Genomic DNA, 57,671 nt, shown 5'->3' on the forward strand with positions numbered 1-57,671 from the left:
AGCGGGCTAAACATCTTGCCCTCCACTTTCTCAAACGAGAAGATGGGCAGCAGGCAGGTCAGGATAATCAGCTTGGAGAAGAAAATGGCCTTGCCCAATTCGCCGCCGGTTTTCTTAATCATGCCCAGCTTGGCCAGCTTGTTGAACTTCTCCATGCCCACCTGGTGGGCCTTGTGGTCGAGCACCACAAATATGCCCTCGACCATGACGACGGCCCCGTCGATGATGATGCCAAAGTCGATGGCGCCCATGCTCAGCAGGTTGGCGCTCATGCCCTTCAGGCGCAGGCAGATAAAGGCAAACAGCAGCGCCAGTGGAATCACAATGCCCACTGTGAGGGTGGTGCGCCAGTCGGCCATAAACAGCAGCACAATCACCGTCACGAGCACAATGCCCTCAATCAGGTTGTGAATCACGGTGTGCGTGCAGTGGTCCATCAGCACGTCGCGGTCGTAGAACGTTTTCAGGTACACGCCCTCGGGCAGCACCTTCTCGTTGAGCTCCGCGATTTTGGCTTTGACGCGGCCCAGCACCTCGGCCGGGTTTTCGCCCTTGCGCATGATGACGATGCCCTCTACCACGTCGCTCTGGTCGTCGAGGCCGGCCTGGCCCACGCGCGGGGCGTTGCTCTCCGTTACCTGGGCCACGTTGCGCACCAGGATGGGCACGTCGTTCTGGTCCTTCACGATGATGTTGCCGATGTCTTCGGGCTTGGTTAGCAGGCCGATGCCGCGCACCACGTAGCTCTGCGAGTTCTTCTCTATCACGTCGCCGCCCACGTTCAGGTTCGACTTCTGCACGGCATCGTACACCTCCAGGGGGGTCATGTCGTACTTGGCCAGCATGGCGGGGTTCACGCTGATTTCGTAGATTTTACGGGTGCCGCCGAAGGCTGCAATATCAGCCACACCGGGTACCGACTTGAGCTGCCGCTCCACTACCCAGTCCTGAATGGCCAGCAATTCGTTGGTGGTGCGCGGGGTACGGCTCTGCACCGTGTAGCGGAAAATCTCGCCCGTGGGGCCGTACGGGGGCTGCACGTTCGACTCGCAGCCCGGCGGCAGGTTCACACTCTGCAACAGGTTATTGACCTGCTGGCGAGCGAAGAAATCCTCCACGTTGTCCTCGAAGTTTATTTTGAGCACCGACAAGCCGAACATACTGATGGAGCGCATGTTGCTCTTCATCTGCACCGAGTTCATGGCCACCTCAATGGGCGTGCTCACAAAGCGTTCCACCTCCTCGGCCGAGCGGCCAGGCCAGAGCGACACGATTATCATCTGCGTGTTCGTGACGTCTGGAAATGCCTCAATGGGCGTGTGCACGTAGCTGTAGGCGCCCCCAGCCACCAGCAGCGCCGTCATGAAAAAGACGAAAAACCGATTCTTCAGCGAGAAGGCAACAATGCCCGAAATGAATTTATTCATGGTTGTATGTCATCCTGAGCGCAGCGAAGGAACTTATCACCTCCGCGCAGCACGGGTTAGTAATTCTGGCGAAAGCAGCCGTGATAAGATGCTTCCTTGGCTGAGGCCGACCTTCGGTTCGTCAGCATGACAGAAAGAGCTAGTCGTTTAGCTCGTCGTACACGAGCAGTTGGTCTTTGGCAATCACCACGTCGCCGGGCTTCACGCCCGAGGCCACGTAGCTGTAGTCGCCCACGGTTTTGCTAATGGTCACGGGGCGGGTTTCCACGTGAGAGCGGTCCTTGTAAACCATCACGAAGTTCCGGTCCTTGTCAAACACCACGGCCTTGGCGGGCACGGCCAGGGCCTTAGCGCCTTCCGTGTTCTCTACCCGCACCTGGGCATACATCTCGGGCTTGAGCAGGTAGCCGGGGTTTTCGAGGCGCACGCGCACCTTCATCACTTTGCTCTCTGGGTCCAGCACGTTGAAGACCTTGTCAATCTTGCCGCGGAAGTGCTTGTCGGGGTACGAGAGCGTGGTCACGTCGGCGGAGTAGCCCACTTTCACCTTCGAGATGTCCGACTCGAATACGTTGGCCATAATCCAGACGTCGTCGAGGTTGCTCACCGTGAACAGGTGCTGCACGTTGTCGTGGTTGAACTGCTCGTGCTCGCTGGCATTTTTTTCGGTGATAAAGCCCGAGATGGGTGCCCGCAGTTCGTACACGCCGTCTTTGCCGATGCCGTACACACTCAGCTGCTTAATGTTCTTGCCCACTGTGCCGCGGGCTTTCGTCACCTCGGCCCGGGCCAGCACCACGTCGCGCTCCGAGTTGAGCCCGGCCTTGAACATATCCTCGGCCACGGCCAGGTTTTTCTTGGCAATGTTGAGGTCTGAAGTGGCCGCCGTGGTCTGGTTCTGTACGTCGGCAATCTCGCTCGATTTGATAACCGCCAGCACCTGGCCCTTGGTCACCTTGTCGCCCAGCTGCACGTTCAGTTTTTCCACCACGCCCCCCACCAATGGGTACACTTTCACCGTCTTGTCGCCGTCCGACATGATTTCGCCGGTCAGCACCAGCTCGTCCTGCACCGGCCGCTCGCGCACTGTATCCAGCACAATCTGGTGCATCATGGTATCGGAAAGCCGGAAGGCCGGCTTCTGCTCTTCTTTGGCTTCTGGCTTAGTGCAGCTGGCCAAAGCCACAGCGGCCAGCAATGGGAGAAAAATGCGATTCATTACCGTTGGTTACTATAAAAACGTCGGGCGGCGTTGGTCAAAGCAGCGCGCTCGCCCCGTTGCGGATGATGGATTGATTGCCCCACGCAGGAGGCTTTGGCGGCGCTTTGCAGCCCGTTTATAAATGGGGTTTATCTGCTACTCCGCCCGGAATACCGGCTTGCCCACAGCGAAATTGAGCTGTTCGAACGCCCGCACGCGGTTGGCGCGCAGGGTATTGAGCTGCACGAGGTTGTTCTTGTAGGACTCGTAGAAGTCGAGGTACTCCACCACGCTCAGCACGCGCTTGGCGTAGCTCTGCTCAATGCCGGTCATCAGGCGCGCAAAGGGCGCCGTGTCGCGGTCGGTGCTTTGAAACAGCTCGTCGTTGCGGGCCGCGAGCTGATAGGCCTGGTGCACTTCGCTTTGTACTACAAGCTGCTGCTGGTCAACCTGCAGCTTGCCCCCGGCCACCTGGGCTTTGGCCGCCTGGATGTTGCCCTGGTTGCGGTTGAAAATCGGCACGGCCATGCCCAGCGTCACGGCGTGGTAGTTATTGATGTAGGAGCCGGCTTTGTCGTAGGTATAGCCCACGGCCAGGTCGGGCGTGGCCAGCTTCTGTTGCAGGCGCAGGTTCAGGTTTTGCTGCTCCAGGGCGGCGCGGCGGGCATTGAGGTCGGTGCGCAGCACCTGGGCGGTATCTACCAGCTGCTGCTCGGTGTAGCCGTTTAGATTCAGGTCCCGGGTGCGGGCCAGGCTCACCTGGGGCACGTACTGGCTCCCGGCCGGGTCGCGCAGCAGCACGTGCAGGTCGGTTTGCTCGGCGGCGGCATCGTTGAGCAGCGCTTGCCGCTCGCTTTCCAGCGCGAAAAGGAAGGCGCGGAGGCGTATCACCTCCTTTAGGGCCACGTTGCCCTTTTCGTACTGCGTTTGGTACAGGCTCACGGTGCGGCTCAGTGAGCCGATTTCCGTGTTGTACACCTTCAGCGTCTGCTGCTTAAAGAACAGGTCGTAGTACGTGGTGCGGAGCTGGTAGCGCAGGGTACGCAGCAGGTCCTGCAGGTTGAACTGCTCCACCAGGGCGGTTTGCTGGGCTACGGCGCCCGCGGCCTTGCGCCGACCGGCAATGGAGAACAGCTGCTGCACCTGCAGCACCACCTCGCCGGGCATGCGGCCATCGAAATGGTCGCGGTTGATGTTTTTATTAATGGCGTTTTGCTCCAGCGTCACCGTGGGGTTGTCGATGAGGCGGGCCTGCACGGCCTGGGCCTGGGCCACCGTCACGTTGTACTGCTGAGCCAGCACGGCCAGGTTGTTCTGGAAAAAGCGTTGCTCGGCGTCGGGCAACGTGAGGCGCACGGTATCGGTCGGGGCGGGTGCGGGGGCAACCGGCGCCTGGGCTAACGCCGGCACTACCGCCGCTCCCCAAAAGCCAAGAAATACCAGAAATGAAAAACGGGACATATACAGCATTGATTTCCCCACAAATGTGGATGGGCCCGCATGAGGATAAAATGAACCCTTTGCGCACGCCCTCAATGACTATATCTGCTCGGCCAATGGCGGTTTTTACCAGCCCAATGGCTTCCCTACTGCCTAACCCCGCAAGCCACTACCGCTAATATCACCGGCAACCCGACCCGCTGTGAAGGAACCCGCGCTGGCTCGGGAGCCGCCCGTGGGGCTGGCCACGTCCGCCGCCGGCAGGCCCCACACCAGCAAGCAATACCGCACCAGCACAAAGCCAATAAACGGCACGAGCAAATGGTACCACCGGCTTCTGAGGCTGCTCGCGGCAGTTGGCCGGGCGCGCGAAGCCGACAATTTGGCGCTGGCAACTGGCGCAGCCCAATTTCCTAATCGGCCCAACCGGAGCACGCCTGTGAGGCCGTAGAGGCCGGCGGGCATCAAGCTGCGCACCTGTCCTTTCAGCCCCACCAGCAGCCAAGCCGTGCCTGTTGCTTTGAGATTATAGCTGCTGGCGTACTGGCCCAGCAGGGCGGGCACCACCACTCCTGCCGTGCCCAGCAAGGTCTTGGCCGAGCTGGGCTTAATGCCCGCATACACACTGACGGAATCGGCAATTGTGCCGGTATTTGTGCCAAACAAATTGGCTAACAGGCAATCACCCTGTATCATGGCGCCGCCCAGGGTGTCACCGCTGCCCACGATGCCCAGCAACCCGGTCATGGTGCTGCAGTGGGCACTGGCCGTGCGGCTGGCATTTTGGCTCAAGTCGTACACCAGTTGGGCTTCTCCCGCTCCTGCCTTTTTTATCAGTCCGGCCAATACCACTGGCACGAGGCCGCCTAATGCTTTGCTGACACCATTTTCAGCCTCGCCGAGCCGGCTGGCAATGTGGCTTACCAACTCCCGGGAGAAAGTAGCCTTGATGATGTCGAGCAAACCTGTCATCGCTGTGCTAGAAAAGTACGGTATTTGAAAGCCAAGTCATTCAGCCTTTCATTAGCGAAATAAGTAAATAATAAATAAACATAGTTATAATATATGACAAACGTGTTATTATTCACGCTCAACATGGGCCAGCGCTACTCCAATGCATTATTTAATGTTAGAATCAATTAGTTTCACTTAAGTAAGTTCACTGGCAAAGTCTCGAGAACAGTAGCGGTAGCAATGGCTTGAGCTACTTCCGCATTAAAGACCTTAAGTTGAGCTAAAATCCATTACTGGATTGAACACCAAAAGGCCCCGCCGTATGCTGGCGGGGCCTTTTGTTATTAAGTAGAATAGCTAAACTCCTATTTCGCCGTTACCCGCACGTCTACGCGGCGGTTTTGCTGGCGGCCTTCGGGCGTGCTGTTGCTGGCCACCGGGTGCTCGGGGCCGTAGCCTTCCGAGGCGAGGCGGTCGGCCGCAATGCCCGCGGCCACGAGGCGGTTTAGCACCGTTTTGGCGCGCTCACCCGACAGCCGGCGGTTCAGGGCTGCATCCCCACGCGAGTCGGTGTAGCCGCCCAGCTTCAGCTTCACGGCGGGGTACGCTTTGAGGATGGCCGCCAGGTTGTCGAGCTGTTCCTGCGAGTCGGGCAGCAGCTCCGCACTGGCCGTTTTAAACAGCAGGCGGTCGAGCGAGAACCACGTGGTTTTGTCCACGGGCCGCGACTTGTCATTAATAAAGGCCACCAGCTTGCTCTCGACCCCATTCGCGGGGGCGTTGATGGTGCTGCCATCCCGCAACTTGATGGCCGTCATGGCGCCCAGCTTAGCCCAACCGGCTTTCAGTGCTGCCGAGGCCGAATCGAGCCCAGTGCTTACGGCCGGGGCCACAGGCTTCGGCAGCCCATTGGTCGTGTCGACCATGGGAGTGGTTTCCGTGGTCGTCGTGGTGGTAGTGGTTTTGTTGCAGCTGCGCGTGAAAAAGAACAGCAGGGCCAGCACTGCCAATGCCCCCAGAATGAGGGGCCAGCGCGTGCCGCCCCCGCCGGGAGCCGGGGTTATTTGGCGCCGCGGCTCTCCAGCCGGATTGGTCATGGCCGAGCCCAGATTCCCCCCGGCACCAGCCGCCGCACCGCCCATGCGGCTGGCGGCCGCGCCCAGGCCACCCAGCAAAGCACCCATGCCACTGGGCAGCATGGCCATTACCTGGTCCTTCAGCCCAATAAGCATAGAACCCATACTGCTGGCGTTCAGGTTGTTTTGCTTGATGTGGCGACCTAGCAGCGCTGGCACCGCCATGCCCGCCAAGCTCAGCAGCGAGCTGGCCGAACCCGAACTGATGCCCGCGTGGCTACTGAGCGGAGTGGCCAGGTTGGAGGCCTGCCCCCCAAAAATCGAGGTCAGCATGTTTCCCGCTTGCGGGCTGCCGGCGTTGCTGCCACTCAGCATCCCCAGCAGGCCCGTGGGCGCCCCCAGGCTGCTGCCGTGCTGCTGATAGGCCGTCTGCGCCATACTGAAGACCGACTGCGCCCCGTCGCCGCCGCCGACTTTCTGGATAAGCCCGGCCAGCACCAGCGGCAGGGCGGCCGACAGCCCTTTGCTCACCCCGCCCTGGTTTTCGCCCAGGCGGCCCGCCAGTCCACTGACCAGGTCGGGCGTAATCAACGCCTTGATGGAGTCAAGTAAATTATTCATCGGAAATGGGAAAAATGGTGACGCTTAACCGGCCCTCAGAGGCCAGGAGTGCGTACTAAAATAACCATTTTACCTTATACTTTTCCGATTTATAAATTAAGCATAACACTATCTACCAATGGCTTTACTATAATAATCAAGCAGTGAAGCCATCGATTGCTTAATCATCTTCGTAGTCCAGTCCCAGGCACTTGTTGAGGGCTTGCAGCAGCTCGCTGGCGGCGTGCTGCTGGCCGGCCTGGCGCGCTACTTTCAGGCCATCGCGGTAAACTTTTTCGGCCTCGTCCTTCTTATCAAATTGCTCGAGCAGCTTGCCGGCATGGTAGTACGTGCCCACATAATCAGGATGTTCGGACAGTAGTTTTTGGTAAAATCCCCAGGCCCGCTCCGGCTCCTGCGCCCGGTATTCCGTGGCCAGGGCATATATGGTAAAGGCGTCGGTGGGGTCGTCTTGGTAAAAGGCGAGTAGTTGCTGCAAACGGGTGGATGGCGTGTTCATTCGGGGCGGTTTCAGGTTATCTTTGCGCCAAAATTGCGGTTTTTCCGCGTGATTTCTCCTTTCTCTGGTTTCAGCCCGCTTGCATGAAATTCCTCGTTTGCATTAGTAACGTGCCCGACACGACCACCAAAATCACCTTCACGCCCGATAACAAGGAGTTTAACAAGGCTGGTGTGCAGTTCGTGATTAACCCCTGGGATGAATACGCCCTCACCCGCGCCATTGAGCTGAAAGAGGCTGCCGGCAGCGGCACGGTCACCGTTCTCAATGTAGGCGAAGCCGATACCGAGCCCAACATCCGCAAGGCCCTGGCCATTGGCGCCGACGACGCCATCCGCGTCAACGCCGCGCCGCAGGACGCCTTTTTTGTAGCCGAGCAGATTGCGACCGTGGCCAAAGAAGGTGGCTACGACGTGATTTTGATGGGTAAGGAAAGCATCGACTACAACGGCTTCCAGGTGCACGGCATGGTGGGCGAAATGCTCGGCATCCCGACCGTGGCCCCGGCCATGAAGCTCGACATGAACGGCAACACCGCCACGCTGGAGCGCGAAATCGAAGGCGGCAAGGAGATTGTGACCGTGAACACGCCCTTCGTGGCCTCCTGCCAGCAGCCCATGTGCGAGCCCCGCATCCCCAACATGCGTGGCATCATGACGGCCCGCACCAAGCCCCTGAAAGTGGTGCCCGCCGTGGGCGAACCCGCTCGCACCACCGTGGCCGAGTTTGCGCTGCCACCCAAAAAGCAGGGCGTGAAGCTCATCCCCGCCGAAAACGCCGGCGAGCTCATCAAGCTGCTGCGCAACGAAGCCAAGGTTATCTAATAATCATCTGTCATGCTGACGCTGGAAGCATCTTATCACGGTTGCGCTCGTCAGAATCACTAATTCATTGCGGCGCGGACGGGACAAGGTCCTTCGCTCCGCTCAGGATGACAAACAAGAAAAATTATGTCAGTACTAGTTGTAGTTGAATGCGCCGACGGCGAAGTAAAAAAATCTTCGCTTGAAGTCGCTACTTACGGCGCCGAAGTGGCGGCCATGCTGGGCACCACCGCCACGGCCATTGCCGTGGGCGAAGCCACCGAGGCCAACCTGGCCAAGCTCGGCGAGCAGGGCATCACCAAGGTGCTCTACGATGCCGAGCCGCGCCTCAAGGATTTTGTAAACAACGCTTATACCAAGCTCATTGCCACCGCGGCCGAGCAAGAGCAGGCCAAGGTGATTATCCTGGCCAACTCCAACATTGGCGCGGCGGTGGGTTCGCGCCTGTCGGTGCGGCTCAAGGCCAGCCTGGCGACGAACGCCGTGGAGCTGCCCAAAACCGATAACGGCCAGTTTGTGGTGCGCCGCGGGGCCTTCTCCGGCAAGGCGTTTTCGGACGTGGTACTGAGCGGCGAGCGCAAAATCATCGCCGTTAAGAAAAACTCGACCGAAGCCAAGCACGAAGCCGGCAAAACCGCCGAAGTGCAGAGCTTCACAGCTCAACTCACCGATGCGGACTTTGCCGATGCCCCCACCCAAGTGGTGATGCAGGACCAGGCCGGCGGCATTCTGCTGCCCGAGGCAGACCGTGTGGTATCCGGTGGCCGCGGCATGAAAGGCCCCGAGAACTGGCACCTCATTGAGGACCTGGCCAAGGCGCTGCACGCGGCCACGGCCTGCTCCAAGCCCGTTTCGGACGTGGACTGGCGCCCTCACCACGAACACGTGGGCCAAACCGGCATCACCGTATCGCCAAACTTGTACATTGCCTGCGGCATTTCGGGGGCCATCCAGCACCTGGCCGGCGTGAACAGCAGCAAGGTGATTGTGGTCATCAACAAAGACCCGGAGGCGCCGTTCTTCAAGGCTGCCGACTACGGCATCGTGGGCGACGTATTCGACGTACTGCCCAAGCTGACTGCTGCGGTAAAAGAATTGGGCTAATATTTTTTTCTGGAATTGGGGACTTAGGCACTTTGTTTTCGTAAGAAAACGGCTGCTTAAGTCCCCAAATCTTTTATCATGCGGCGGGCCTGGGCTCAATTCTGCGGTGGATAGCCGGACTTTTCTTTAGTTTGCACCTACATCCCTGCCCAAGCTGCTTCAGGCGCGCCGCCCTCCTCCTAAGTCCCAAGACCCACAGTTCCCCAGTCCCTTGAAAAAAATCCAGCTTGAAATCCTGGGCCTTTCGTCCAGCCAGTCGCAGTCTGGCTCCTTTGCGCTGATTTTGGGCGAGAAAGGTGGCAACCGCCGCCTGCCCATCATCATCGGCATGTTCGAGGCGCAAAGCATTGCCATCCAAATCGAGAAAATCAGCCCCAACCGTCCGCTTACCCACGACCTGTTCAAATCGTTTGCCGAGCACGTGCACGTGGTGATTCTGGAAGTGGTGATTTCTGATTTGAAAGAGGGCGTGTTCTATTCGCGCATCGTGTGCTCCGATGGCGCCACCACGTTCGACATCGACGCCCGTCCTTCCGATGCTATTGCCATTGGCCTGCGCTTCGGAGTGCCCATTTTCACCGTTGAAAGCGTGCTCAGCGAAGCCGGCATCATCCTTTCGGACCTCGACGAAGCCGAAAGCGAAGCCGAAGAAGAGGAGGATGAAGACGAAGACGAGGATAACGACACCGACGCGCCCCGCCCCAGCCGGGCCCAGCCGGAAGCCCGCGAACCCAGCGGCCAAGTATCGCTGGACGAGCTAACCAAAATGCTGGCCCAGGCCCTCGAAAAAGAGGATTACGAAAAAGCCGCCAAAATCCGCGACGAATTGAACAAGCGCAACGGGTAACGCTGCGCTTGATGAGGAATTAAGAATGAGGAATTGGGAGTTTGCTTCCGGTTCCTCATTTTTTTGAGCCAGCCGGCTGCTTTATTCCTTTCTCCCCAATTCTTTATTGCTAATTCTTAATTAAAAAATGGTGAACCTCAGCTACCCCATCGGGCAGGCCCAACTGCCGGAAGGCGCCCTCACTCCTGCCGAGCGCACGGCCCTCATTCAGCAGCTTGCGGACTTGCCAGCTCAACTCACGGCCGTGGCCCGGGCGGTGGGCGGCGTGGGCCTGGAGCGCCCCTACCGCCCCGGCGGATGGAACGGCCGGCAGGTAATCCACCACCTTGCCGACTCGCACCTGAACAGCTACTGCCGCTTCCGGCTGGCCCTCACGGAGCAGAACCCCACCGTGTGCCCCTACGACGAGCAAGCCTGGGCCGAGCTGCCCGACGTAGCTGCCACGCCCATCACGGTGTCCCTAACGCTGCTGGAGGCCCTGCACACGCGCTGGGTCACGCTGCTGCATCACCTCAGCGACGAACAATGGCAGCGCACGTTCTACCACCCGGGCACCAAGCGCGATTTTACCCTCGACCAAGCCCTGGCCCTTTACGCCTGGCACGGGCAGCACCACCTGGCCCACCTTAAGGCCTTGCAGCAATAAGCAAATGGCCCGCCCGGCAATGCCGGGCGGGCCATTTCAGTTCGGAGTAAGTTGGGCTAGATGCCGCCGCCGTGGTTCACGGATTCGGTGAGGGCGGCCAGGCCACCGACGGATTCGTCGTCTACTTTTTTGGCGGCGCGCACCAGGGCGCTGCTGAAGATAAACTCTTGCAGCTCGGGTACTTCGGCGTTCAACACTTCTTCTTTGGTGCCGTCCCACAGCTTTTTGCCCTGGTGTAGGAAAATGATGTGCTCGCCAATCTCAATCACGGAGTTCATATCGTGGGTCACGATGACGGTGGTGATGCCGTACTCGTGGGTGATTTCGCGGATCAATTCGTCGATTTTGATGCTAGTAGCCGGGTCCAGGCCGGAGTTGGGCTCGTCGCAAAACAAGTAGGTGCAGTGCGGAGCAATGGCGCGGGCAATGCCCACGCGCTTCTTCATACCCCCCGAAATCTCGGCGGGCATCTTATCGCCGGCTTGTTCCAGCCCCACGCGCTTCAGGCAAAACTCTACCCGTTCGCGGCGCTCTTCGGGCGTCATTTCGGGGGTGAGCATCTGCAGCGGGAATTCCACGTTCTGGGCCACCGTCATCGAGTCGAACAGGGCCGAGCCCTGGAACAGCATGCCGATTTTGCGCCGGATTTCCTGGCGGATGTCAATCTTGCTGTTGGTGTACACCGTGCCGTCGAAGGTAATGGAGCCAATGTCGGGCTTCATCAGGCCCACAATGCACTGCAGCAGCACACTTTTGCCCGTGCCCGAGCCGCCGAGCAGCAGGTTGCACTTGCCGGTTTCGAACACGCACGAAATGCCTTTCAGCACGGGCGTGCCGTCGAACGATTTTTCAATATTGGATACTTCAATCATCGGATGAGAAGCTAAAAATCAATTATTGGGAGCTGGAGGCGGGCAGCGAAAGGTCAGCACTGGCATCGAGTACCAAGACGCGGATAAGCATAAAATACCTTGCGCTTGCTTTTCCCGCTCGTTGTTTCTCAGAGCAGCAAAGCAGCCAGGGCGAAGTCGGCGACCAGAATGGCGATGATGGAGTTGGTAACAGCCCCGGTGCTGGCCGCGCCTACTTCCAGGGCCCCGCCGGTGGTGTAGTACCCTTTGAAAGACGAAATGCCCGACACGAGGAAGGCAAACACCACGGCTTTAATCAAGGCAAATACGATGTTGTAGGGAATAAAATCGGTGCGAATGCCTTCGATGTAGTCCTGGGCCGTCATGACGCCGGTGAGCGTGCCCGCCAGATAGCCGCCAAGAATGGAGAGCCCCATGGCCAGAATAACCAGCAGCGGGAACATGAGCAGCGCCGCAATAATGCGCGGCAGCACCAGGTAAGACGTAGAATTGATGCCCATAACCTCGAGCGCCGACACCTGCTCGGTGATGCGCATGGTGCCCAGCCCACCGGCGATGCTGCTGCCCACCTTGCCCGCCAGCACGATGCTGGTGATGGTGGGCGCCAACTCCAGAATGGTCATTTCGCGCACCATGTAGCCAATGGTGGACTGCGGAATCAGCGGATTGGTAAGGTTGTAGGCAATCTGCACGCAGGTTACCGCCCCGATGAACGCCGATACGATGGAGACGATAAGAATCGAATCAACACCGATAAGAATGGCCTCGTCGATGGTCCGGGTCCAGAGCACGCTGAAGCGCTCCGTGCGCGTGACCATGCCGCGCAGAAAAAGGACGAACGAGCCTAGAGTTTTAAGCATTGGGGAATTGTTGAGAATAAAAACCGAAGTTTGGGCGGTCGTGTTGCTACAGTCGAGTGCCTGCGCAACGCCGCACCTTACGTAAAATCACGCAGAGAGAGTGCAAACGAGCGAAAAATTAATTGTCGTCACCGGCGGCAGCAAAGGTATCGGACGCGCCTTAGTGTCGCGCTTCCTGCGCGCGGGGCACCCAGTGGCCACCTGCGCCCGTTCGGCCGCCGATTTAACCACCCTCACAACCGAGTTGGCCGCCGATGTTCCCGGCGCACGGCTCCACACCTTGCCGGCCGACTTGAGCCAGCCCGAAGACTGCGCCCGCTTTGCTGCCTTCGTACTTGAGCTAAATCTGCCGATTGAAGTACTGATAAACAACGCCGGCGCCTTCATCCCCGGCCGCCTGCAGGACGAGCCCGCCGATGGCTCGCAGCTGCGCCAGATGCTGGCCGTGAACCTGCTCAGTGCCTACGACGTGACCCTGCCCCTGCTGCCGGGCCTCATCGCCCAAGGCCGGGGCCATATTTTCACCATTTGCTCCACCGCCAGCATCACGGCCTACCCCAACGGCGGCTCCTACGGCATTGCCAAGCACGCCCTGCTCGGCTTTACCAAAAACCTGCGGGAAGAGCTAAAGCCCAGCGGTGTGCGCGTGACGGCGGTGCTGCCGGGTCCCACCCTCACCGCCAGTTGGGAAGGCGTGGACCTGCCCACCGAGCGGTTTGTCCAGGCCGAAGACGTGGCCGAAGCCGTGTTCTCGGCGTTTTCGCTTTCGCCGCACGCCGTGGTGGAAGAGCTGCTGATTCGGCCGCAGCTGGGCGACTTGTAGGAATGGCCAGCGAACTTATTCGCGCTTCTGTCCCCCCTTGCCAGTCACTTTGATATCGGTATAAATCGGCGAGCCGCTGTAGTAAAACGTGCCATTGCCGGCCACGGTGCCGCCCACCGCTTCGGTAGCGCGGACGTGGGCCGCGCCGTCGCTGTCGCGCGTCATGTTGAAGTAGCAGATGCGCGAGGCCAGGTCGTGGGCGAACAAACGCCCGGAGCCGCCGAGGGTGAAATTGAAGCCGTCGGTGCTGCCGCGCAGGTTTACATCGCCCAGCTCGTATAAGTCGAGGTACACCTGGCGGGCTTTCAGGGTGAGGTCGAAATCGCCGGCTCCTACCAAATGGAAGAAGATGGTGTCCTTCACAAACTCGCCCACGGTGCTCACGTTGCCCTGCCCGCGCAGAAACACGTTGGTGATACGGGGCAGGTGCAGGGTTACTTCGCGGGGCGTGTCGTAGCTGCGGGCCCAGTTGCAGCTGCTGGTGTTATTTATTTCCAGGCTGTTGCCTTTGCGCGTGAACTCAATGTCCGTCATCAGGTTTTCGCCGGTGCGCACTTCGGCGTAGGTCTGGGTGTCCTGCACCAGGCGCAGGTCCACGTTGTCGTAGGCCGTTACGGTTACGAGGTCGGGGGCTACTTCGCGGCGTTCGGTGATGACGGTGCCCGTGCTTTTCAGGCAGTCGGTGCCGTGCCCGGGGCCGCAGGTGCTCAGGCCCGCCGCCAGCGCCGCCCCCAGCCCCGCGCGCCCCAGCCGCTTCATCTTCCCAAACCCCCTTGTGCCGCTAACTTGCGGCCGCAAATTCGTATAGCGCATTTGCATTCTTAATTTTCTCAAAGATAAATGGACCTCACCGGCAAAGTAGCCATCGTCACGGGCGCGAGCAAAGGAATAGGACGGGCCACCGTGGAAGCCCTGCTGGCCCGCGGAGCCGCCGTAGCGGGCTGGGGCCGCACCGCCCCCGAAGGCCTGGTGCACGACCAGTTTCAGTTTTTTGAATGCGACGTGCGCGACGAAGTAGCTGTGGCCGAAGCCTTCACCAATACCATGCGGGAGTTGGGCCCGGAAATTCACGTGCTGGTAAACAACGCCGGCGTGGGCATCATGGGCGAAGTCGATGGCTTCAAATCCGAAGACTGGAAAGCGATGTTCGATACCAACGTACACGGGGTTTTTCTGTGCACCCGTGCCGTGCTCCCGCAGATGAAGCGCCAGCACCAGGGTCACATCGTGAACGTGGCCTCGCTGGCCGGCACGGCGGGCACCGCCGGAATGTCGGGCTACTGCGCCACCAAATTTGCCGTGCGCGGCTTTTCCGATGCGCTGTTTAAGGAAGTACGGCCAGCCGGCATCCGCGTCACGTGCGTGATGCCGGGCTCGGTAGAGACCCATTTCAACGGCAACCAGCCCGGAGCCACGCCCGACCCGCATAAAATGACGCCCGAATCCGTTGCTGCGGCGATGGTGCACGCCATTGAAGCCCCGGACACGACCATGATTTCCGAAATTCAGCTGCGTCCGGCGCAGGTTAAATAATTCAAAGCCTTTATGGCCAACTGGAAAGGTGTTTTGATGAGCTTTGCAGCGGCGGCAGCCTGCATTCTCACCTTTCTATTACTGGTGAGCAGAGTCGGTGACCAATAAAAAAGCATGGTAGAAATAGAACACCTGACCAAAACCTACGGCACCCAAAACGCCGTGGACGACATCAGCTTCACGGCTGGCAAGGGCGAAATCGTGGGTTTCCTGGGGCCAAATGGCGCGGGCAAAAGCACCACGATGAAGATTGCCACCGGCTACCTTCCTCCTACCTCCGGCACGGTGCGCGTGGCCGGGCACGACGTGCTCACCGAAAGCCTGGCCGTGCGCCGGCACGTGGGCTACCTGCCCGAGCACAACCCGCTCTACCTCGACATGTACGTGCACGAGTACCTCGAATTCATCGGTTCGGTGCACGGGCTGCGGGGTTCCGGCTTGCGCACGCGCGTGGCCGAACTGGTGCGGCGCGTGGGCCTGAGCCGCGAGCAGAACAAGCAAATCGGCGCGCTCAGCAAGGGCTACCGGCAGCGGGTTGGGCTGGCCCAGGCCCTCATTCACGACCCGGACGTGCTGATTCTGGACGAGCCAACCACCGGCCTCGACCCCAACCAGATTCTGGAAATCCGGCAGCTCATCCGGGAAGTGGGCGAAGACAAAACCGTCATTTTCAGCACCCACATTTTGCCCGAAGTCACGGCCCTGTGCTCGCGCGTGCTCATTATCAGCCGGGGCAAGCTGGTGGCCGACAGCCCCGTGGCCGAGCTGGCCGCCCGCGCCGCCGGCGAAACCGTGGTGCGCGCCGAGTTTGAAGGCACCGTGGCCCCGGCCCTGCTGGCCAAGCTGCCGGGCGTGCGCCACGTCGAAACCGCGCCGGATGGAGCCATCCTGCTCCGCACCGCTCCCGGCACCGACCCGCGCGCGGCCGTGTCGCGGCTGGCTGCGCAGGAAGGCTGGATATTGCTGGGCCTGCGGCAGGAGCAACAGAGCCTGGAAGAGGTGTTTGGGGAATTGACGAAATAATCTGCTGTCATGCTGACGCAGGAAGCATCTTATCGCCGCTGCTTACGTCAGAAATACTAATCCATGCTGCGCTAGCCTGATAAGATGCTTCGCGAGCTCAGCGTGACAAGAACCCTATGCTAACAATCCTTCAAAAAGAATTCAACGCCTTCCTGAACTCCCCTGTGGCCTACGTGGTGCTGGGCGTGTTTCTGATTGCGACCGGCCTGTTCGTCTGGGTTTTTCCCGACAGCAGCGTGCTGGACTACGGTTACGCCGACCTGCAAACGCTATTCAATCTGGCCCCGTGGATATTCCTGTTTCTGATTCCGGCCATCACCATGCGCACGTTTGCGGAGGAAAAAAAGGCCGGCACCATTGAGCTGCTCCTCACCCGCCCGCTCACCGATGGACAGATTATCGGCGGCAAGTACCTGGCCTGCTTTCTCCTGGCCTTGCTGGCCCTGATTCCGACGCTACTGTATTACTTCTCGGTCTACAAGTTGGGCAACCCGGAAGGCAACATCGATTCGGCCGCCACGGTGGGCTCGTACCTGGGACTGGCGCTGCTGGCGGCGGTGTTTGCGGCCATCGGCATTCTGGCCTCTGCCCTCACGCGCGACCAGATTATTGCGTTTCTGGTGGCGGTGGTGGGCTGTTTCCTGGTGTACTCCGGGTTCGATTCGCTGGCGTCGGTGCTGGAAGGCGGCCCGGCCTACTATGTGAGCCAGCTGGGCATTGCGGCGCACTACCGCGACTTGAGCAAGGGCCTGATTGACTCGCGCGACTTGGTTTATTTCTTCAGCGTGGTAGCGGTGGCTTTGCAGGCCACGCGACTGGCCTTACGCAGCCGGAACTGGTAATGGAAAATACGTTGAATGATGCGCCGCTTGCGGCTCCTGTAGCGGCCTCGCGCAAGCAGCGCGACCTGCTTTACTTCGCGGCCATTCTTGGCCTCCTGCTATTGATAAACTTCGTGGCGCAGCGCTTTTTCTTCCGCATCGACATGACGGAGGAGAAGCGCTACACGATGTCGCCAGCCACCAAAACGCTGCTGCGCGAACTCAAGCAGCCGGTTACCATCACGGTGTACCTTACCGGCGATTTCCCACCCGCCTTCCGCCGCCTGGAGCAGGGCGTGCGCGAAACGCTGACCGAGTTCCAGGTGTACGGCGGGGCCAATTTGAACTACATTTTCATCGACCCCAGCGCCGCCAGCACCGAGGCGGCCCGCAACCAGTTTTACGCCTCTCTCATCAAAAAAGGCTTGAAGCCCACCAACCTCGGCGCCACCGAAAACGGCAAGCGTGTGGAGAAAATCATCTTCCCCTGGGCAGTGGTAAGCGTGGGCGGCCAGGACAAAAACGTGCTGCTGCTGCGCGGCAACCAAGCCGCTGCGGCCGACGTGCGGCTCAATCAAAGCATTGAAGGGCTGGAGTATGAGCTGGCCAGCACCATCCGCGCGCTCGTGCCCGGGCTGCGCAAACGCATCGGGGTAATTGAAGGCCACGGCGAGCTCAGCAACGCCCAGGCCGGCGACATGCTCAGCACCTGGCAGCAGCAGTACGACGTGTACCGCGTCACGCTTAGCAAAGTGCCTGACTTGCGCGCCCTCGATGCCGTAGTGGTGGCCCAGCCCAAGTCGCCCTATTCGGAAGACGACAAGTTCAAGCTCGACCAGTTCATCACCCAAGGCGGCAAGGCGCTGTTCTTTGTAGATGCCCTGAGCGTAGACCTCGACAGCGTGAGCCGCAACGGCGTGGCGCTGGCCACGCCCTACAACCTCAACCTCGACGACCTGTTTTTCAAGTACGGCCTGCGCGTGAACCAGAACCTGCTGCTCGACCTCAACTGCGGCCAGATTCCCCTCGTGACCGGCATGGAGGGCAATAAGCCCAAAATTGAGCCAATGCCCTGGCAGCTCTACCCGCTCATCAACAAGTTCAGCCCGCACCCCATCACCCGCAACCTCGATGCGGTGTATCTGAAATTCACGGGTAATCTGGATACCGTGAAGGCCGTGGGCATCCGCAAAACGCCGCTGATGACCACCTCGCGCTACACCCGCGTGCTGCCCGCGCCCGTGCCCATCAACTTCAACGACGCCCGCCTGGAGCCCAACCCCAAGCTGTACCAGAAAGGCTTCCAGCCGGTGGCTTACCTGCTCGAAGGCCAGTTCCCCTCGCTCTTTGCCAACCGCGCCCGGCCCGGCACCCTGCAGTTCCAGCCCGAAAAATCGCCCAACGGGAAACCCAGCAAAGTGCTGGTTATTTCCGACGGCGACTTCATCCGCTCAGAAATCGACCCCAAAACCGGCAACCCCTACCGCCTGGGCTTCGACCGCCTGGCCAACACCGAATTTGCCAACCGCGAGCTGGTGCTGAACGCCACCGACTACCTGCTCGACGAAACCGGCCTCATCTCGGTGCGCGGCAAGCAAATCACCCTACGGCCCCTGGATAAGGTGAAGCTGGCCGAGCAGCGCCGCCGCTGGCAGCTGCTCAACCTGGGCGCCCCGCTGGCCTTACTTGGGCTGTTTGGCGCCGTGCGGGCGTGGCGCCGGAAGCGGCGCTATGCGCACTTCGCGGTCTAACAACGTTGATTCGCGATTGGCTCACTTTTTTGCCCATGGATATTTCCCTATTGGACCTTTCATCGGCGGCGGGCTTGGTGGCCACCGTGGTGCTCACCGCCAACTTTCTGCTGGGCATGATGCTCGGCACGGCCTACCGGAAGTCGTGGTATTGGAAGAAAGCCCCGCCCTTCGTGAAGCGCATTCCGGTGGCCGACGTCCACAACTGGACGGCTTACGTGGCCCTGGCCGTGGCCGTCGTGCATCCGCTGTTGCTGGTGGTCGATAAAACGTCAAAGTTCACGCTGGTTGACGTGCTGTTTCCCCTGCATGCTCCAAACCAGCGGCTTTTTGTGGCCTTGGGTGCCCTGGCATTTTACGCCTTGGTGCTCGTGGTGCTCACCTCGCAGGATGGCATCCGGAAGCGCATGGGGTTTCGCGCCTGGAAAAACGTGCACCTGATTTCCTACGCCACCGCCCTGCTGTTCGTGGTGCACGGCGTGGTGATGGACCCGCTGCTGAAGGACCGGCCGGTAGATTTCTTTGATGCAGAAAAAGTGCTGAGCGAAGGCTGCGCCCTGCTGCTGCTCGTGGCCACCTGGTTCCGGTTTCGGTACCAGATGGCCAAACGAAACGCACTGGCTAAGCAGACCTTGGCCCCAATTGGTGAGACGGGCAAGCGGTAATTTTAGCTGCGCTACAAGCTGCTCGGCGGGGCCGGGGCAGGCGCTTTCGGGAGCGTGATGGCGTCCACGCTCTTGTCGCGGATGAGCTTGTTGAGGGCAGGAATGTCCTGCTCCTTTATCATTTTAAACTGGCTGAGCTGCTGGTTAATCTGCTCCAGCACCTCCTTCTTGAAGGCCTCGGCCTGCTCGGTGGGCCGGTAGCTGCCATTGCCAACTTGGCTGGCCAGGTTCGCCAGCTTGTTGTTGAGCTGAATGGGGAAGTTGAGCGGGTCCTGGTCGCTCTTATTTTTGGTCTGGTACAGCAGTTCCTCAATCTGGGTCATTCTCTTCTCAATGGCCCCGGCCGAGTCCACTACGTCCTTGGCGTTGGGCTGGCTTTTCAGGGGCGCCGTGATGGTGCGGAGCTGGCCGCGAATGGTGCGGATGTCCCGAATGGCGTCGTGGGTTTCCGTGAGCTTCTGCTGCACCTCGCGCAGGAAATCAAACTGCGCTTTCAGGTCTTCCGGCGTGACTTTGCTGCGGGGGTCGGGCAGCACCACAAAGTCGGTTTCCTGGATTTCCTGGTTGAGCGTGAGGCGGGCTTTATAGGTACCGGGCACGGCCTTGGGGCCCTGCGTGCCCCCGCCCCATAGGATGAGGCCCTCGAAGCGGCTGGCGTCGGGGTAGCTCAGGTCCCACACGAAGCGGTTCAGGCCCTTGCGGGTGGGCAGCAGCTCTCGCTTGGCCTTAGCTTTTTCTTCCTTGGTAAGGTTTTTATCGCGCAGGTCGCGGTCGGTGTTAGCAAAGGTGCGGATGAGCTTGCCGCTGGCATCCAGAATTTCCAGCTTCACGGCGCTGGTCGAGTCCTTCTTTTGGGCCAGGTAATAGTAGAGCATCACGCCGCCGGGGTGGTTCTGGCCGGCCGTTTTGGGAATATCGGGCGTGCCGCTGCCTTCCATCTTGTAGCTCGGCGTGGGCGTGTACAGGTGGAATTTGCTGGCCACCACCGGCGCGCTCAGCTGGTGCAGGGGCGTTACGTCATCAATCAGCCAGAAGCCCCGGCCCTGGGTGGCCGCAATCAGGTTGTCGTTCTTGAAGGTGAGGTCGGTGATGGGCGTGGGCGGCAGGTTGAGCTGAAACGGCTGCCACTGCGCGCCATCATTAAAGGAAATATACATACCGTACTCGGTGCCGGCGAAGAGCAGACCGGGCCGCTTGGGGTCGGCGCGCACCACACGGGTGAAGTGGGTATCGGGAATGCCGGTGGTGATTTTCGTCCAGGTTTTGCCGTAATCGGCGGTTTTGTAGAGGTAGGGCCGGAAGTCGCCCGACTTGTACATGGTGGCCGCCACGTAGGCCGCCCCCTTCAGCGTTGGGTGCGCCTCGATGCTGTTTATCTGAATCCAGTCGGGCAGGCCTTTGGGAGCCAGTTTAGCCCAGGTTTTGCCGTTGTCGCGGGTCACATGCAGCAGGCCATCGTCCGAGCCCGTCCAGATAACGCCGGGCTCTACCGGCGATTCGGCGATGGCGAAGATGGTGCCGTAGTATTCCACGGCAGTGTTGTCTTTGGTGATGGGGCCACCCGACGGGCCCAGCGTTTTGGGGTCGTTCCGCGTCAGGTCGGGGCTGATGACTTCCCACGACTGACCCTCGTTGGTGGTCACGTGCAGGTGGTTCGAGCCGGCGTATAGCCGCTTGGGGTCGTTGGGCGAAAACAGCAGCGGGAAATTCCACTGAAAGCGGTACTTCATGCCTTCGGCGCCGTGGCCCATGGGGTTGTCGGGCCACACATTCACCATGCGTTCCTGCTCGTTGGCGTGGTCCACGCGGGCCAGGTAGCCGTCGTAGCTACCGCCGTACACGATGTCGGGGTTCAGGGGGTCCACGGCCAAGTGGGCGCTTTCACCGCCGGCGGTGCTCTCCCAGTCGCGGTCGCCGATGGTGTTGCCGCTGCTGCGGTGCACAATGCGCACGGTGGAGTTGTCCTGCTGCGCGCCGTAGATGCGGTACGGGAAGTGGTTGTCGGTCACCACGCGGTAGAACTGGCCGGTGGGCTGGTTGCCGTAGGTGGTCCAGTTCTGGCCGCCATCGGTGCTGATTTGGGCCCCGCCGTCGTCGGCAATAATCATCCGGCTGGGGTTTTCGGGGGCAATCCACAGGTCGTGGTGGTCGCCGTGGGGCGCGTTGCTGGCCGCGAACGTGCGCCCGCCGTCCTTGCTTTTGTGGTACGACACGTTCATCACGTACAGCACGTCGGCATCTTTCGGGTCGGCGTAGATGCGGGTGTAGTACCAGGCGCGCTGGCGCAGGTTGCGGTCGTCAGTAAGCTTGGCCCAGTGCACCCCACCGTCGTCGGAGCGGAACATGCCGCCTTTTTCGGCTTCCACCAGCGCCCAAACGCGTTGGGAGTTCACCGGCGACACCGCCACGCCGATAATGCCCAACGTACCCGTGGGCAGCCCTTCGGCCCGTGAAATATCGGTCCAGGTGTCGCCGCCGTCGGTGCTTTTCCAGAGGCCCGAGCCCGGCCCACCCGACGAGAAGCTGTAGGGGGTGCGCCGCACGTTCCAGGTGCTGGCGTATAGAATGCGCGGGTTCGAGGGGTCCAGGATGAGGTCGACAGCGCCAGCGTCGGGGTTGGCAAACAGCACCCGCTGCCAGTTTTTGCCGCCGTCCTTGCTGCGATACACCCCACGCATCTCCCCGGGCTTATACAAGTCGCCCATTGCCGCCACGTACACCAGGTCGGGGTTTTTGGGGTGAATGCGGATGCGGCCGATGTGGCGAGAGTCCTTCAGCCCAATATTGCTCCAGGTCTTGCCCGCATCCAGCGACTTCCACACCCCGAAGCCCGATGACACGTTGCCGCGCACGGTTTGCTCGCCTTCGCCGGCATAAATCACGTTCGGGTCCGATTCGCTTACGGCCACCGCTCCCACCGAGCCGCCAAAGTATTTGTCGGTGATATTGGCCCAGGAGCCGCCGCCGTCGGTGGTGCGCCACACCCCGCCGCCGGCCGTGCCCATGTAGTAGAGGTTGGGGTTGCCGGGCACGCCCGTCACGGTGCCGGCGCGCCCACCCCGGTACGGCCCAATGGAGCGCCACCGCAGGCCGTTGTACAGTACCGAGTCATACACTACGGCCGTGCCCTTAGTGGCCTTGCTGCGCCCGCCAGCCTTACGTTGAGCTACTGCCGCGGGCCCAAGCAGCAGCAAAACCATGAGGACAAATAAACCGGTTTGAAGGGTTGAGGTTGGCTTCATAAGAGAATGAGTGGGAATTGCTTTTCGAAGCTAAGGAAGTCAGCAATAGCGCCCGCCAGCCGCCAGACGCTTAGCGCTCCACAAGGTATTGCCGTATTCTTTCTCAGCAAGCAGAAACGCGTCGCAGCCCCTTCCAACTAGCAGTACTACATAGACCGGTTGTTGCGCATATCAGCATCGCCAAAATTCTTAATTCACTCCTCTCCCTACGTCACTTCCAAAGCCCAACCCCGCCACGTATCTTTGCCGTCCCTCACTCAACGCACAGGCCTTTCTTATGAAATTTATTGTTTCGTCCTCCGCTCTGCTCAAGCAGCTGCAAAGCATCAACGGCGTGGTTACGAACAACCCCGTGGTGCCCATTCTGGAGAACTTTCTTTTTGAGATTGAGGCCGGTAAGCTGACCATCACGGCCTCCGACCTGGAGACCAGCATGATTACCGAGCTGCCGGTAGAAGCCCGCGAAACCGGCCGGATTGCGGCCCCGGCGCGCATCCTGCTCGACACCCTGAAGAACCTCCCCGACCAGCCCGTGACCTTCACGCTGGACGAGGAAACCTACACCATTGAAATTAGCTCTTCCAACGGCCGCTACAAGCTGGCCGGCGAGAACGCCGCCGACTTTCCGCGTGTGCCCGTGGTGAAGGGTTCGGCCCCGATTGAGATGCCGTCGTCGTCGTTGGCCCGGGCCATCAACAAGACCATCTTCGCGGTAAGCACCGACGAGCTGCGCCCCGCCATGACCGGCATTCTGGTGCAACTGGCCGACAACCAGGTAACCTTCGTGGCCACCGACGGCCACCGCCTGCTGCGCTACCGCCGCCAGGACGTGGGCGCCGGCCAAACCGCCAACCTCATCATCCCGCGCAAAGCCTTCAACCTGCTGAAAGGCACGCTGCCCTCCGAGGCTACGCCGGTGAAGATGGAGTTCAACCAGAGCAACGCCTTCTTCAGCTTCAACCAGATGCGCCTGGTGTGCCGCCTGATTGACGAGCGCTACCCGGACTACGAAAACGTGATTCCGGTGAGCAACCCCAACAAGCTCATCATCAACCGCGCTGAGCTGCTCAATTCGGTGCGCCGCATCAGCATCTACTCCAACAAGACCACCCACCAGGTGCGCCTGCGCCTGGCCGGCTCCGAGCTGGTGGTATCGGCCGAGGACCTGGACTTCAGCAACGAAGCCAAGGAGACCCTCACCTGCCAGTACGACGGCGAAGACATGGAAATCGGCTTCAACGCCCGCTTCCTCCTGGAAATGCTTTCCAATATTGACTCCGAGGAAATCACCCTGGAGCTGAGCACGCCCAACCGCGCCGGCCTGCTCATGCCCACCACTCCGGACGACAACGAAAGCATCCTGATGCTGGTGATGCCGGTGATGCTCAACAACTACGTTTAGTAGATTTTTTACCTCCGAACGTCATGCAGGGCGGAGCGAAGCATCTTTACTGCAATAGTATTTAAGTACTTACGCGGTAAAGATGCTTCGCTCCGCCCTGCATGACGTTCTTATTTTATTGTTTCGATACACCCAAGATGAAAAAATCAGAAATCCGCTTCAGCATTGCCCTCGACGAAAACAAAGTCCCCGAGGCAATTAGCTGGTCGGCCACCGATGCGGGGCCGGACATCCACTTCGCCAAAGCCATCAACATTGCGCTGTGGGACCGGGAGCAGGTAGGCACCATGAAAATTGACCTCTGGACCAAGGACATGCCCGTCGATGAAATGAAGCGCTTCTGCGTGGACAACATCGGCTCCATGGCCGAAAACATTGTGACGGCTACCGACGACAAGGAAATGGCCGCCAAAATGCGGGCCCTCTGCAAAGAGCTGTCCGATTACCTCGACAAACAAGAGCAGGGTCGCTAAGCCTCTGCCCCAACAAAAAAGGCCCGTCGCAAATAGCGACGGGCCTTTTTTGTATTTAGAATCTACTTGCTTAGCGAGCGTTCCGGCCAAGGTTACCAGCCGGCCGACTGGTCGGCTTGGCTTTGGTGGGGGCAATAACGGCATTGTTGGCCCGGGCCGGCGCAGGGTTCTGCACGGCCTCCGTCAGCAAGATGCTGGCCGACTGTGAGGCATAGTCCTTATCGTACTTATAGTAGGTGGAGCGGGCACTAAAGTAGCTGGAGTATTGGTCGTTGCTTAGCACGTCCTGCAGCTCCTTGTCGCGTTCCTTGCACACGCCTTTGCACTCTGCGTCAATCACGGCCGGGTTGCCGGCGTTCTTGCGCTCAATGGCCGCCATCTTGGCAATTTTATCGTCGTTGATGGCGCGGAGCTTACCCGCCTGATACCCGTTCAGGTGCAGGTCGCGCACCATCTGATTGCTGAGGCGAGCGGCTCGGGCCTCCACCGCATTGAGACGGGGGCTGGACTGGGTTTTATCCTGTAACTGAACCGTGGAAGCAGTCGGGGCTTGCTGGGCAGAAGCACCACCGGCCAGAAGCGCCAGCAGCATAGAAGCAAAAGCTTTTTTCGTAGTCATCGTCGTAGGGGTTTTGGTAACACGCTTACGCAAGGACCGGGCCAGCGTAGCCGAGCCCAGTGAGCATTAAACGATGAAAACGTACCCCTGGTTCGAGCTTAGGCCCGCCCACCCAGCTCCGGCCCCATTACTACCAGGTGTTCTTCCACATCATTGACTCCACGGGCTTGTCGGTCCGGTCGTTGTATTTAGCGTTCAGCTTGCGGTTGTAAAAGGTGTTGACATTGCCTTGCACCGTGAAGTAAATCAGCTGGCCAATGGGCATGTAACGGTACACCCGCACGGGCATGGACACGCTGATTTCCAGGGTCCAATGGTTGCAAAACCCAACATCGCCTTTGCCGGCGGTGGCGTGAATGTCGATGCCCAAGCGGCCCACGCTGCTCTTGCCTTCGAGGAAGGGCACGGTGGCATGGGTCTCGGTGTATTCCTGGGTTACGCCCAGGTACAGCGTGCCGGGCTGCAGGACAAACCCCTCGGTTTCGGGGATTTCAAAAACATCGATTTCGTTGTGCTTTCGGGCATCCAGCACCTCATCGCGGTAAGTGGCGAGGTATTGGCCAAGGTGCACATCGTAGGAATTGGTACCCAGGCAGCTGCGGTCGTAAGGCTGAATAACAATGGTGCCTTTTTCAATTTCCGCAAGTATTTGCTGGTCGGTTAAAATCATTAGAACAAGTTGGGCTGAATTTGAAGGGCTGAACTACTCCGCGGATGCAAATTCAGGGGGTTAATCGTCGTCGTGGCGCGAGGGGTCGGCAGGCTCGAAGTCGTCTTCGTCCTCCTCGTACCGGTCTTCGCGCAGGCCCTGCGAGCGAGCCGGCCGCAGGCGGCTGGCTATGCTGCGGGTTTCGGGCTCAGGTTCCGGCTCAGCCGACAGGTTGTTCACGCGGCGGCTCAGGCCCGGCAGCACAGTGGTGATGAGGTACAACAGCAGCAGCGTGCTGGTGAGGCTGAGCAGCAACGTGAAGTAGTCGAGCCAGTCGTGGCGCGGGGCGGCCCCGGCATCAGCCGCAGACTGCGATGAGAGCGGCTCTTCGTCGTTAGAAGCCGAGGTAGTCGGCGCGTCTTCGTGAGTAGTGAGGGGAGCGGCCATGGCCGCTTCGGGCTGGGCATCCACGTCGGCCGGGGGCACGGCGGCTACTTCTTCGGGCGCACCCGACGCATTAAATTGAGCCGTGGCTTGCTGGATAAGGCGCTGCTCGGCGCGTACGAGGGCCACCCGCTCATCGCGCGGCAGGTTGTGAATAAAGAATTCGAAGTTCTTATCCAGCAGCACCGACTTGAGCTGTTTCTCAAATTCGGCCAAGGTGTTAGGGCCATTGCCGTAGCGGTTCTTATACCGTTCGGCAATGCCGTTGTAGTTCATGAACAGCTGCTTGAGCGGAGCATTGTTGCCAAACCCATCGAAGCTGCGGCGGGCGGCCGCCGTACGCAGGGTGATGGGGAATTTGCCCCGGGCGAACGACTTGTCATACACCGTTTCCATGGTGCGGAAGTTGAGCTCGTCGATGGTTTTATCAAAGAGGCGCTTGTTGGCCTCGGCGGGGGTTTCGGCGTGGGCCAGCTGCGCCAGCACCATTAGCAGAACCAAAAGAAACTGTTTTACCATGAGACAAAGGTCGCTGGAATATGAGCGCAAGGTTTCGCAAAGTGGAAAATTAAGTCTCGCGGAGTCAAAAGCGAAGAGTAAAGTCTCCGCGGACTTATTTTTTTCAGCCTGCGCCCCTTTGCGCTAAAGTCCGTGGGCTTCTATCAACGACTCCCGACAGGCCTTTAGGTACATCTCGACGAGCTCGTCGGTAATGGCCGTGGACACAAATAAGGCTTCGAATTGCGATGGCGCCAGGTAGATGCCGCGGTTGAGCATGGCGTGGAAGTAGCGACCGAACGCGGCAGTGTCGCACTTTTTGGCATCTTCCAGGTTGGTCACCGGCTCGGAGGCAAAGAAGATGCTGAACATGGAGCCCACGCGGTTCACGGTGTAGTTCAGGCCTAGGTCGGCGGCAATCTGGCGGGTGCCGTCGGCGAGGCGGGCGCTGCTGGCTTCGAGGGCGGTGTAGAGCTCAGGGTGCTCATGCAGGTAGCGCAGCTGGGCCATGCCCGCGGCCGTAGCCATGGGGTTGCCGGACAGCGTGCCGGCTTGGTAGACTTTACCAGCGGGCGCTACCTGGTTCATAATATCCTCGCGGCCGCCGTAAGCGCCCACGGGCAGTCCGCCGCCAATGATTTTGCCCAGCGTCGTCATGTCGGCTTTGATGCCGTAGAGCTGCTGCGCACCGCCGGGCGCGAGGCGGAAGCCGGTCATCACTTCATCAAAAATGAGGACGATGCCGTGCTTGGTGCAAAGAGCGCGCAGGGCTTGCAGGAAGCCTTCGGCGGGGGCTACCAGGCCCATGTTGCCTACTACGGGCTCCAGAATCAGGGCTGCTACCTGGCCGGGGTTGGCGGCTATCAGCGCTTCAACGGCGGGCAGGTCGTTGTAGGGAGCGGTGAGGGTATCCTGGGCCACACCGCGCGTCACGCCGGCCGAATCGGGTTCGCCGGCGGTGAGGGCGCCGCTGCCAGCCGCAATCAGGAAGGCATCGCCGTGGCCGTGGTAGCAGCCTTCAAATTTGATGATTTTGGCCCGGCCTGTAAAGCCGCGCGCCGCCCGAATGGCCGACATGCAGGCCTCGGTGCCGGAGTTTACCAACCGTACCTTTTCGATGCTGGGCACCATCTGCCGAATCAACTCCGCCATCTCGACCTCGCGCTGAGTGGGTGCTCCGAAGCTCAGCGAGTTGGGCAGGGCTTTGGTCACAGCATCGAGCACCACTTGCGGTGCGTGCCCCAAAATCATGGGGCCCCAGGAATTGATGAAATCAACGTAGCGGTTGCCGTCGACGTCGGTGAGCCAGGCGCCCTGGGCGCTTTGCATAAACACCGGCGAGCCGCCAACCGACCGGAAAGCCCGCACCGGCGAGTTTACCCCACCGGGAATAAGGGGTTTAGCACGTTCGAATAAGGCAACGGAAGTGGTGAGGTTAAGCATATTTGGGGTGACTGTCGAAAGAGAATTATTAAAAGCTTTCATAGTGTGAAGAGCATCACGGTTGGGGTAGTTACTCAATCGTCTGTCATGCAGAGCGCAGCGAAGCATCTTCTCACCGCATAACGAATCGTTCACACCTGACAAGATGCTTCGCTGCGCTCTGCATGACAGACAAGCTCAGCATGATGTTCTGTGAGGAGTACAGATGCGCCCTAGCGTAGCACCTGCAGCTCCAGGTTATTGAGCTTGACGATGGGTACTACTTGGTTATCATGAGCGCCACCTGCGTAGCTCTGGCCTTCGAAAATAGCCCCCGGCATGGGCGCCGCACCGGCTAGCCCCGCCTGAAAAGCAGGACCAAACTGGAATAAAGCTGAGCCGAAGTACAGCAGCATTTCAAACCCCTGGTTAGCGTAAATGGAAGGAGGAATGTGCTGGTACTGCAAATACAGCTGGCGGAAACGGCGGAAACCGGGCGCCTGCTCGTCGTAGTACTTGGGCTGAATGAAATAGATGCCTTGCGAATTGAGCTGGCCGATGCTAATGCGGGGGTTATCAAACCAGGAGCCGGGGCAGATGAGCGGAGGCCGCTTGGCCGCCGGTTGCTGCTGCAGGATATTGAGGGTGTAAGGGCCAATGCGGCGGTTGTCGGAGGCCACTACCACGTGGCTAGCATTGGCCAGGTCGAGGCCAGCGAAGGCGGCGCTAAGGCTGGCGTCCACATCGGAATCAAGGCTGCGCAACACGCCAATTTTGCCGCCCTGCGCTTCGTAGGTGGTCCGGTAGGCGTTGGCAAAGGCGGTTTCGTCTTTGGTCTTTTCGTGCAGCAGAATGCCGGGCCGGCCGGAGCCAAAGGCATTGAGCGCGAACTGAGCGGCAACGCGCCCCTGGGTGGCCGAGCTAGGCCCAAACAGGTAGTGCCAGGGATTGTCGAGCACCAAATCAGCGTCTTCCGAAAGCGGATTGACGCATACAATCTGATGGTCGCGGGCGTAGCGGGCCAGCAGCCGGGCACCAGATTTATAGACTGGCCCAATCAGCAAATCCATGCCGGCGAGCTCGGGCTGCGCCAATACTTGCTTCAGGGTAAGGGTATCGGCGCCGGTGTCGTAGGCAAAGAGCTGGAGCTGGCGGCCGGCGCGCTGCAGGCTATCCTGGGCCAGGCGTAGGCCGGCGTAGAGGTCAGTTACGAACTGGTTTTTGCGCTGGGTTTGCCAGCTGGGGTCATTCAGCTCGAAAGGCAGCAGCACAGCCACGTTGTAGCTGCTCTTTTTGGTGGCCCGGGGCCGCGGGGTGTAGCGGGCGCGGTCGAGGTTGAACTTGCCGATAAGCTCGTCGAGCACCGGGCGGTCGGCTTCGGTGTAGGCGCCGCCGGCTATCAGGTGGTCGGCGTAGGCCCGCGCCAGGGTGGCATCGTCGGGGCTGCGACGCAGGAGGCGAAGCCAGGTGTTGCGGTCTTTGATGCGCGGCAGGTAGGTGGCCTTCAGGGCCTCGCGCTCCGGCGTCAGCTTATCGGCCGGCATCGAGGCCAGCGTCTTGAGGGCAGTGTCGTAGTCTTCCTGCTCAAACGACGCCTGGCCTTGCAGCAGCAGGGCGTCGGGCAGGTTTGGGTAAGTGGGGTATTCGGTCCGGAGCAGGTTGAGCAGCTGCTCGGCCTCGGGCCACTGCTTGAGGCGGGCGGCGGCCACGGCGCTCAGGTAGGCGGCATCGGCGGCGCGGGCGAAGCGGGTCTTGGGTTGGGCCAAGGGCTCGAGCAGCTTTAGGGCCTCGGCGTATTTGCCTTGGTCGAGCAGGGCTTTGCCGTTGCGGTAGCGGGCATCGGGCGAAGTCGCTTGGGCAGGAGCCGGCGCGGGAGTCCGCGGCTTGCCGGGGGTTTGGGCTAGCACAGGGCTGCTCAGCAGTAGGCTGGCCACCAGCCACCCGAGCGGCCGGCGCAGCGTAAGAGTAAACGTCATTTAACCGATAATAAGCTTGCCCCTGTGGTAAGCGGCGCAAAATTAGCCACAAATGCCGGGCCCCCACGAAGTGCCGGCGCATACGTATACGCCAGACGCCGCGCCCCGCGTTATCTTTCCTTCACCAACCCAGTTGCTTGCCGTGTCGCTTTCTTCAAGCCTACCGTTTTCCCGTGCCCGGCTCACCTTGGTTTTTGTCTTGGCTGCGTCCATCACCCTCAGCCTGTTGCTGGTGGTGGGCCGTATGGCAATGACGGGCCGACTGCAGTTTCTGTTTCTGCTTTGGAATCTGTTTCTGGCCGTGGTTCCCTTCGCGCTCAGCACTTTGCTCGGCATAGCGCAGGCGCCGCTCCGAACCCGGATGCTGGTACCGGTGAGCCTGGCCTGGATACTGTTCTTCCCAAACGCCCCTTACCTCCTCACCGACCTGTTCCACCTCAATCCCCGCCCGGGGGTGCCACTCTGGTACGATTTGGCCCTGATTCTGAGCTGCGCCTGGAACGGGCTGATGCTGGCCTACGCCTCGCTCTCGGACATGCAGCAGTTGGTGCAGCGGCGGCTGGGCACCTGGGTGGGCTGGGCCTTTGCCACGGTGGCGCTGCTGCTTAGCAGCTTCGGCATCTACCTGGGCCGCTACCTGCGCTTCAATTCCTGGGACGTGCTCACCAACCCGCTCACACTGTTCTACGACATCGTGAACCGCGTGCTGCACCCATTTTCCTTTCCCGGCACCTGGGGCGTAACGCTCGTTTTTGGCCTGTTTTTGCTGGTGGGCTACGGCACAGTGCGCCTGCTGGGCCGCACGCACGAGGACCCCATTCTCTAGAATTGAGCTAAGCTGGCCGTACCCCGAGGCGCCATATGCCGTGCGGCTGGCCCCTCACCTACTACTTTCACTCATCCGTTGTTCGTACGGATGTACTCCCCGTTTCTACCACTGCATGCAAAACCGTATACTGTTCGGGTTGCTGGCCCTGCTCCCGGGCCTGGCCCTGGCCCAACCCGCCAAACCTGCCAAGACGCCCCGTATTTCTTCGGCGCCTTATTTTCAGCAGGAAGTCAACTACTCCATTGACGTTACCCTCGACGACAAAACCCACCAGCTAACCGGGCGCGAGGAGCTGACCTACATCAACAACTCGCCCGCCACGCTGTCGTTCATCTGGTTTCACCTCTGGCCCAACGCCTACCGCGACAACTCCACGGCCTTTGCTAAGCAGCAGCTGCGCAACGGCAAGCGCAAGTTTCAGTTTGCTAAAGCCGCCGACCGGGGCTTTATCGACGGGCTCGACTTTAAGGTAAACGGCCAGCCGGCCAAGCTTGAATTAGACCCCAAAAACCCCGACATGGCCAAGCTGGTGCTGCCCCAGCGGCTGGCGGCCGGGGCCAGCGCCACCATCAGCACGCCGTTTCGGGTGAAGATTCCGGCGTCGTTTTCGCGCTTTGGGCACGTGGGCCAGAGCTACCAGATTACGCAGTGGTACCCCAAGCCGGCGGTGTACGACCGGCGCGGCTGGCACCCCATGCCTTACCTCGACCAGGGCGAGTTTTATTCAGAATACGGCTCGTTTGACGTCACCATTACGCTGCCCACCAACTATACCGTCGGTGCTACCGGCGAGCTGCAGAACCCCGACGAGCGTGCCCGTATGGATGCACTGGCCGCCGAAGCCGCGCTCAAAAAGACGGCCAAGGACTTCGGCAAAGACCTCTCATTCCCCGCTTCCGACGCCGCCACCAAAACCCTGCGCTACAAGCAAGACCGGGTGCACGACTTCGCCTGGTTTGCCGACAAACGCTTCAACGTGCTGAAAGGCAGCGTGACGCTGCCCTCGGGCCGGGCCGTTACCTCGTGGGTACTCTTCACCAACAAGGAGGCCCAAAAATGGATTAAGGGCCTGCAGGACGTCAACGACGCCCTTACCTACTACTCGCAGTGGGTGGGCGAGTACCCCTACTCTGCCGCCACCGCCGTGGACGGTGCCCTGAGCGCTGGCTCCGGCATGGAATACCCCATGGTGACCGTGACCGAGCCCGACGCCATAGTACATGAGGTGGGCCACAACTGGTTTTACGGCATTCTGGGCAGCAACGAACGCGACTTCCCATGGATGGACGAGGGCGTGAACAGCTACGAGCAGCTCCGGGTAGAAGCACGCGAAAATCCGCAAAACGGCCTGCTGCAAGGCATTTATAAAAACAAGCGCGCCGCCAGCGCGCTGGGCGTGGAAGGCCTGCCGGGCAGCGCCCTCAACCAGGTGCCGTACCAGGTAATGGCCAGCCGGGGCCTCGACCAGCCGGTGCAGGGCCCCACGTCGGCCGCCTTCGGGCAGAATAATTACGGCATTATCGTGTACTTCAAAACGGCGGCGCTGCTCAAGTACCTGGCCGGCTACCTGGGGCAGGAAAAGTTCGACGCCGCCATGCACGCCTACTATGCCAAGTGGCAGTTCAAGCACCCCTACCCCGAGGATATGGAGGCGGTATTTGAGGAAAGCACGGGCCAGAAGCTGGATTGGTTTTTCCGCGAAATGCTGACCAATACCCGCGAATACAACGCCGACATTTTTGCCACGCAGCAAATTGGCGACGTCGTGAAAGTGCTGGTCCGGACCGATTCGCCGGTGCTCTGGGCGGTGCCCGTTTCCACCGTAGACGCGCAGGGCAAGGTGCTTCAGACGCTGTGGACGCCACCCTTCGGCAACCCCGAAGACGACGCCGAAGCGCAGCTCGACTTCCGCCGGGAAAACGTAGTCGCCGTGGTGGTCGATGCCGAATACATCACCCCCGAGCTCAACCGCCGCGACGACCGCCTGCTGCTCGGCGACGGGAACTTCCGGCGCTGGGAGCCTGTGCGCCTGCAGCCGCTGGTCGGCGTAGAGCGCTGGGACCGGTCCTTTATCAACTGGGCCCCGGTGCTCGGGGCCAATACGTCCGACAAGTTCATGCTCGGCGCGGCCTTCTACAACAATCCGCTGCAAATCAAGAAGGTGCAGTACCTGGCCATGCCCATGTACAGCTTCAACCGCAACGAGCTCAACGGCATTGCCTCCATCAAGCTCAACGTGCTGCCCGCCCGCGGAAGCCGCCAGGTCATTACGGGCTTCATGGTGCAGCGCTTCGAGCGCTACGTGAAGCTGGAGCCCAGCATCACGGTGGTGCTGCCCCACTCGGCCTACGACCAGCCCCAGCACCAGGTGAAAATAGCCCTCACTTCCGTGGACGACCAGGACCGGGGCGTAAACAACATCACCACCGTGGAGTACGGCGTGCACGCCGGCAATGCCTTGCAAAGTTGGGCGGCCCAGGTTGAGCTAAACCAGCTCGACAATACGTCTAAGGGCGCTGAGTTTAGCGGCACGGCGTTGCTGCTCCGGGCCGAGGCCAGCTACGAGCGGTACTATTCTCCCGAGAAGCGTGTGTCGGTGCGCCTGTTTGGCGGGCGCTTTCTGAATCAGACCCGGGACGACGTATTCTTCCTCGGCCTCAGCGGCAGCCCCGACTACCGACGCCAAACCGCCTTCCTCGACCGCCAGCAGATTTCTCACACCGTGACGGCCCAATTACACCAGACCGACAACCGCGACGGCGCCTTCAAGGCCTATGTGCCCGCCACAAGCGGCAAATGGCTCAGCACGCTCAACCTAAAGGCCGACTTGCCCGTGACGCGCCTTGCCGTATTCGGCGATTTTGGGGCCACCGCCGAGCGCCAGGTAGTGGAAGGCCGGCCAGCCCAACGGCTCTTTTACGACGCCGGCGTGGTGGTGCCAGTTATCCGCAATGTGTTTGAGCTGTACCTGCCCGTGGCCGGCTCGCAGTACCAGAACGGCCTGCCCAACAGCCGCCAGGATTTCACCGACCGCATTCGCTTCGTCCTGAACCTCAGCGAAGCAAATCCCTTCCGGCTGCTGGACCAAAAATTAGCTCAATAACGCCGCCCGGCCCGTTTCCGCCTTCAGTCTCCATCCGATGCCCGAGCCCATGCACTGGCCGCGCCTGCTGTCGCAGCGCCGTTTTCCCGACCAGCAATTGCCCCCGCCCAGCGCCGCGCCCGTCCGCGGAGCCTTCGTGCAGGATTACGACCGGGTGGTGTTCAGCTCCGCGTTCCGGCGGCTGCAGCGCAAAACCCAGGTGATGCCCCTGCCCGAAACCGACTTCGTGCACACCCGCCTCACCCACTCCCTCGAAACCGCCGTGGTGGGCCGCTCGCTGGGCCGCCTCGCCGCCCGCCACCTCCTGGAAAACGATGCCGCTCTGGCTCAACTGCTGCCCAACCTCGACCAAGACTGCGGCGACATCGTGGCCGCCGCCTGCCTGGCCCACGACATCGGCAACCCGCCCTTCGGCCACTCCGGCGAAGACGCCATCAGCAGCTACTTTGCCAGCCACGCCGCCGCGCCGTACCTGGACAAGCTCACGCCCGCCGAAGTGGCCGATTTGCAGCACTTTGAGGGCAATGCAGCGGGCTTCCGCATCCTCACCCATACCTACGCCGCGCACAGCACCGGCACCGCCGGCCTGGGCCTCACATACGCCACCCTGGGCGCCTTCACCAAATACCCCAAACCCAGCCTGGTGCCGGCAGCGGCAAAATTGGGCGGGGCTTCCGAAAAGAAATACGGCCACTTCCAAACCGAAAACCCACGCTTCCGGCACGTAGCCGCCGAGTTGGACTTGATTCCCAAAGGCGACCCCGCGCTGGGCTTTACTCACCGCCACCCGCTGGCCTTTCTGGTAGAGGCGGCCGATGACCTGTGCTACCGCATCATCGACTTTGAAGACGGCCTGAAGCTCGGCCTGATTGAGCCGCAGGCTGGGCTGGGCTTGCTGAAAAAGATGCTCAACGACCCGGCCGGCCGCGTGGGCAGCGTGCAGTGGCACGACTGGCGTGAGGAATTGGGCTACATCCGCGCCCGCCTGATTGGCAAGCTGGTGGCCGAATCGGCGGCCCTGTTTGCGCAGCACGCCCCGGCTATCCTGCGTGGCGAATACGACCAGCCGCTCATCAAAGAGTTGGGCTGCTGGGCTGATTTGCAGGAAGTGCAGCGCCTGAGCATCGAAAAGCTCTACCGCAGCCGCCCGGTGCTCGAAATCGAAGCCGCGGGCTTCGAAGTGCTTGGTGGCTTGCTCGATGCTTTTCTGTGCGCCGTGTTCGACGAGGGCCAAGGCCACCGCAGCCGCAAACTGCTGCTCCTGTTGCCCGAGCAGTTCCGCGCCGAAGGCCACCAAACCGGCGTATCGGCTTATGAAAAGATTCTGCTGCTCACCGATTTCGTAGCCGGCATGACCGACCAGAATGCCTTGAGCCTGTACAAGACCATTAAGGGAATTGAGCTGCCGAAAGGGTTTTAAAATGGTGATGCTTTCCGCAACGAAGCACCTTGCGTGTGGCACCTCTCCCCCGGCCCTCTCCAAAAGAGAGGGGAGCCTGACGGTAATCCAATGAAAAGCCCCGGCTTAAGCGAGCCGGGGCTTTTGGTTTTCAGGAATTGAGCTAGTTCTCGTGCCTTGGCTCCCCTCTCTTTTGGAGAGGGGCCGGGGGTGAGGGTCCCCATGCGAGGCTACGTGCTACAGGACTGCTATTTTAGTAACGTTCAGTAAGGCAGCATCTCTCCCTCATGTACGGCCACCAGATTCGCAAGCAGCGACTCCAGCAGCTTGCGGCCCTTCCAAACCGATTTGAGCTTGGCCCGAATCTGTTCGGCGGTCTGCACGAATTCCTGCTCTTCGGCCGCCTCGTGGTTTTCAAACTGCATCAGCTTCTCCACCATTTCCACCGTGAACTCGGGGTGAAACTGGAGGCCGATAATACCATCGCCCCACACAAAACCCTGCGTGGCACAGCCCGCCGACATGCCCACCCGGATAGCTCCCGGCGGCACCGTGAACGTATCGACGTGCCAATGGAGCACGCCGGCTTTCTCGGGCCAGCCGCGCAACAGTGGGTGTTCCAGCGCCTTGGCAGAGAAGCGCACCGTCCAAAATCCGATTTCCGGCTCTGCATTGGGCCGCACCTCGGCTCCGAGCTCCTGGGCTACCAACTGCGCGCCCAGGCAGATAGCCAGCGTCACTTTTCCGGCCCGCAATACTTCCTTGATGAAGGCTTTCTCCTCACGCAGCCAGGGAAATTTGGCTTCGTCGTGCACGCTCATGGCCCCACCGAGGATGAGCAGCCCATCAAACTCAGCCAGTGCCGGGAATGCCGGATCCGCCTCAAATAAGCGTGTAAAAGTGAGCGAATGGCCGTGCGCCGCCAGCCAGTCGGCCGCGTGGCCCGGGCCTTCGTCGGGCATATGTTGGAGGCAGTGCCAGCGCATATCTCTTAGGGGCTACTTTAAAAAAATACGCCTGTCATGCAGAGCGCAGCGAAGCATCTTATCAGGTCAGTATCGTTGAGCCGTAAGAAGATGCTTCGCTGCGCTCTGCATGACAGGCGTTATCAAAAGGACGTTATCAAAAAATCAGAACCTACTCCCACTCAATCGTAGCCGGGGGCTTGGAGGAGATATCATACACCACGCGGTTGATGCCGCGCACCTGGTTGATGATTTTATTGGAAACCTCGGCCAGAAACTCGTACGGCAAGTGGGCCCAGTCGGCGGTCATGCCGTCCACGCTGGTTACGGCGCGTAGGGCTACTACTTGCTCATAGGTGCGCTCATCGCCCATCACGCCCACGCTTTGGATGGGCAGGAGCATGGCGCCAGCCTGCCACACCTTGGAATAGAGGTCGTGCTCCTTCAGCAGGTTAATGAACACGTTGTCGGCGCGTTGCAGCAGGTCTACCTTTTCGGGGGTGATGTCGCCGAGAATCCGGATACCGAGGCCTGGGCCAGGGAACGGGTGCCGGTTCAATATCTCGCCGGGCAGGCCCAGGGCCGCACCCACTTCCCGCACCTCGTCCTTAAATAGCATGCGCAGGGGCTCTACTACTTTCAGATTCATGTCGTCGGGCAGGCCGCCCACGTTGTGGTGGCTTTTGATGGTCACGGCCGGCCCTTTCACCGATACCGACTCGATGACGTCGGGGTAAATGGTACCCTGAGCCAGCCAGGCTGCGCCTTCCACTTTGTGGGCTTCGCGGTCGAATACCTCAATAAACGTGCGGCCAATGGCCTTGCGCTTGGCTTCAGGGTCAGAGAGGCCCACCAGGGCGGCGTAGAACTCGGGCGCGGCATTCACCCCGGTCACGTTCAGGCCCAGGCCTTCGTATGCTTTGAGCACCGTGGCAAACTCGTCCTGCCGCAGCAAGCCGTTGTCCACGAAAATGCCGTGGAGGCGGGGGCCAATGGCGCGGTGCAGCAGCAGCGCCGCCACACTGGAATCGACGCCGCCGGAGAGGCCCAGAATCACCTGGTCGTCGGGGCCGATGGTATGTTGCAAGGCCTGCACGGCCGAATCCACAAAGTGGTCGGGCGTCCAGCTTTGGGCGCACTGGCAGATATTGACCACGAAGTTGTGCAGCAGCTGCTTGCCTTCGGTGGTGTGCGTTACCTCGGGGTGAAACTGGATGCCGTAGGTATCCTGGCCTTCAATTTTGAAGGCCGCCACCGCCACTTCGGGCGTGCTGGCAATGATGTCGTAACCTGCCGGCAGGGATTGGATGGTATCGCCGTGCGACATCCAAACCTGCGACTCGGCGTGCATGCCCTCGAGCAGCGGCGAGGTCTCATCCAATTGGGAAAGCCGGGCCCGGCCGTACTCGCGAATGGTGGCCGGTGTGACCTCGCCCCCGCCCTGCTGGGCCAGCAGCTGCGCGCCGTAGCACACACCCAGCAGCGGTATGTGGCCCTGAATGTGGCTCAGGTCAGGGTTAGGGGCACCTTCTTCCCGCACCGAGCACGGCGAGCCGGAAAGAATAACGCCCCGAATATCGTCGGTCAGAACGAGGTTCGGGGCGTGGGTGTAGGGGTGAATTTCGCAAAACACGTGCAGCTCGCGGATGCGCCGGGCTATCAATTGCGTGTATTGCGAGCCGAAATCCAGAATGATAAGTCGTTCCATGGTGCAAAGCTAACCACGGATTAGCGCGGATTTTGAATGACTTTCCCGGATTCTATAGTCGACTCCCTTGCCCGAACCCCGCTTTTAGGAGGCTAGAAACTCGTTCTATCAGCACAACAGTCAAGCTGTTAATCACGCGCTTATCCGGACGGCAGCGTACTGGTTGCTTACAAAATCCACGAAATCCGTTTAAAAACCGCGCTAATCCGTGGTTCCTGCCTTATCTTTGCATCGGCAAGTCAGAACGACCAGCTCCTGCTGAACTCCCCCAGGACCGGAAGGTAGCAAGGGTAGGTGGTTGTAGCGGTGCGATTTTGGCTTGCTTTTTTTTGCCTTTTCCGGTCGGCCCCATCGCTGCTCTGTTCCGCATTTTGGCGGCCCAATGAGTAGGTTTGGGGCCGACCTTTTTCCGATGAGGAATGCAGAATGAAGGACAAATAATGAGCGGTAATATCACCCGCTTTGCGCCATCATTCCTCCTTCTTCATTCCTCATTCTTCATTTATTTCCATGAAGTTCTTCATTGATACCGCCAACCTCAACGACATCCGCGAAGCTGTAGAGTTGGGCATCCTCGACGGCGTGACCACCAACCCCTCGCTGATGGCCAAGGAAGGCATCCGCGGCATGGACAGCGTGATGGCCCACTACCGCCAAATCTGCGAGCTGGTAAATGGCGACGTGTCGGCTGAGGTCATCGCCACCGACTTTGACGGCATCATCCGCGAGGGCGAGGAACTGGCCGAGCTGCATCCCAACATTGTGGTGAAAGTGCCGATGACCAAGGAGGGTGTGAAAGCCATCAAGTACTTCTCAGACAAGGGCATCAAAACCAACTGCACCCTGATTTTCACAGCCGGCCAGGCCCTGCTGGCCGCCAAAGCCGGCGCCACTTACGTGTCGCCCTTCGTGGGCCGGCTCGACGACATCGGCCACGACGGCCTGCAGCTAGTGGAGCAGATTGTGCAGATTTTCAGCAACTACGGCTACCCCACCGAAGTCCTGGCTGCCTCGGTGCGACACGTGCCGCACCTGATTCAGTGCGCCGAGATTGGCGCCGATGTGGTGACCTGCCCGCTCAACGTCATCACCGCGCTGCTCTACCACCCGCTCACCGACAAAGGCCTGGCCACTTTTCTGGCCGACCACAAGAAGGTTAATTCGTAACTAAGTTATGAGTTCTGAATTATGAGTTATGAGTTGTTCAACCAACGGGTTGCTGCGCTTATTGTCTCGACTCATAATTCATAATTCCCAACTCATAATTCAAAGAAATGTACATCATAAAGGTAAAAGGCAAGGCCAAAATCCCCGATTACATTCAGTTACGGGACGAGGCCTTTGTGCTCATTGCGTATTTCCGGGCCGACCGGCCACTCAAGGATTTGCACCGCTACGGGCTCGAAGGCAAGGAAACGGAGCTGGCCGCCGTGATTGCCGAACTCGAATTTGGCAAGCTGCGGCCCTTGGCAATCTGAGTGAATCATGCTGGGAATTACCCATGAGAATTGCTGATTACGATGCGTGTTTTAATGGCCATATTATTGAGCTAAAACGGCAGTAATCTAGCCCACTGAAATAGCGCAAGGCTAAAACCCACCAACCCGACTAACCCGATAAAACAGTGGTTCAGACAGAAAACGTTATTGAGCTGCACGATGCTACTATAATGCAGGAGCAGCAAGCGGTGCTGCAGGGAGTATCGTTTTCCCTCGAAAAAGGCGCGTTTGCGTATTTGGTGGGCCGCACGGGCGCGGGCAAATCGTCGCTGCTCAAGACGCTGTATGCCGACCTGCCACTGCAGAGCGGCATGGGCACCGTGGCCGGCTTTGCCCTGTCGAAACTATCCGCCAGCAAGGTGCCGTATCTGCGGCGCCGCCTGGGCATTGTGTTTCAGGATTTCCAGTTGCTTTCGGACCGCACCGTGGCCGAAAACCTGATGTTTGTGCTCAATGCCACCGGCTGGAAAGGCAAGGCGCGCAAGCAGCAGCGCATCAGCGACGTGCTGACCCAGGTGGGCCTCAACGGCACCGCCAACCGCATGCCCCACCGCCTCTCGGGCGGCGAGCAGCAGCGCGTGGTCATTGCCCGCGCCATGTTGAATGAGCCGGTGCTATTGCTCGCCGATGAGCCCACCGGCAACCTCGACCCGGACGTGTCGGCCAGCATCATGCAGCTGTTTGGCGAAATCAATAATGCGGGCACGGCTATTTTAATGGCCACCCACAATTTTCAATTAATTGAGCGGTACCCGCACCGCGTGCTCACGTGCAAGGATGGCGAATTGCTGGATTCGGCCAAACGCGTTTAAGCGAATCCGTGCGTCTATTATTTGCTGATTGCTCATTGCTATTTGTCAATTAACATGGCACCCGGGCTGTCGGTATTAATTCCGGTTTTCAACTGCGACGTCAACGAATTGGTTGACTCCCTGCTCGCGCAGCAAACGGCCTGGCCCGGCCCGGTCGAAATCCTTTTATTCGACGACGGCTCGGCCGAAAACATCCGCACGCTCAACCGCCCCCTAGCGCACCGCCCCGGCGTGCGCTACCAGGAACTGCCGCACAACGTGGGCCGCGCCGCGATTCGCAACCGGCTGGCCGCTGCCGCGCAGCACGAATGGCTGCTGCTGCTCGATAATGACAGCCTGCTGCCGGATGCCCAGTTTCTGGCCCGGTACGCTGCCGCCCGCCACCGCGCGCCCGTGCTCATCGGCGGCACCTGCTATACCACCCTTCCTCCTACGGACCCCGCCTTGCACCTGCGCTGGTACTACGGCCAAGCCCGCGAGGCCCGCGCCTCCGCGGCGCGCCAGCAGCAGCCCCACACCCAGCTCACCATCAACAACGCGCTGGTGCAGGCCGGTATTTTAGCTCAATTCCCGCTCGATGAGCAGATGAATGGCTACGGGCACGAGGACACCAAATTTGGCCTGGCGCTGGCAGCGGCGGGCATTGGCGTTTTTCACCTCGACAACCCGGTGCTGCACAACGGGCTGGAGCCCGGCGCGTCCTTTTTGAGTAAAAGCGAGGAAGCCGTGCGCAACCTCGTGCAGGTGCACGGGCACAACGGGGCAAGCCGGCATTCGCGGCTGCTGCGGCTGGCGCTGCGGCTGCGTCGGCTGGGCGTAGCTACGGCGGCCCAGGCCCTGCTGGCGGCTGCGGAGCCCCGGCTGCGGCGCAACGTGCTTTCGGCCCGGCCCAGCCTGCGGGCGTTCGACTTGCTCAAGTTGAGCTGGCTGCTGAAGCAACTGTAGCCGCATTCTGCTTTTAGCTCAATTTCCCGCCGGCTAATCTGCACGGCCCTGGGCGCCGCTAGCCGGGGATGCGGCTATCTTTGGCCGACTTTTTTTTACCCGCTGCATTTGATACTCCCGGCTCCTCCCTCTCCTATTCACCTGCTCGATTTGGCGGCGGAGCATGCGGCCATGCAGCCGGCGCTGGACGAGGCCCTGCGCGAGGTAATGGCATCGGCGGCGTTCATCCAGGGGCCGGCAGTGAGCCACTTTGCCACGGAGCTGGGCGAGTACCTGGGCGGCGCTCACGTGATTCCCTGTGCCAATGGCACCGATGCGCTTACCCTGGCCCTGCTGAGCTTGCAGTTGCCAGCGGGGGCCGAAGTCATTGTTCCCGCCTTTACCTACGTAGCCACGCTGGAGGCTGCAGCGCTGCTCGGCCTGCGCCCCGTGCTGGTGGATGTGCTGCCTACTACGTTCAACATAGACCCAGATGCGGTGGAGGCCGCCATCACGCCGCGCACGGGAGCTATAGTGGCGGTGCATTTGTTTGGGCAATGCGCCGATTTGGAAGCCTTGCATGCCCTCGCTACCCACCACGGCGTGGCCCTGATTGAAGACAACGCGCAGGCCATTGGCGCATCGTTCCAGTTTGCCAACGGCCGGCAAGCCGAGGCCGGAACTGTGGGCGAAGTGGGCACCACGTCTTTTTTTCCTTCCAAAAATCTGGGGGCCCTGGGCGATGGCGGCGCCCTGCTCACCCGCGATGCTACCCGCGCCGACCTGCTCCGCCAGTTGGCCAACCACGGCCAGACCCAGAAATACCACCACCAGCACATTGGGCTGAACTCCCGCCTCGATACTCTGCAGGCTGCCCTGCTGCGGGTAAAGCTGCAGCACCTGCCCGCAGCTACCGCGACCCGCCAAGCCGTGGCCGCCCGCTACGATGCGGCCCTGGCGGATATGGCTGGCCTGCACATCCCGGCCCGTGACCCACGCAGCAGCCACGTCTTTCATCAGTACAGCATTACGCTGGCCGAACCCGGACGTCGCGACGATTTGCAGCACTTTCTTCAGCGCTGCGGGGTACCCACCATGGTTTATTACCCGCTGCCAGTGCACGCGCAGCCGGCCTATGCTTACCTGGGCTACCAGGCGGGGCAGTTTCCCGTGGCAGAGCGGCTTTGCGGTGCGGTGCTGTCGCTGCCCATTCATCCGCGGCTGACGGCGGAGCAGCAGGAGTACATTATTGCGTGCCTGGGCATTTTCTTTGGGCGTTAAATCTGTTTAGTGAGCAATTCTAACTCCGGAGTACGCTTCGTTATCTGCGGGGTGGGCCACATTGGTCGGCGCCACGCGGCCCTAATTTCCCGCTACCCAGGCGCCACATTAGTCGCCCTGATTGACGTGCGCCAGGAATTGCAGCCGAGCCTGGCCGTCGAGTTTCCGGGCGTGCCGTTTTTCGCTTCGCTGGAGGCATATCTAACGCACGGCCCGGCCGCCGATGTGCTCACCGTGGCCACGCCCAATGGCCTGCACGCCCCGCAGGCGGTAGCCGGCCTGCGCCACGGCCTGCACGTGGTGGTGGAAAAACCCCTGGCCCTGGCCCAAGCCGATGCCGAAACCATCGTGCAAACAGCCCTGCAAACCGGGCGGTTGGTGTTTTGCGTGATGCAAAACCGATACTCGCCCCCGGCCGCTTGGCTCAAGCAGGTGGTTGACGAAGGCCGCCTGGGCCAAGTGTACCTTGTGCAGTTCAACTGCTTCTGGAACCGCGACGCGCGCTACTATAAGGCCGGCGGCTGGAAAGGCTCCCAGGAACTGGACGGCGGCACGCTCTTCACGCAATTCAGCCACTTCGTTGATTTGCTGTATTGGGTCTTCGGCGACATTACGAATATCAACGCCCGCTTCCGCGACTTCAACCACGCCGGCCTCACCGAATTTGAGGACAGCGGCCTCGTCACCTTCGACCTAGAGCGAGGCGGCAGCGGCACCCTGCAATACAGCACCGCCGTGTGGGACCGCAACCTCGAAAGCAGCCTCACCGTGGTAGCCGAGCACGGCAGCCTCAAACTGGGCGGGCAATACATGGACAAAGTAGAGTACTGCCACTTGCGCGACTACACCCTACCCCAGTTGCCGGCCACCAACCCCGCCAACGACTACGGCCCCTACCAGGGCTCGGCCGCCAACCACGTGCAGGTGATTGAAAACGTGGTGGAAACCGTGCTGCAGCGCAGCTGCGCAACCACCAACGCGCAGGAAGGCCTGAAAGTGGTGGAGATAATTGAGCGGATTTACGCGTTAAGGTAGTCAGCCGCACTTCCTTACCGTTAAGGTCAACGCATTTCGACCGACGCTCCGAAAGGCCCAGCCAGTTCCTTGTGGAGCAGCCAATTGCCTACCGGATGATACAGCCGGTTGAAGTCAGTTCGCTCTATATTATTGCCGATAATGACAAACGAACAAACCGCCATCAAAGCCACCTATTTCAGCATTGCTGGCAATACCTGCTTGGCACTGATAAAAGGAGTAGCCGGCGTATTTGGAAATTCTTACGCCTTGGTAGCGGATGCTATCGAATCGACAACAGATATCCTTTCGTCTTTTCTGGTGCTGTTGGGAATAAAGTATTCCAATAAGCCGGCCGACGAAAACCACCCCTACGGCCACGGGCGCGCCGAACCGCTCGTCACCTTTCTCGTGGTTGGTTTCTTAATTACCTCTGCCACTATCATTGCTTACGAAAGCATCCAAAACATCGGGACGCCCCACGCGCTGCCCAAATCCTGGACGCTCTACATCCTCGGCGGCATCATTGTCTGGAAAGAAATTTCTTATCGGCTGGTCCTTAAGAAAAGCGAGGAAACCAACAGCTCGTCGCTGAAAGCGGATGCCTGGCACCACCGGAGCGACGCCATTACCTCGGTTGCGGCATTTATTGGAATTTCGATTGCCCTGATTCTGGGGAAAGGGTACGAATCGGCCGACGATTGGGCCGCGCTTTTTGCCTCCGGGTTTATTCTGTACAACAGCTACTTGATTTTCCGGCCCGCCCTGGGTGAAATCATGGATGAGCACCTGCATGATGACCTGATTGAGGAAATCAGAAAGGTGGCGCTGCAGGTGGACGGCATAAAGGGCACGGAAAAATGCTTCGTGCGCAAAGCGGGTATGCAGTACCACGTCGACCTGCATGCGAAAGTGGCCGCGAGCCTGACCGTCCGGCAAGGCCACGACATCGCCCACCAGCTCAAAGACACGCTGTGCCAGGAGATTCCCGAACTAGGGCATGTCTTAATTCACATCGAACCGTACGGTTAGATTGCGCTTTCGGAGTTGCACTCCGAAAGCGCAGTAGTCCGAAATAGCTGGTAGCAAACCCACGCTACTTCTTCTCGTCCACGAAGTTCTGGAAGGCGTAGGCGATGCCGATGGTTAGGCCCTGGCTGAACTGCACGCCGCTGTCCTGGTCGTAGTCGTAGAGGGCGATGCCATTGAGGGCGACGTTGATGTATTTTCCCACTTTGGCGGTGAGACCCAGGTCGAGGCGGTGGTCGATTTCCTGGGTGTTGAAGTGCTCGTAGTTGGCAAAGAGGACGTAGCGCGCTTTCAGGTTGACGGTTGGGCTGATATTCTTATCCAGTTCGGCTAGGATTTGGGCGGCCAGCACTTCAAAGCGGGTGCTGTGGCCCGGGTTTACGCCGTAGGGCTTGTCGCCGAGGGCCGCTACAAACCGGTCGGCGCGGTTGACGACGGTGAGGCGCGGGGCGAAGGGAGCCAGCCGCACGTGGAAATACGTGGTGGGGTGGAACTCGAAGCCGTAGGCGGCGGTAATGAACGCCGGGGCGAAGAAATCGGAAACCTGGCGGGCGCGCTCGTTGCCAGTGGCGTCCTTGTCGTACTTGTAGCCTGGCGCAAACTGCGAGAGCAGGTTCAGCGACAGGAACATATCCCAGTCGGTACTGATGGCGCGGCCGTACTTGGTATCGAGGTACAGGCGGTCCTGGCCTTTGCGGTAGCCCAGGCCCTTGGTTTCGGAAAAGGCAAAGAGGAAATCGGCTTCGTTATCGAAGCTGTGGGCCCCGCTTTTCCGGTTGGCCCGCAGATTGGCCAGGGCATTGAAGCCGATGGTGTTGACCCCACCGCCGCGCCAGTTGCTGCTCAGCAGTGATTCATTCAGCCCAAGGCCGGTTTTGCCGGATTTCCGCCAGAGCAGCACGGGCTCGGCCGGTGCATCGGTCGGCGCCGCAGCAGGCGCGGGTGTGGTTTGGGCTTGGGCAGGAGCTACAGCCAGCCCAACGGCCAGCAACGGGAGGAACCGGAGACGCATAAACAAGGAGTAGAGTTTGCATGGGCAAAGTAATCAGGCACCGCTCAGCTTTCTCTAAGGCCCTGCTCCCTGATGAATGGGTCGCAGCCTTTGGAACGAGGCCCGACCCAAGCATACTATTGGTTACCAGTTTCATTGTTCATGCGTTACGGTATCTTTTGCTTAATTTTAGGCTCGCAATGGCCCGGGAGCACAGAGCCCTTTGAGCGTTGCATGAGCCTTGCGGTCACATCTGCTGGTTGCGCTTATGGGCCTTTACCAACTCATCTACCAGAGCCAGTCGCTGGTGCCGTTTGAGACGCCCGAGCTTATGGACTTGATGCACCAGGCACGGGCCTTCAACCGGACTCACCACATCACGGGTCTGCTCCTTTACACCCCCGATGGCCGGTTTCTGCAAGTGCTGGAAGGCGAGGAAGAGGTGGTGCGGGACCTGTATTACAACCACATTGTATTCGACCCGCGCCACTACAATTGCCAGGTGTTGGCCGATGGGCCCTGCATGCGTCGCAGCTTCGCTGACTGGACCATGGGCTTCCGAGTGGCCCAGGCCCGGGACCTGCGCAAGCTGTTGAGCCCCGTGCCTCCCGATATTCCCGGCCTGCTCGTGCCGCGCCCCCACACCCGCCCCGAGCTGCTGGAGCTGCTGCTGGACTTTGTGGCCAATTGCGAAACAGAGCCGTGGCGGGAGCACCCCGTCTAAAAGTGCGGAGGCCGACTGTCGTACCGAGCGGAGCAGCTCTACCATGCCTCCTGTCATGCAGAGCGCAGCGAAGCATCTTATCACGGCTCAACGATTCGTTCGCACCTGATAAGATGCTTCCTTCGTCAGCATGACATGAGGCGCGAGCGAGCTGCTTGGCTACGAACCGTCGGTTTGCTGTGCTATGCATGACGGCCCAAAAACGAATTTCTAAACAACTTCGCCGCCGCGCTGCCACACCTATCCGCTGCCTCCGGTATCTTTACCGTAATGCCTGCCCGCCCTACTTCCTTCTCCGCTTCTGCCACTGTTGCGCCGCTTGAGGCGCCCGTTTCCTTTCTCGCCGCCACTGCCCGCGAGCTGCTGGACCTCTACGGTTCCGGGCCGCTCGATGAGCTGTCGGAAATAGTAGTGGTGGTGCCCACGCGCCGGGCCGTGGTGTACCTCAAAAACGAGCTGGCCCTGGCCCTGCCCACCGGCTCGCCGCTGTGGGCCCCGCGCGTGGCCGCCATGGAAGACTACATGGTGGAGCTGGCCGGCGTGCAGGTAGAGGAGCCCATTGCCCTGCAGCTGCTGCTGTTCGACATCCTCAAAAACATCGACACCCACCTCGACTTCGACCGGTTTGTGGGTTGGGCTGGGCTGCTGCTGAGTGACTTCTCCAATCTCGACCAAAACCTGGCCCCTACCCGCAAGGTGTTTGAGTACCTGAGCCTGGCCAAGGCCTTGGAGCGCTGGGACCTGGACGCCCTGCCCGAAAAAAGCAAGGCCGCTGCTCACTCGTTCAGCTTCTGGGACCAGCTCGAAAAAGTGTACCGCGAGCTGAAGCGCCGCATGCTGGCCAACCACCTCGCCTACCCCGGCCTGGCCTACCGCATGGCCGTGGAAAAGCTGGAGAAGCGCATCCAGGACCCTGCCGAGCCCGAAGTGGCCCGCCACGTGTTCGTTGGGCTGGGCAACCTGTCGAAGGCCGAAGAAAAGCTCATCCGCCTGCTCATCGGCGCCGACCGGGCCGAAGTCCGCTTCGACGCCGACCCATTTTACCTGGAGGAAGGCTCGCCCAACCGGGCCGGCCAGCACCTGGGCCGCTATTTCAAGCAGTGGAACCTGCCCCGCGAGAACATGGGCGGCGGAGTGGAGTGGCTGCGCGGCCAGCCCCACCACGTACGCTACCTGGGCGTGGCCAACCCCAGCATGCAGGGCAAGCTGGCCGGCCAGCTCCTGGCCGAGGCCCGGCGCCAGTACCCCGAGGCTACCGTGGCCGTGGTGCTGCCCGACGAAACCTTGCTGCTGCCCGTGCTCCACGGCCTGCCGCCCGACGAAGTGCCCGATTACAACGTGACCATGGGCCTGAGCTTCCAGGCTACGCCCCTGTTCAACCTAGTGGACTTGCTGTTTGAGGTGCACCTGACCGGCATCCGGGAGGGCAGCGCCGAAAGTGGCTACGGCGTGCCCCGCTACCACCACCTGGCCGTGACCAAGCTGCTGGCCCACCCCTTCCTGCGCCGCTACCAGCACTGGCAGGACCGCCAGCCCAACGAGCCCCAATACCACGGCGTTCTGGACCACGTGTGCCGCGAAATCGTGCGCCTGAACGCGGTGCTGCTGCCCGCCAGCGAGCTCGTGAAACTCGGGGCGCACCACCCGCTCATTGAGGCACTGTTCAAGACCTGGGACAACTGCGACGACATCATTGCGGCCTGCCACACGCTGATTGACTTGCTCAAGCAGGTGTATTCCGACAAGCAGTCGGGCATTGAGGCCGAGTACCTGTACCTATTCTATACCCTGATAAAGCAGCTCGACTCGGCCTTCGATTGCCGGGAGCAGCGGCTGTCGGTGCGCTCGTTCCGGCGCTTTCTCTACGAGCAGATGGCCCGCACCCGCCTACCCTTCTCGGGCGAGCCGCTGGCCGATGTGCAGGTGATGGGCCTATTCGAAACCCGGGCCCTGGACTTCGACCACGTTATCATTCTGAGCTGCAACGAAGGCGTGCTGCCCGCGCCCAAAAAGCAGCAGTCGCTGTTTCCGTACGACGTCCTCACCGAGTTCAAGCTGCCCACCTACGCCGATGCCGAGGCCATCACGGCCTACAACTTCTGGCGGCTGCTGCAGCGGGCCAAGCGGATTGATTTGGTGCACGTGCTGCCCGGCGCTGAGGGCATGAAGAGTGGCGAGCGCAGCCGGTTTTTGCTCCAACTGAAGAACGACTTGCTGCCGCAAAACCCGCAGCTCATCCTGGAGGACCTTACGGTGAGCGTGGCCGGTCCGGACACCGAAGTAGCCGTCGACCCTTACGAGGGCGACCTCATCTTGGAGAAAGACCCCGAGATGCTGGCAGCCCTGCGCGGCGTGCTCGAACGCAACATTTCCCCCTCGCGGCTCAACGATTTCCTGGCCTGCTCGCTGCGCTTCTACTTCTCGAAAGTGGCCCGCTTCCAGGAAAACGACGCCGTGGAGGAAACGCTGGAGGCCGGCAGCTTTGGCACCATGGTGCACGCGGCGCTGGAAAACCTGATGATGCCTTTTGAGCAGCAGGCCCGCCCCATCACGGCCGCCGACATCCCGGAGCTGCTCAAGCATGTGTCCGAGGAAGTGCGCAAGGCCCTGCGACAGGAAGAAACCGAAAAGCACGCCCGCCCCGACGAAGGCCTGAACCACGTGTACGGCCAGGTGGCGGTGCGCCTTATTTCGCGCTATCTCGAGGGTCTGGAGCAGAACGAGGGCCTACCGCTGCGCCTGTTCAGCCTGGAGAAAGACCTGGCGGCCACGGTGTTCGTCGACGTGCCCGGCTCGGGACCGCTCGCCGTGCGCCTGTTCGGCAAAGCCGACCGGGTAGACCAGCTGCCCGACGGCCGCCTGCGCGTGGTCGACTACAAAACCGGCCTCGTCGAGGCCAACGACCTCAACCTCACCAACCGCGGCAAGCTCACCCCGGCCGAAGCCACCGAGCGCCTGCTCTGGGAAGCCACCTCCAGCGCCGACAAAGTGCGCCAGCTGTGGCTCTATCGCCTCATGTTGGCCAGCACCGAGAAGCGCGAAACCGAAAACACCGCCATCGTGTCGATGCGCAACCTCGACAAAGGCTTGCTGTCGGCGGACTTAAGCTTTCTCACCCCCGAAGGGCAGGATTTCGTGCAGGTTTCGGAGGAATTGGTGCGTAAAATTGTACTGCGCATTCTGGACCCGACGGAGCCCATTCGCAAAACTGACGATTTGAAAAAGTGTGAGCACTGCCCCTACCGCGGCATTTGCGCACGGTAACGTAGCCGTGGTCCACCATCTGTCATCCTTATCTGGCGTCCGCACAGCGAAGGACCATATTACGTGAGAACTACTAGCAGTTATTAAAATACTTCGCATCGTTCTGTTGTCATTAGGTCCTTCGCAGGCTCAGGATGACAGTCAATAGAAGGAGAACAAAATCAAAATCCCACCCATGACCGACCAGAACCAGAAAGACGAATTCATGCAAGCTGCCATCGACGAAGCCCGCCTGGGCCGGTCGCAAGGAGGCATTCCCATTGGCTCGGTGCTCATCCGGGATGGTAAAATTGTAGGCCAGGGCCACAACAAGCGCGTGCAGGAAGATTCTGCCATTAAGCACGGCGAGATGGACTGCCTGACCAATGCCGGCCGCCAGCGCACTTACCGCGACACTGTTATTTATACCACGCTCATGCCCTGCTACATGTGCGCCGGCACCATCGTGCAATTCAAAATCCCGAAGGTTATCGTGGGCGAGTCGCGCACCTTCGGCGAGTCGCGGGCCTTCCTCGAAAGCCACGGCGTGGAAGTGGTCGACCTCGACCTGCAGGAGTGCGTGGATATGATGAACGAGTTCATCGAAGCCGAGCCCACGCTCTGGAACGAAGACATCATGGAGCTGTAAGCAACCCGCGGCGCCCGGCCAGCGAGTTCAACGTGAAAATCGGCGAGCCCACCGAGCTTTAGCGTTTCGCAGGCACCTGCCGGCTCCATTTTTGCGTTGCTAGAAATGCGTTAACCACTCGCTGCCGTCTATGCCTCACCACGCCGTCCACAGATTGTTGCGTCCGCTGCTCGTTTGGCGAGCGCGCCACATCAGCGAGCGGATGTACATGCTCATTCTTAGCATATTGGTGGGCGCGGCGGCGGGCCTGGCCGCGGTGCTGCTTAAAGTCTGTATTCGGGCGCAGGTGCAGCTGCTGCAGGGCGATATCTCCGAGCCCTACCGGGTATTTGCCTCCTCGGTTTATCCTATCATCGGCATTTCGCTTACGGTGCTGGTTACCAAGTATTTTCTGGGAGGTCAGTTGGGCCGGGGCATTGGGCCAATTATCTACAGCACGGCCCGCGAAAACAGCATAGTACCGCGTTCCAAGCTGTATTCGCAGCTCATCACGGCCTTTCTCACGGTCAGTTTCGGCGGCTCGGCCGGTACCGAGGCCCCGATTTCGGTGACGGGGGCGGCCCTGGGTTCCAACATCGGGAGGGTGCTGCACGTGGACCGGCGGCGGCGGCGCCTGCTCACGGGGTGCGGCGCGGCGGCGGGCGTGGCGGCCATCTTCAACTCGCCCATCGCGGGGGTGCTGTTCGCGGTCGAAACCATATTGCTGGAGCTGCCGGCTCAATATTTTATTCCCCTGCTCATCTCCTCGGCTACGGCCACGGTGGTGTCCAAGGCGCTGTATGCGGGCCAGCCGTTCGTGCTCATCACCACCAGCTGGCCCGTCGATGCCGTGCCGTTTTACGTGCTATTGGGCTTGTTTACGGCGTTTTTCTCCGTTTATATGATTCGGACCTACCACTGGTTCGAACGTTTTTTTGACCGGTGGCCGGGGCTGAACTGGCGCAAGGTGCTGCTCGGCGGCACCATGCTCGGCGGGCTGATTTTCTTTTTCCCCACCCTATACGGCGAGGGTTACAACACGGTAGAGCTACTGCTGCGTGGCCACCCCGAGCACATTACCGACGGCAGTATTTTTTCAGTTTATCAGGACAATAACCCCTGGCTGCTGCTGGTACTGGTGTTGTTTAGCATGCTGCTGAAAGTGGTGGCTACCAGCATCACGGTGGGCAGCGGCGGCAATGGTGGCATGTTCGGTTCCTCGCTGTTTGCGGGAGCCATGGCGGGGTTTTTCTTTGCCCGTCTCATCAACTTAAGTGGGCTAACGCACGTGCCCGAAGTGCATTTTGTGGTGCTGGGTATGGCGGGCACTCTGGCGGGCGTCATTCATGCGCCGCTCACGGCTATCTTCCTCATTGCTGAGATTACGGGCGGCTACGCCCTGTTTGTCCCCCTGATGGTGGTCAGCAGCTCGTCGTACCTCATTACCAAATACTTCGAGCCGTATTCCGTGTATACTCGCAAGCTCACGGCCCGCGGCGTGGACGTGTACGCCAACCGCGACCGCGGCCTGCTGGCTCAACTCGACCCGCGCAAGCTGCTCGAAACCGATTTTATCCCGGTGCGGCCCAACACCACACTCGGCGAGCTGGTGGACATCTTCCGGCATTCCTCGCGTGACCTATTTCCAGTGGTGGCTTCCGGCGGCCGGCTCCTTGGCGTCATCAGCCTCGATGCCGTGCGCAACGCCCTCTTTGACGACGCGCACTACCAAACCACCAAAGTGAGCGAGCTGATGAAGCCCGCCCCCGCCGTGGTGGGCCCCAACGACGATTTGGAACATACACTGGCTCTGCTCGACCGCCACGGCGCCTGGGCACTGCCCGTGTGCGAAGAAGACGGCCGCTACCTCGGCTTCATCCTCAAGTCGGCCATCCTGGCCCGGTATCGCCGGCAGCTCATTCTGGAAAGCGAAGCGTAGCGTTACGATGCGCTTATTGAAGAATTACGAATGAGGAATGAGGAATTAAAAGCGGGCAATAACGAAGACTCTGAGGAGCAGCAAGAAGAACTACGGACGGTAAATTCTTCATTCGTAATTCCTCATTCTTCATTAAGCGCAGCGACGTTCGTAGCCATTATCGGTGGCGGGCCAGCTGGGCTGATGGCAGCTCAACGGCTGGCCGAAGCCGGGCACAAGGTGCATCTATTCGAAGCGCAAGCCACGGTGGGGCGCAAGTTCCTGGTGGCCGGGCATGGCGGCTTCAACCTGAGCAATAATGAAGAGTTGAGCCGTTTTGCCGGGCGGTATGGCGTAGAAGAGGCCCGATTTGTTGCCCTACTCAGCCACTTTTCACCGACTGCGCTCAGGGCTTGGGCCGCTGATTTGGGCATCGAAACCTTCGTGGGAACCAGTGGGCGCATTTTCCCGGTGGCCGCGCACAAGCCCGCCGATTTGCTGCGCGCCTGGCTGAACCGGCTGCGCGAACTGGGCGTAGAAATTCATTTCCGGCACCGCTGGCTGGGGTTTGCGGGAGATAATGGCCTGCGCCTGCGCGACGAAAGCGCCGGCCTGGAAGCGGCCCGGGAGTTTATCATTGAGCCCACTGCTACCGTACTGGCCCTGGGCGGAGCAAGTTGGGCTAAAACCGGATCGGATGGTACCTGGGTGCCGCTGCTACAGGAACTGGGCGTGCCCGTCGTGCCATTTGCGCCGGCCAACTGCGGCGCGGAAGTGACGTGGTCGCCGTTTTTTAAACAGAAAACCGGCCGCGCCCCACTCAAAAATATTGCCTTGCGCGTGAACGACGGGCCCGAGGTGCGGGGCGAAATCATGCTGACCGAATACGGTGCGGAAGGCACGCCCGTGTACGCCCTCACGCCCCAGCTGCGGGCCGCGCTAGCCAGCGGGGGCCTGGCAGTGTTGCATCTCAACCTGAAGCCCGACCTGACTCCTGCCGCCCTTATGGCCAAGCTGCAGCAGCGTCGCCCGGGCTCCTCCCTGCCTGATTTTTTACGCAAAACCTTGCACCTGGGCCCGCCCGTGCCCACGCTGCTGCGCGAAGCCCAGCCCGACGTAGCGACTCTGGGCGCGGAGGCCATGGCGGAGCTCCTGGCGGCCGTGCCACTGCCCGTAGCTGGCCTGCGTCCGCTGGATGAAGCCATATCTACAGCTGGTGGCATTGAGTTCTCGGCCTTGGATGAGCACCTGATGCTGCGGCAGCGGCCGGGAACTTATGTGGCCGGAGAAATGCTGGATTGGGAAGCGCCTACGGGCGGGTATTTATTACAAGGGTGCTTTAGCACAGGAGCCTGGGTGGCTCAGGCCATTGTGGCTCAACTTGCAGCCCAACCAAGCTAGCGTTGGCTCCTGATGGCGTTGGCCTTCTCTTCCGCGTCGCGCAGAATTTGCTTGGCCTCGGCCAGGAGCCGGCGGCCGGGGTCCAGTTCGTCGCGCGCTATCAGGGCGAAGAGCAGGAAGAACGAGGCTATCGGCAGCACCCAGCCCAACACAAACCACAGCCAGAAAGACCGACCCCGGCTATGGGCACAATACCCCGTGAGAATCGGGATAAAAGAAATGGCAACCGCCACCACAAAAAGCATGTCGACGAAGAGCATAGGCTTGCGTGGTTAGTGCGGTGAAGTAGAGGCGACTTCGGCGGGCAGCGCCAGTCCGAAGATACGAATTTATGAGCAGTGCATGAAGTGCTGAAAGAGGAAATTTGTTTACATAAACCACTATGCCGAGCTTTTTTCCGTAGTTCGGCATGAAGTCGGGCCCGCAAGGAGGTCCGGCCGTCCTGTACTTGCCCATGTGGGAACACCAAAGTCTATTCCGTGTATCGGCCCAACTCTTCGCCGAGGGGGTTTTTAATTTGCTTGACCGCAGCTTGCGGCCCGAAGTATTTCTGCTGGGCATGGCCTCGGCCAAAGAGGCCGACGACCCCGATATGGTGGTACTGGAGCCGACCTCCATCCGCTACTCCCCCGCCGACTTTAAGCACATAAAGGCCCAGGCTGCCACCCTCGAGGCCGATGCCGGACCCCGGGACGTGGTGTACCACCTGCACCCCAACGACCACGACCGCATTGAGAAGCAGCACTGGTACGAGCTGGTGTGCCGGGCCACCGAGGCCACCATGAATGCCCTCACGGCCACCCGCGAAGAAAACCGGCGCTCGTTCTGCTCGGTGCCCGTGAGCCTGCAGGGCTACCTGGTAACGGTGGTGCTGCAGCTCTCGGCCGACTGCTACGAGGGCTACTACGCCCTGCCCAAGCATACCGCCGGCCGCCCCTCCAACCTGCCCCACGCGGCCGTGCTGGAATTTCTGCACGACTGCACCCGCGCCCTGCGCGAAGCCGACACGGCCGACAACGACCAGCCCGTACTCGACCGTGACTACAACGAGGTGCTGCGCTCGGCGGGCCGGCGCCTGATGCTGCGCGTGGCCCCGGCCGGTACCCACGGCCTCTACGATGCCTGCAATGGCGTGGCCGCCCTGCGCCACGAAGGCGACGAAGGCATCGGCACCATGCTCGTGAGCCGGCGCCAGCACCCGGCCATCGTGCCCGTGCTTACCCTGGAAACGCCCGTGCACATGCGCGACCACCGCTCCATTCGCAAGCTGCTGGAGCTGAGCGAGGGCCACACGGCCCTGATTTCGGATGCCTCCCACGTCTTCGGCCTGGGCCAACTGGTGCCGGAAACGGACAGCCAGTACGAGCCCCTGGTGACGGTGCACTTCACCAACCACTTCAGCTGGGAAATGAGCCACGCGGGCCACGTACTGATGCGCGTGGTGAGCAACACGCCGCGCCTGCCCCAGGGCCAGGTAGCCGCCGACAACTTCGCCCGCATCGTGCGCATTGTTTTCCCCAAGCTCAACTCCGACAGCACCGACTACCTCTGGGACCTGGCCCAGAAAGCCAGCACCCAGCCCACTGGCACCATCCTGGTAATCACCACCGGAGCCGCCCAGGAAGCCCAACGCCTCACCCGCCAGTGCTTCCGGGTAGTGCCCCGCATCATGACGCCCTCGGTGCTGCGCCTCGTTACCAACATCGACGGGGCCGTACTCATCGAGCCCAGCGGCATGTGCCACGCCATCGGCGCCATCCTCGACGGCCTGGCCACCGAAAAAGGCGATTCCTCGCGCGGCTCCCGCTACAATTCGGCCCTGCGCTACGTCAACAGCAGCAAGTACCCCGCGCTGGCCGTGGTAGTGAGCGAAGACGGCTGGATTGATTTGCTGCCAAGTTGAGTAAGCGCATCAGTTTGAACCTGTCATTGCGAGGAGGCACGACGAAGCAATCCGTCCTGTAAAAGCCAGACACTTTCTACAGTAAAAAGCCCGGGGTCTGCGCAGAACCCGGGCTTTTTACATCTTAGGACTGGTCCCTGAGAACAGGACGGATTGCTTCGCTGCGCTCGCAATGACGGGTTGAATGCTTACCCGTTTACCGAGCCCATCATGGCTTCGGGGTAGCGCATGCCGGCTGCGGCTTTGCCCTTGGGAGCAATTTCATCGAGTTGAGCTAACTCGGCTGCTGATAGGTTAACCTCCAGCGCACCCAGGTTTTCTTCCAGGTACTTCACGCGCTTGGTGCCCGGAATGGGCACGATGTCTTCGCCTTGGGCGAGCACCCAAGCCAGCGCCAGCTGGCTGGCCGTGCAGTTCTTCTGCTGGGCCAGGTCGTTGATGCGGGCTACCAGGTCCAGATTTTTCTGGAAGTTCTCGCCCTGAAAACGGGGTGTGTGACGCCGGTAGTCGTCTTCGGCCAGGTCTTCGAAACGCTGAATCTGGCCCGTCAGGAAGCCGCGGCCCAGCGGGGAATAGGGCACGAAGCCCACGCCCAATTCCCGGATGGTGGGCAGGATTTCATCTTCCGGCTCGCGGCTCCACAGCGAATACTCCGTTTGCAAAGCAGCAATGGGGTGTACGGCCACAGCCCGCCGCACAGTGGCCGGCGCCGCTTCGCTCAAACCCAGAAAGCGCACTTTGCCGGCCTTAACCAGGTCGGCCATAGCACCCACGGTTTCTTCAATTGGCGTACTGGGGTCCACGCGGTGCTGGTAATACAGGTCGATATAGTCGGTGCCGAGGCGCTTCAGACTGGCATCGCAGGCGGCTTTCACGTACTCGGGGCGGCCGTTGATGCCGCGCTTGGTGGGGTCGTTGGGGTCGCGCTGAATCCCGAATTTGGTGGCCAGCACGATTTCTTTGCGCTTGCCCTGGAAGGCCCGGCCCAGCAGCTCCTCGTTCTTATAGGGGCCGTACATATCGGCCGTGTCGAAGAAGGTAATGCCCAGTTCCAGGGCGCGGTGCAGGGTACGGGTGCTTTCAGCATCGTCCTGGCCGCTGTAGAAGTCGGACATGCCCATGCAGCCCAAGCCCAGGGCCGAAACAGTGAGGCCGGAGCGGCCCAATTGGCGAGTTTTCATAAGCGTTTGTTAAGGTGTAAGTGGTGAAGGAATGGCAAGTGTCCTGCCTACTACGCAAGTTGCCCGAGGTCCTCCAACAGATTTAGCCCAATTTTTGATTTTCCGGCTTTTCCCATCATCCTTATCTCCTTTGCTACCCGCCCGCTGCACGTACCTTTGGCCCGTGAAATTCTCTTCCGAAAACGCATTGCGCGCGGCCCTGCTGGCTCTGATGCCACTGCTGGTCGCCTGCCCTTCCCCCAAAAAGCCGATTGCCGAAAATGGCCCGCCGTCGTCCGCTGCTGCGGCCGAGATGGCCCTCATGGCCCGCCACGATTCCCTCATGGCCCAGGAAGACCAGCTGTTTTCAATGAAAGCCAAGATTACGGCAGCTCACTCCCCCGCCGCTGGCCCCTACCTGCGCGGCCTGGCCGCGGCCGATGCCGCCATGATGGACTGGATGCACCAGTACCACGCCCCCGACTCCACGGTGGCCCCCGCCGCGCGGCTGGCTTATTTCCGGCAGCAGCAGCAGGTGCTGGCCACGGTCAGCCAGAAATTTCGGGCAACGATAGACTCGGCTACGATGTTCATCAATAAGCTGCCCACTGCAGCCGCCCCGGCAAAGTCTGCCGCTTCTTCTAAATAACTCATGCTCAAACGCTTTTTCCTGCTGCCAGCCTTGGCCGCCTCGCTTTTCACGGGCTGCACCGGTCCCGAAACCAACACGGTAGCTCAACTGCCCATCCTGGGCGAGCGCGAGGTGAAGCCCCGCGCGGACGGCGGCCCCGCCGATACAATTTTTGCCACGGTGCCTGCCTTCCGGCTCACCGACCAGGCCGGCCAGGTCATCACCAATAAGACCTTCGCGGGCCGGGCCTACATCGCCGATTTCTTCTTTGCGACGTGCCCCGGCATTTGCCCCAAGATGCAGGGCGAGCTGCTAAAAGTGTATAGCAAATACGCCAAGGACCCGCGCGTGGTCTTCCTCTCGCACACCATCGACCCGGCCCATGATACCCTTCCCGTGCTGCGCGACTACGCTCAGCGGCTAGGCATTACCGACGCCAGCCGCTGGCACTTTGCCACCACCGGCGCCCACGGTGAGCCCACGGCCAAAGACACCGTGTTTCAGCTGGCCCGAGCTTATTTCACCGCTGCCCAACCCGACAAGGAAGCTCCCGGCGGGTTCGCCCACAACGGCACGTTCGCACTGGTCGATGACCTGGGCCACATCCGCGGCCTCTACGACAGCCTGAACCCCAAAGAAGTGGACCGCCTGCTGGCCGAGCTACCCACGCTGCTGGCCGAGATTGACGCCCGCAAAGCCAAGCCGGTAGCCAGCATTCAATAGTCCATCTACAAACCATAGCTCTTATTAATCAGCTGATTCACGGCATGTCAGAATACTTTCGTCCGACCACTGAC

At 60.5% G+C, this 57,671-nt stretch carries 50 protein-coding genes and 1 other RNA gene (1 of these 51 only partly in view); 31 read left to right on the plus strand and 20 right to left on the minus strand.

The annotated features are described in order from the left end of the window. From LJ738_RS03860 to LJ738_RS03885, 6 genes are all read right to left on the minus strand, one after another. Positions 1–1,427, minus strand: partial view of an efflux RND transporter permease subunit gene (locus LJ738_RS03860; protein ID WP_227784997.1) — the 5' portion only. 1,723 nt of this gene lie to the left of the window's left edge; the window shows 1,427 of its 3,150 coding nt (coding positions 1–1,427); its start codon is at positions 1,425–1,427; its stop codon lies off the left edge, out of view. Positions 1,428–1,566: 139 nt separating this feature from the next. Beyond that, positions 1,567–2,646, minus strand: a complete 1,080-nt coding sequence (locus LJ738_RS03865; protein WP_227784998.1) for an efflux RND transporter periplasmic adaptor subunit — start codon at positions 2,644–2,646, stop codon at positions 1,567–1,569. Between the two features lie 138 nt (positions 2,647–2,784). Further along, positions 2,785–4,089: a TolC family protein gene (locus tag LJ738_RS03870; protein WP_227784999.1), complete on the minus strand. Its 1,305-nt coding sequence runs from the start codon at positions 4,087–4,089 to the stop codon at positions 2,785–2,787. A 132-nt stretch (positions 4,090–4,221) separates the two neighbouring features. Then, a complete protein-coding gene (locus LJ738_RS03875; RefSeq protein ID WP_227785000.1) occupies positions 4,222–5,040 on the minus strand; it encodes a DUF937 domain-containing protein in 819 nt (272 codons plus the stop codon). A 347-nt stretch (positions 5,041–5,387) separates the two neighbouring features. Next, complete coding sequence (locus LJ738_RS03880; RefSeq protein ID WP_227785001.1) at positions 5,388–6,719, minus strand: OmpA family protein; 1,332 nt, start codon at positions 6,717–6,719, stop codon at positions 5,388–5,390. A 160-nt stretch (positions 6,720–6,879) separates the two neighbouring features. Then, positions 6,880–7,218 carry a tetratricopeptide repeat protein gene (locus LJ738_RS03885; RefSeq protein ID WP_227785002.1) on the minus strand — a complete coding sequence of 113 codons (339 nt, stop codon included), beginning with the start codon at positions 7,216–7,218 and terminating at the stop codon, positions 6,880–6,882. A gap of 83 nt (positions 7,219–7,301) precedes the next feature. Between LJ738_RS03885 and LJ738_RS03890 the strand changes: the two genes are divergently transcribed. From LJ738_RS03890 to LJ738_RS03905, 4 genes are all read left to right on the plus strand, one after another. Then, positions 7,302–8,042: an electron transfer flavoprotein subunit beta/FixA family protein gene (locus tag LJ738_RS03890; RefSeq protein WP_227785003.1), complete on the plus strand. Its 741-nt coding sequence runs from the start codon at positions 7,302–7,304 to the stop codon at positions 8,040–8,042. A gap of 126 nt (positions 8,043–8,168) precedes the next feature. Then, positions 8,169–9,146 carry an electron transfer flavoprotein subunit alpha/FixB family protein gene (locus LJ738_RS03895; RefSeq protein ID WP_227785004.1) on the plus strand — a complete coding sequence of 326 codons (978 nt, stop codon included), beginning with the start codon at positions 8,169–8,171 and terminating at the stop codon, positions 9,144–9,146. 211 nt (positions 9,147–9,357) lie between these two features. Further along, complete coding sequence (locus LJ738_RS03900; RefSeq protein ID WP_227785005.1) at positions 9,358–9,993, plus strand: bifunctional nuclease family protein; 636 nt, start codon at positions 9,358–9,360, stop codon at positions 9,991–9,993. Positions 9,994–10,120: 127 nt separating this feature from the next. After that, the gene (locus LJ738_RS03905; protein ID WP_227785006.1) at positions 10,121–10,639 is read left to right on the plus strand and encodes a YfiT family bacillithiol transferase; all 519 of its coding nucleotides are present in this window, start codon (positions 10,121–10,123) and stop codon (positions 10,637–10,639) included. A 56-nt stretch (positions 10,640–10,695) separates the two neighbouring features. Here LJ738_RS03905 and LJ738_RS03910 read toward each other — a convergent pair whose 3' ends face one another. Both LJ738_RS03910 and LJ738_RS03915 read right to left on the minus strand, forming a co-directional pair. Then, positions 10,696–11,511, minus strand: coding sequence for an ABC transporter ATP-binding protein (locus tag LJ738_RS03910; RefSeq protein ID WP_227785007.1), 816 nt, complete (start codon positions 11,509–11,511; stop codon positions 10,696–10,698). Between the two features lie 128 nt (positions 11,512–11,639). Beyond that, positions 11,640–12,371 (minus strand): MlaE family ABC transporter permease, encoded by a 732-nt coding sequence (locus tag LJ738_RS03915; RefSeq protein ID WP_227785008.1) that lies wholly within the window; start codon positions 12,369–12,371, stop codon positions 11,640–11,642. A gap of 100 nt (positions 12,372–12,471) precedes the next feature. Here LJ738_RS03915 and LJ738_RS03920 point away from each other — a divergent pair, with 100 nt between their 5' ends. Further along, a complete protein-coding gene (locus LJ738_RS03920) occupies positions 12,472–13,194 on the plus strand; it encodes an SDR family oxidoreductase (RefSeq protein ID WP_227785009.1) in 723 nt (240 codons plus the stop codon). 15 nt (positions 13,195–13,209) lie between these two features. On the opposite strand, the gene LJ738_RS03925 is transcribed toward LJ738_RS03920, so the two are convergent. Then, a complete protein-coding gene (locus LJ738_RS03925) occupies positions 13,210–14,007 on the minus strand; it encodes a GIN domain-containing protein (RefSeq protein ID WP_227785010.1) in 798 nt (265 codons plus the stop codon). 27 nt (positions 14,008–14,034) lie between these two features. Here LJ738_RS03925 and LJ738_RS03930 point away from each other — a divergent pair, with 27 nt between their 5' ends. The 5 genes from LJ738_RS03930 (at position 14,035) to LJ738_RS03950 (ending at position 18,987) form a co-directional block, all read left to right on the plus strand. Then, the gene (locus tag LJ738_RS03930; RefSeq protein ID WP_227785011.1) at positions 14,035–14,727 is read left to right on the plus strand and encodes an SDR family oxidoreductase; all 693 of its coding nucleotides are present in this window, start codon (positions 14,035–14,037) and stop codon (positions 14,725–14,727) included. A 114-nt stretch (positions 14,728–14,841) separates the two neighbouring features. Further along, the gene (gldA, locus tag LJ738_RS03935) at positions 14,842–15,750 is read left to right on the plus strand and encodes a gliding motility-associated ABC transporter ATP-binding subunit GldA (protein ID WP_227785012.1); all 909 of its coding nucleotides are present in this window, start codon (positions 14,842–14,844) and stop codon (positions 15,748–15,750) included. 116 nt (positions 15,751–15,866) lie between these two features. Further along, a complete protein-coding gene (gldF, locus tag LJ738_RS03940) occupies positions 15,867–16,592 on the plus strand; it encodes a gliding motility-associated ABC transporter permease subunit GldF (protein WP_227785013.1) in 726 nt (241 codons plus the stop codon). Further along, entirely contained in the window at positions 16,592–18,322 is a 1,731-nt protein-coding gene (gene gldG, locus LJ738_RS03945; RefSeq protein ID WP_227785014.1) for a gliding motility-associated ABC transporter substrate-binding protein GldG, read from the plus strand. Before gldF ends, gldG begins: the two co-directional genes overlap by 1 nt. Before the next feature lie 35 nt (positions 18,323–18,357). After that, a complete protein-coding gene (locus tag LJ738_RS03950) occupies positions 18,358–18,987 on the plus strand; it encodes a ferric reductase-like transmembrane domain-containing protein (RefSeq protein ID WP_227785015.1) in 630 nt (209 codons plus the stop codon). A gap of 11 nt (positions 18,988–18,998) precedes the next feature. On the opposite strand, the gene LJ738_RS03955 is transcribed toward LJ738_RS03950, so the two are convergent. Continuing rightward, positions 18,999–22,187: a WD40/YVTN/BNR-like repeat-containing protein gene (locus tag LJ738_RS03955; protein WP_227785016.1), complete on the minus strand. Its 3,189-nt coding sequence runs from the start codon at positions 22,185–22,187 to the stop codon at positions 18,999–19,001. Between the two features lie 319 nt (positions 22,188–22,506). On the opposite strand from LJ738_RS03955, the gene dnaN reads away from it, so the two are divergent. Together dnaN and gldC are read left to right on the plus strand one after the other, a co-directional pair. Then, the gene (dnaN, locus tag LJ738_RS03960) at positions 22,507–23,631 is read left to right on the plus strand and encodes a DNA polymerase III subunit beta (protein WP_227785017.1); all 1,125 of its coding nucleotides are present in this window, start codon (positions 22,507–22,509) and stop codon (positions 23,629–23,631) included. A 137-nt stretch (positions 23,632–23,768) separates the two neighbouring features. Next, positions 23,769–24,104, plus strand: coding sequence for a gliding motility protein GldC (gldC, locus tag LJ738_RS03965; protein WP_196281767.1), 336 nt, complete (start codon positions 23,769–23,771; stop codon positions 24,102–24,104). 70 nt (positions 24,105–24,174) lie between these two features. On the opposite strand, the gene LJ738_RS03970 is transcribed toward gldC, so the two are convergent. The 5 genes from LJ738_RS03970 to LJ738_RS03990 form a co-directional block, all read right to left on the minus strand. After that, the gene (locus tag LJ738_RS03970; RefSeq protein ID WP_227785018.1) at positions 24,175–24,723 is read right to left on the minus strand and encodes a DUF4890 domain-containing protein; all 549 of its coding nucleotides are present in this window, start codon (positions 24,721–24,723) and stop codon (positions 24,175–24,177) included. 130 nt (positions 24,724–24,853) lie between these two features. Beyond that, on the minus strand, positions 24,854–25,393 hold the full coding sequence (gene dcd / locus LJ738_RS03975) for a dCTP deaminase (RefSeq protein ID WP_227785019.1): 540 nt from the start codon (positions 25,391–25,393) through the stop codon (positions 24,854–24,856). Positions 25,394–25,453: 60 nt separating this feature from the next. Further along, a complete protein-coding gene (locus LJ738_RS03980; protein ID WP_227785020.1) occupies positions 25,454–26,317 on the minus strand; it encodes a DUF4813 domain-containing protein in 864 nt (287 codons plus the stop codon). Between the two features lie 141 nt (positions 26,318–26,458). Further along, entirely contained in the window at positions 26,459–27,757 is a 1,299-nt protein-coding gene (hemL, locus tag LJ738_RS03985) for a glutamate-1-semialdehyde 2,1-aminomutase (RefSeq protein WP_227785021.1), read from the minus strand. Between the two features lie 212 nt (positions 27,758–27,969). Then, positions 27,970–29,712, minus strand: coding sequence for an ABC transporter substrate-binding protein (locus LJ738_RS03990; RefSeq protein WP_227785022.1), 1,743 nt, complete (start codon positions 29,710–29,712; stop codon positions 27,970–27,972). Between the two features lie 142 nt (positions 29,713–29,854). Between LJ738_RS03990 and LJ738_RS03995 the strand changes: the two genes are divergently transcribed. From LJ738_RS03995 to dgt, 3 genes are all read left to right on the plus strand, one after another. Further along, positions 29,855–30,538, plus strand: coding sequence for a DUF1361 domain-containing protein (locus tag LJ738_RS03995; protein WP_227785023.1), 684 nt, complete (start codon positions 29,855–29,857; stop codon positions 30,536–30,538). 115 nt (positions 30,539–30,653) lie between these two features. Then, positions 30,654–33,644: a M1 family metallopeptidase gene (locus tag LJ738_RS04000; RefSeq protein WP_227785024.1), complete on the plus strand. Its 2,991-nt coding sequence runs from the start codon at positions 30,654–30,656 to the stop codon at positions 33,642–33,644. Positions 33,645–33,681: 37 nt separating this feature from the next. Continuing rightward, a complete protein-coding gene (dgt, locus tag LJ738_RS04005; protein ID WP_227785025.1) occupies positions 33,682–35,064 on the plus strand; it encodes a dGTP triphosphohydrolase in 1,383 nt (460 codons plus the stop codon). 242 nt (positions 35,065–35,306) lie between these two features. Here dgt and LJ738_RS04010 read toward each other — a convergent pair whose 3' ends face one another. Together LJ738_RS04010 and guaA are read right to left on the minus strand one after the other, a co-directional pair. After that, positions 35,307–36,005 (minus strand): type 1 glutamine amidotransferase, encoded by a 699-nt coding sequence (locus LJ738_RS04010; protein WP_227785026.1) that lies wholly within the window; start codon positions 36,003–36,005, stop codon positions 35,307–35,309. Between the two features lie 175 nt (positions 36,006–36,180). Next, positions 36,181–37,716 carry a glutamine-hydrolyzing GMP synthase gene (guaA, locus tag LJ738_RS04015; protein ID WP_227785027.1) on the minus strand — a complete coding sequence of 512 codons (1,536 nt, stop codon included), beginning with the start codon at positions 37,714–37,716 and terminating at the stop codon, positions 36,181–36,183. Between the two features lie 231 nt (positions 37,717–37,947). On the opposite strand from guaA, the gene ffs reads away from it, so the two are divergent. The 8 genes from ffs to LJ738_RS04055 all read left to right on the plus strand — a co-directional run bounded on the left by ffs (position 37,948) and on the right by LJ738_RS04055 (position 44,278). Next, positions 37,948–38,045, plus strand: an RNA gene (gene ffs, locus LJ738_RS04020) — signal recognition particle sRNA small type. A 181-nt stretch (positions 38,046–38,226) separates the two neighbouring features. Further along, entirely contained in the window at positions 38,227–38,883 is a 657-nt protein-coding gene (gene fsa, locus LJ738_RS04025; protein ID WP_227785028.1) for a fructose-6-phosphate aldolase, read from the plus strand. Positions 38,884–38,990: 107 nt separating this feature from the next. After that, a complete protein-coding gene (locus tag LJ738_RS04030; protein ID WP_227785029.1) occupies positions 38,991–39,194 on the plus strand; it encodes a fructose-6-phosphate aldolase in 204 nt (67 codons plus the stop codon). A gap of 146 nt (positions 39,195–39,340) precedes the next feature. Next, positions 39,341–40,027: a cell division ATP-binding protein FtsE gene (locus LJ738_RS04035; protein WP_410779907.1), complete on the plus strand. Its 687-nt coding sequence runs from the start codon at positions 39,341–39,343 to the stop codon at positions 40,025–40,027. A gap of 54 nt (positions 40,028–40,081) precedes the next feature. Then, the gene (locus LJ738_RS04040) at positions 40,082–40,972 is read left to right on the plus strand and encodes a glycosyltransferase family 2 protein (protein WP_227785030.1); all 891 of its coding nucleotides are present in this window, start codon (positions 40,082–40,084) and stop codon (positions 40,970–40,972) included. Positions 40,973–41,080: 108 nt separating this feature from the next. After that, entirely contained in the window at positions 41,081–42,232 is a 1,152-nt protein-coding gene (locus LJ738_RS04045; RefSeq protein ID WP_227785031.1) for a DegT/DnrJ/EryC1/StrS family aminotransferase, read from the plus strand. Positions 42,233–42,241: 9 nt separating this feature from the next. Further along, positions 42,242–43,267: a Gfo/Idh/MocA family protein gene (locus LJ738_RS21425; protein WP_227785032.1), complete on the plus strand. Its 1,026-nt coding sequence runs from the start codon at positions 42,242–42,244 to the stop codon at positions 43,265–43,267. 141 nt (positions 43,268–43,408) lie between these two features. After that, the gene (locus LJ738_RS04055) at positions 43,409–44,278 is read left to right on the plus strand and encodes a cation diffusion facilitator family transporter (protein WP_227785033.1); all 870 of its coding nucleotides are present in this window, start codon (positions 43,409–43,411) and stop codon (positions 44,276–44,278) included. Positions 44,279–44,342: 64 nt separating this feature from the next. Here LJ738_RS04055 and LJ738_RS04060 read toward each other — a convergent pair whose 3' ends face one another. Continuing rightward, positions 44,343–45,287 carry a DUF3078 domain-containing protein gene (locus LJ738_RS04060; RefSeq protein WP_227785034.1) on the minus strand — a complete coding sequence of 315 codons (945 nt, stop codon included), beginning with the start codon at positions 45,285–45,287 and terminating at the stop codon, positions 44,343–44,345. A 247-nt stretch (positions 45,288–45,534) separates the two neighbouring features. Between LJ738_RS04060 and LJ738_RS04065 the strand changes: the two genes are divergently transcribed. The 5 genes from LJ738_RS04065 (at position 45,535) to LJ738_RS04085 (ending at position 53,180) form a co-directional block, all read left to right on the plus strand. Next, positions 45,535–45,990, plus strand: coding sequence for a BLUF domain-containing protein (locus tag LJ738_RS04065; protein ID WP_227785035.1), 456 nt, complete (start codon positions 45,535–45,537; stop codon positions 45,988–45,990). Between the two features lie 270 nt (positions 45,991–46,260). Then, complete coding sequence (locus tag LJ738_RS04070) at positions 46,261–49,254, plus strand: PD-(D/E)XK nuclease family protein (protein ID WP_227785036.1); 2,994 nt, start codon at positions 46,261–46,263, stop codon at positions 49,252–49,254. Between the two features lie 175 nt (positions 49,255–49,429). After that, on the plus strand, positions 49,430–49,882 hold the full coding sequence (locus LJ738_RS04075) for a nucleoside deaminase (RefSeq protein ID WP_227785037.1): 453 nt from the start codon (positions 49,430–49,432) through the stop codon (positions 49,880–49,882). A gap of 130 nt (positions 49,883–50,012) precedes the next feature. Beyond that, positions 50,013–51,800: a chloride channel protein gene (locus tag LJ738_RS04080; RefSeq protein WP_227785038.1), complete on the plus strand. Its 1,788-nt coding sequence runs from the start codon at positions 50,013–50,015 to the stop codon at positions 51,798–51,800. Between the two features lie 30 nt (positions 51,801–51,830). Then, on the plus strand, positions 51,831–53,180 hold the full coding sequence (locus LJ738_RS04085) for a BaiN/RdsA family NAD(P)/FAD-dependent oxidoreductase (RefSeq protein WP_227785039.1): 1,350 nt from the start codon (positions 51,831–51,833) through the stop codon (positions 53,178–53,180). Here LJ738_RS04085 and LJ738_RS04090 read toward each other — a convergent pair. After that, positions 53,177–53,440 (minus strand): hypothetical protein, encoded by a 264-nt coding sequence (locus tag LJ738_RS04090; protein WP_227785040.1) that lies wholly within the window; start codon positions 53,438–53,440, stop codon positions 53,177–53,179. The two genes, LJ738_RS04085 and LJ738_RS04090, sit on opposite strands and share 4 nt — an antisense overlap. A 194-nt stretch (positions 53,441–53,634) precedes the next feature. Between LJ738_RS04090 and LJ738_RS04095 the strand changes: the two genes are divergently transcribed. After that, positions 53,635–55,083 (plus strand): diadenylate cyclase, encoded by a 1,449-nt coding sequence (locus LJ738_RS04095; protein ID WP_368045533.1) that lies wholly within the window; start codon positions 53,635–53,637, stop codon positions 55,081–55,083. 188 nt (positions 55,084–55,271) lie between these two features. On the opposite strand, the gene LJ738_RS04100 is transcribed toward LJ738_RS04095, so the two are convergent. Continuing rightward, on the minus strand, positions 55,272–56,264 hold the full coding sequence (locus LJ738_RS04100) for an aldo/keto reductase (protein ID WP_227785042.1): 993 nt from the start codon (positions 56,262–56,264) through the stop codon (positions 55,272–55,274). Positions 56,265–56,427: 163 nt separating this feature from the next. On the opposite strand from LJ738_RS04100, the gene LJ738_RS04105 reads away from it, so the two are divergent. Both LJ738_RS04105 and LJ738_RS04110 read left to right on the plus strand, forming a co-directional pair. Next, entirely contained in the window at positions 56,428–56,892 is a 465-nt protein-coding gene (locus LJ738_RS04105) for a hypothetical protein (protein ID WP_227785043.1), read from the plus strand. A gap of 3 nt (positions 56,893–56,895) precedes the next feature. Then, complete coding sequence (locus LJ738_RS04110; protein WP_227785044.1) at positions 56,896–57,597, plus strand: SCO family protein; 702 nt, start codon at positions 56,896–56,898, stop codon at positions 57,595–57,597. Positions 57,598–57,671 lie beyond the last annotated feature (74 nt).

The sequence above is a fragment of the Hymenobacter plasmatis genome, assembly GCF_020711255.1.
Classification (GTDB): Bacteria; Bacteroidota; Bacteroidia; order Cytophagales; family Hymenobacteraceae; genus Hymenobacter.

Coding starts and splice junctions, on each gene's coding strand:
- LJ738_RS03865 (WP_227784998.1), bottom strand. CDS start 2,646: ATGAATCGCATTTTTCTCCCATTGCTGGCCGCTGTGGCTTTGGCCAGC.
- LJ738_RS03870 (WP_227784999.1), bottom strand. CDS start 4,089: ATGTCCCGTTTTTCATTTCTGGTATTTCTTGGCTTTTGGGGAGCGGCG.
- LJ738_RS03875 (WP_227785000.1), bottom strand. CDS start 5,040: ATGACAGGTTTGCTCGACATCATCAAGGCTACTTTCTCCCGGGAGTTG.
- LJ738_RS03880 (WP_227785001.1), bottom strand. CDS start 6,719: ATGAATAATTTACTTGACTCCATCAAGGCGTTGATTACGCCCGACCTG.
- LJ738_RS03885 (WP_227785002.1), bottom strand. CDS start 7,218: ATGAACACGCCATCCACCCGTTTGCAGCAACTACTCGCCTTTTACCAA.
- LJ738_RS03890 (WP_227785003.1), top strand. CDS start 7,302: ATGAAATTCCTCGTTTGCATTAGTAACGTGCCCGACACGACCACCAAA.
- LJ738_RS03895 (WP_227785004.1), top strand. CDS start 8,169: ATGTCAGTACTAGTTGTAGTTGAATGCGCCGACGGCGAAGTAAAAAAA.
- LJ738_RS03905 (WP_227785006.1), top strand. CDS start 10,121: ATGGTGAACCTCAGCTACCCCATCGGGCAGGCCCAACTGCCGGAAGGC.
- LJ738_RS03910 (WP_227785007.1), bottom strand. CDS start 11,511: ATGATTGAAGTATCCAATATTGAAAAATCGTTCGACGGCACGCCCGTG.
- LJ738_RS03915 (WP_227785008.1), bottom strand. CDS start 12,371: ATGCTTAAAACTCTAGGCTCGTTCGTCCTTTTTCTGCGCGGCATGGTC.
- LJ738_RS03925 (WP_227785010.1), bottom strand. CDS start 14,007: ATGCGCTATACGAATTTGCGGCCGCAAGTTAGCGGCACAAGGGGGTTT.
- LJ738_RS03930 (WP_227785011.1), top strand. CDS start 14,035: ATGGACCTCACCGGCAAAGTAGCCATCGTCACGGGCGCGAGCAAAGGA.
- gldA (WP_227785012.1), top strand. CDS start 14,842: ATGGTAGAAATAGAACACCTGACCAAAACCTACGGCACCCAAAACGCC.
- gldF (WP_227785013.1), top strand. CDS start 15,867: ATGCTAACAATCCTTCAAAAAGAATTCAACGCCTTCCTGAACTCCCCT.
- gldG (WP_227785014.1), top strand. CDS start 16,592: ATGGAAAATACGTTGAATGATGCGCCGCTTGCGGCTCCTGTAGCGGCC.
- LJ738_RS03950 (WP_227785015.1), top strand. CDS start 18,358: ATGGATATTTCCCTATTGGACCTTTCATCGGCGGCGGGCTTGGTGGCC.
- LJ738_RS03955 (WP_227785016.1), bottom strand. CDS start 22,187: ATGGTTTTGCTGCTGCTTGGGCCCGCGGCAGTAGCTCAACGTAAGGCT.
- dnaN (WP_227785017.1), top strand. CDS start 22,507: ATGAAATTTATTGTTTCGTCCTCCGCTCTGCTCAAGCAGCTGCAAAGC.
- gldC (WP_196281767.1), top strand. CDS start 23,769: ATGAAAAAATCAGAAATCCGCTTCAGCATTGCCCTCGACGAAAACAAA.
- LJ738_RS03970 (WP_227785018.1), bottom strand. CDS start 24,723: ATGACTACGAAAAAAGCTTTTGCTTCTATGCTGCTGGCGCTTCTGGCC.
- dcd (WP_227785019.1), bottom strand. CDS start 25,393: ATGATTTTAACCGACCAGCAAATACTTGCGGAAATTGAAAAAGGCACC.
- hemL (WP_227785021.1), bottom strand. CDS start 27,757: ATGCTTAACCTCACCACTTCCGTTGCCTTATTCGAACGTGCTAAACCC.
- LJ738_RS03990 (WP_227785022.1), bottom strand. CDS start 29,712: ATGACGTTTACTCTTACGCTGCGCCGGCCGCTCGGGTGGCTGGTGGCC.
- LJ738_RS04000 (WP_227785024.1), top strand. CDS start 30,654: ATGCAAAACCGTATACTGTTCGGGTTGCTGGCCCTGCTCCCGGGCCTG.
- dgt (WP_227785025.1), top strand. CDS start 33,682: ATGCCCGAGCCCATGCACTGGCCGCGCCTGCTGTCGCAGCGCCGTTTT.
- LJ738_RS04010 (WP_227785026.1), bottom strand. CDS start 36,005: ATGCCCGACGAAGGCCCGGGCCACGCGGCCGACTGGCTGGCGGCGCAC.
- guaA (WP_227785027.1), bottom strand. CDS start 37,716: ATGGAACGACTTATCATTCTGGATTTCGGCTCGCAATACACGCAATTG.
- fsa (WP_227785028.1), top strand. CDS start 38,227: ATGAAGTTCTTCATTGATACCGCCAACCTCAACGACATCCGCGAAGCT.
- LJ738_RS04030 (WP_227785029.1), top strand. CDS start 38,991: ATGTACATCATAAAGGTAAAAGGCAAGGCCAAAATCCCCGATTACATT.
- LJ738_RS04040 (WP_227785030.1), top strand. CDS start 40,082: ATGGCACCCGGGCTGTCGGTATTAATTCCGGTTTTCAACTGCGACGTC.
- LJ738_RS04055 (WP_227785033.1), top strand. CDS start 43,409: ATGACAAACGAACAAACCGCCATCAAAGCCACCTATTTCAGCATTGCT.
- LJ738_RS04060 (WP_227785034.1), bottom strand. CDS start 45,287: ATGCGTCTCCGGTTCCTCCCGTTGCTGGCCGTTGGGCTGGCTGTAGCT.
- LJ738_RS04065 (WP_227785035.1), top strand. CDS start 45,535: ATGGGCCTTTACCAACTCATCTACCAGAGCCAGTCGCTGGTGCCGTTT.
- LJ738_RS04070 (WP_227785036.1), top strand. CDS start 46,261: ATGCCTGCCCGCCCTACTTCCTTCTCCGCTTCTGCCACTGTTGCGCCG.
- LJ738_RS04075 (WP_227785037.1), top strand. CDS start 49,430: ATGACCGACCAGAACCAGAAAGACGAATTCATGCAAGCTGCCATCGAC.
- LJ738_RS04080 (WP_227785038.1), top strand. CDS start 50,013: ATGCCTCACCACGCCGTCCACAGATTGTTGCGTCCGCTGCTCGTTTGG.
- LJ738_RS04085 (WP_227785039.1), top strand. CDS start 51,831: ATGAGGAATGAGGAATTAAAAGCGGGCAATAACGAAGACTCTGAGGAG.
- LJ738_RS04090 (WP_227785040.1), bottom strand. CDS start 53,440: ATGCTCTTCGTCGACATGCTTTTTGTGGTGGCGGTTGCCATTTCTTTT.
- LJ738_RS04095 (WP_368045533.1), top strand. CDS start 53,635: ATGTGGGAACACCAAAGTCTATTCCGTGTATCGGCCCAACTCTTCGCC.
- LJ738_RS04100 (WP_227785042.1), bottom strand. CDS start 56,264: ATGAAAACTCGCCAATTGGGCCGCTCCGGCCTCACTGTTTCGGCCCTG.
- LJ738_RS04110 (WP_227785044.1), top strand. CDS start 56,896: ATGCTCAAACGCTTTTTCCTGCTGCCAGCCTTGGCCGCCTCGCTTTTC.